We start from the raw sequence: 56,012 nt of genomic DNA, 5'->3' as shown, positions 1-56,012 counted from the left end.
AACAACTCCGGGAACGCCGATACTGCGAAACTGCTTTCGAAGGTGGTCGACGTCGTCGACGCCACGACAGGTACTGTGCGACTGAAGGCGAAGGTCGAGGAGGCCGACGAGATGACTCTCGAGACCCGGTCGACAAAGACTGTTCGTGTAAAGAAGTGACGTAGTAGTTCCCTGATCCGAGAGGGGGAAGCGCCGACATGCCGACCTGCCCGAACGGACACCAGTCGGGTTCCGACGACTGGTGCGAGGTCTGCGGTCACCGCATGGCCGGTGCCGTACCTCCGCCCCCTCCGCCGCCGCCCGGTACGGGTGGAGGCGGATACGGCTTCCCGCCGCCCGGCGGTCCCGGGGGCCAGCCCGGTGGACATCCGCATCTGTCCGCCGTACCGGACGCCGAGCCGGAGCTCTGCCCGCAGTGCCGTACCCCTCGTGAGGGGGGTGCGCCCTTCTGCGAGGAGTGCCGGTGGAACTTCCTGACCAACACGGCGACCTCGTACACCCCGGCCGCCCCGCGCCCGCCGGCCGGGTCCGGCGGGCCGCCCTCGCACTTCCAGCAGCAGGCGGGGCCCGGTCCGTCCTTCGGCGGCGGTGACTCGTACGAGTACCAGGGCTCCCGCCCGTCCCAGGTGAACCGCCCCGCAGAACCGATCCCCTTCGGCTCGGAACCGTCGGGCCGTCCGGGCCCGGGCGGTCCTGGCGGCCCGGGTGGACCCGGCAGTCCGTCCGGCTTCCCCGGTGACCCCGCGCGCCCCGGCGGCCCCGGCGCGCCCGGCCCCTCCGGTCCTTCCGGTTACCCGCGCGGACCTGGCGGCCCCGGCCCCTCCGGTTTCCCCGGCGATCCGTCGCGGCCCGGCGGTCCCGGCCCCTCCGGCCCCGGTGGTCCGCAGGGCTACCCGGGCGACCCCGGACGCCCCGGCGCACCCGGTCCCTCCGGTTTCCCCTCCGACCCCTCCCGGCAGGGCGGCCCCGGACCCTCCGGTTTCCCCGGTGATTCCTCCCGCCCCGGCGGCCCCGGGAACCCCGGACCGGGTGGCTACGGCTACCCGCAGCCCGGCCCCACCCAGGCCCCGCCCGGCCCGCCCGGACCCTCCGGCCCCGGCGGTCCGCAGGGCTACGGCGGCCACCCCACGCAACCCGGTCCCTCGGGTCCCGGTGGCCCGCAGGGCTTCCCCGGCGACCCGTCCCGCCCCGGCGGCGGCCCCGGCGGTCCGCCGAACTTCGGTGCCGACCCCTCCCGCCCGGTCCCGCCGCCCCCCGGACCGACCCCGCCCGCCGGCCCCGGTGCCACGAGCGGCGCCCCGCAGGGCTTCCAGGCGCAGGGCGCATCCGCTCCGCCCGCCTTCCCGCAGGAGACCAACCGGCCCCAGCCGGGCGGCCAGTCCTTCGGCGGCGGCGCCGACGACTGGGTCCTTCCCCCGCCGTCCTCCTCCGCTCCCGGTGGTCCCGGCGGCGGTCCCGGTGGTCCTGGCGGCCCCGGCGCCGGCGGCTACGGCTACCCGCAGCCCGGCTCCACCCAGGCCCCGCCCGCGCCCCCCGGCCCGTCCTTCCCGCAGCAGCCGGCGACCTGGACGGCGACCATCGGCCCGGACCGCGATTACTTCCTGGCGATGATGCAGCGCTCCGGCCCCGAGGCCGCGGGCCTGAACCTGCCCGCGTACTCCCCCGAGCAGCAGCGCACGCTCACCGGCAACCAGGTCACCATCGGCCGCCGCCGGCACTCCACCGGCGACACCCCCGACGTCGACCTGTCGGTGCCGCCGGAGGACCCGGGTGTCTCGCACCAGCACGCGGTGCTGGTCCAGCAGCCGGACGGCTCCTGGGCGGTCGTCGACCAGAACTCGACGAACGGCACCACCGTGAACGGCGCCGAGGAGCCCATCACGCCCTTCGTGCCGGTGCCGCTCCAGGACGGCGACCGGGTGCACGTCGGCGCCTGGACGACGATCACGATCCGCCGCGGCTAGGGCCTGTCCGGCGGATCAGGCCGACTTCAGGCACCGGTGCCTGTTTGGGGGAGAGTGACGACAACGCCGCAGATGCGCGTGTCAGACCCCGCGACGTCGGCATGATCCGCCGGACAGGCCATGGCGAACAGCCGCGTCACCGGAGGGGCCACGTGTACGGCCCCTCCGGGTCGTCCAGCCACGCCCATTCCCGCTCTCCGCTGACCGTGATGCCGTACCGCTCACGGCGTGGCTGCCCCTCGCGCTCCCACAGCGCGTACGCCTCCCGGGGTTCGAGGGTGTCCCGGGTCAACGCCAGCAGGAAGCGGAACAGTTCGCTCTCCCGGGCCCGGCGCGGCACCCCGCCCCACTCGACGAACCCCTCTTCGTGCCGGTCCGCCCCGCGCAGCGGCACGAAGTAGGCGGGCGTGTGCAGGAACCGCCCCTCCGCATGCCCGGCGTCCCGGACGGTCAGGGCGATCAGCCCGGTGGCGAGCGGGCTCAGGATCCGTGCGCCGGGCCGGCACTGGGCGAGCCAGGCGACCGGCACCGACGACAGGGTGCAGGTGGCGACGATCCGGTCGAAGGGGGCGCGTTCGGGCACCCCGCGCGCGCCGTCGCCGGTGACGACGGCGGGGTGGTACCCGGCGGCCGCCAGATGCCTGCGCGCCGCCTCGGTGATCTCCGGCTCCAGATCGACGGTGGTGACACAGTCGTCGCCGAGCCGGTGCGCGAGCAGGGCCGCGTTGTAGCCGGTGCCGGCGCCGATCTCCAGGACCCGGTCGCCGTCCCGTACCCGCAGGGCGACCAGCATCATCGCCATCAGCGAGGGCTGACTGCTGGAGGAGACCAGTTCGCCGTCGCGCAGCCGGGTGGCGAGCGGGGCGTCGGCGTAGGCACCGCGCACCCACTTCTCCCGGGCACGCGGGTCAGGGCTCTCGCCCCAGCGCCGTTCGTAGCCTCCCCTGACGCCCACGTAGTAGTAGGGCACGAACAGATGCCGGGGCACCGCCTCGAAGGCCTCCCGCCACACCGGGTCGGCGGCCCAGGCCCCGCTCGTGTCGATCGCCCGCACCAGCGCGGCTCGCGCAGCCGCGGCGAGTCCGGCGAGATCCCTGTCGAGAGCGTGCGTGCCCATACCTCCACTCTGCACCCTGAGCACTGGAGGTCCTAAGCCTTGAGTCCTCCTCCACCCTGTCTGAGACCATGGTTGACGTGAAAGAGATCCGGCGCGGCACGCTTCAGACGCAGACCTTCTACGAGCAGGTCGGCGGGGAGGAGACCTTCCGCCGCCTCGTCCACCGTTTCTACGAGGGGGTGGCCGAGGACCCGGTCCTGCGGCCCATGTACCCGGAGGAGGACCTCGGCCCGGCCGAGGAGCGCCTCGCGCTGTTCCTGATGCAGTACTGGGGCGGCCCCACGACGTACAGCGACAACCGCGGCCACCCCCGCCTGCGTATGCGCCATGCGCCCTTCGCCGTCAATCGCGAGGCGCACGACGCGTGGCTGAGGCACATGCGGGACGCCGTCGACGACCTCGGCCTGTCCGAGGAGCACGAGACCACGCTGTGGAACTACCTGACGTACGCGGCCGCTTCGATGGTGAACACCGCCGACTGATCACGACTCACTGAGTGCCGGATTCCGGTCGCTCTCCGGTTGACCATGACCGGATTCCGGTCACAATCCGGTCAAGTCCGCGCTACAAGCGCTTACCCCTGACCACCACCTCTGACATCCTCGCCCGGAGATCTGCACAACACGGCGGGGGGCCGGGTGACGGGGTTCGGGGGAATCGCACGTTTTGTGTTCCTGCGTGCGCGGGCGCACCGGCTGCTGCTCGCCGCCGCCTTGCTCACGGTCCTGCTCACCACCGCGGTCCTCGCGACCCTCACCGCCTACTCCGGCGCGATCAGTGACGCGGCCCTGCGCCACGCCCTCCAGGACCCGCGCAACGCCGCCGACACCGCGCTGGTCGTCAAGGCCGACGTACCCGAGGACCGTCGTACGGCCGCCGACACCGCCGTACGCGACGTGGCGCGGCAGACGTTCGACGGGCTGCCGGTGACCGTGCGGACGTTTCTGCGCTCGGGTCCGTACGCCCTGCCGCGGGCGCTGCAGCCCGAGCAGGACCGGTCCGGGGACCCGGATCTGACCCACTTCGCGGCACTGGACCGCAGCCGGCTGCGGCTGGTCGAGGGGCGGCTGCCGGGGCGGGCCGACGGGCGGGTCGAGGTGGCGCTCCCGCAGGCCGCCGCCCGCGCCCTCGAACTCGGCCCCGGCGCCCGCTTCACCCTCACCGACCGGCTGCGCGGCCCGGCGGTGCGGGTGACGGTGACCGGCCTGTACCGGCCCGTCCGCGCGGACGACCCGTACTGGCTCCTCGACGATCTGCACGGGCGGGGCATCAACAAGCTCGACTTCACGACGTACGGTCCCCTCCTCGCCGATCCCGGCGTGCTGGCCGACGGGACGGTGAGCGTCGGGGCGTCGGGCTGGCTGGCGTCGGCCGACTTCGCGGCGGTGACGACCGCGCGCTCGGACGCGCTGCGGGAGACGGCCGTCGCGGGGAACGCGGCGCTGCGCAAGGAGTCCTCCCTCGGCGGCGCCACCACTGCGTCGACCTCGCTGCCCGAGGTCCTCGACCGCACCGACCGCTCGCTGCTCGTCTCCCGCTCGACCCTGCTGATCGTCGCCCTGCAACTGGTGCTCCTCGCGGGCTGCGCCCTGCTGCTGGTGGCCGGACTGCTGAGCAGTGAGCGCACCGGCGAGAGCCGGCTGCTGATGGCACGCGGCGCCTCCCGCGGCCGGATCGCGGGCCTCGCCGCCCTGGAGGCGGCGCTGCTCGCGGTGCCCGCGCTGCTGTGCGCGCCGCTGCTGGCGGGCCCGCTGACCCGGACGCTGGCCGGGCGGGGCCCGTTGGCCCGGATCGGGCTGCACCTGGAGGTGCCGTCGGGCGGCCGGGCCGGGGTGTGGCTGGTGGCGGCGGCGGTGGCGCTCGGGTGTGCGCTCGCGGTGACCCTGCCCGCGCTGACCTCCTCCTTCGCGCGCGGCCGGGCCCGGGCGCTGCCGGGTGCGGTGCGCGCGGGGGCGGACCTCGGGCTGCTGGCCGTGGCCGGGGTGGCGTACTTCCAGCTCAGCCACCAGACCTCCGGTGCCGTGACCGACGACCGGGCCGGTGTGCTCGGCGTGGACCCGCTGCTGGTGGCGGCGCCCGCGCTCGCGCTGCTGGCCGGGACCGTCCTGACGCTGCGGCTGCTGCCGCCCCTGGCCGAGCTCGCCGAACGCCGGGCGACCGGCGGGCGCGGCCTGACCGCGGCCCTGGCGGGCTGGCAGATCGCCCGCCGGCCGATGCGCGGGGCGGGCCCGGTGCTGCTGCTGGTCCTCGCCATGGCACTGGGCATGCTGGCCATCGGACAGGGCGCCTCCTGGGACCGTTCGCAGTCCGACCAGGCGGACTTCCGGGCCGGGGCGCCGGTGCGGGTCCTGGCCTCCGGCGACGCGGGGCTCGGCCGCACCGAGGAGTTCGCGGCCGTCCCGGGGGTACGGCGGACCGCGCCCGCAGCCCGGTCCGAACTGCCGCTGTCCGGCAGCCGGGTGGCGACGGTGCTGGCGCTGGACACCTCACGCGCCTCGATGCTGATCCGCCCCGACCTGCACTCAGGACCGTTCCTCCAGGGGCTCGGGCCCAAGGGCTCGGTCGCGGGTGTGAAGGTGCCCGCGGACACGGCCCGGCTGCGGCTGACGGCGGCCCTGCGCGGTCCCTCCCCGAGCACGACGGTGCAGGCCACCATCACCCTGGAGGACCGCTACGGCACTCCCTACCGGGTCCCGGCCGGCCAGCTCCCCGCCGACGGACGGTCCCACCCGCTGGACGTCTACGTGCCCGGGGTCCCACTGACCCTGACCGACCTGGAGCTGGCCGTGCCCGTCCCCAGCGGAGACTCCGAACAACACCGCTTCACCGTGAGCGAGTTGACGGCGAAGAGCACCGACGGGGCGGTGCGCCGACTGCCGTTGCCCACGTCCTGGAAGGTCACCTCACGGAGCGAAGGGGTGACTTCGACTCCCGATGACACAAACAAACCCGCCCCGCCACACCTGAGTTCGGGATCCGGGAGGATGTCGGTGGACTACGGCACCGGGTTCATCCCGCTCGATGACACCTGGAGCGTAGGGGTGCTCACCGTCCGGATGAAGGCTCCGCAGCCGAAGGCGGCCGACATCACGGCTGTCGCGACCGAGCGCTTCCTGACCTCGGCGGGCGCCTCGGTCGGGGAGAACCTGGACGTGCCGTTGGGCGGCGAGACCGTGTCGGTGCACATCGTGCGCACCGTAAGGGAGTTGCCGACGGCCGCGGAGAACGGCGGGGCCCTGCTGGTCGATCTGCGGACCGTGAACCGGGTGTTGCAGGAGCAGGACGGCCGGAGCGTGGAGCCGACCGAGTGGTGGCTCACGACCGGACGGGGCGCCACGGACCGGGTCACCGCGGCGCTGCGGGCCCGGCCCGACCTGGACCCCGCGCAGATCGTGGTGCGGGACGAGGTCGCCGGGCAGCTGCGCGACGACCCGTTCGGCGCGGGCCCCGAGGCCGCGTTCACGGCGGCGGCCGGCGTGGCTGCGGCGCTGGCCGCGGTCGGGTTCGCGGTGAGCGCGGCGGGCTCGCTGCGGGAGCGGGGCGCCGAGTTCGCCATACTGCGCGCCCTGGGGGCCCCGCGCCGGCGGCTGGCCCGGGCGGTCGCCCTGGAACAGGGCGTCCTGGTGGCGCTGGCGCTGCTGGTGGGCTCCCTGCTGGGCACGGTGTTGACCCGGGCGGTGGTCCCGCTCATCGTGCTCACGGACGAGGCGGCCCGGCCGGTACCCACGGTCCTGGTCCAGCTCCCGCTCACGCGGGTGGCCGTACTCCTGGGCGCGGTGGCGCTCGCCCCGCTCCTGGTGACGGCAGCGCTGGCGCTGCGGCGGGCGGATCCGGCGCGGGCGCTGCGCGAGGGGGTCGAGTGAGATGAGGTTCTTCAGGACGGGTGAGCCGGAGGGCCCCGGGAGGACGGAGCCACGGGCCGCTGCCAGGGTGACCGCCCCCTGGGTCCGTACCCGGCTGCGGACCGCGCCCGGCGCCGCGTGCGCGCTCGCACTGCTGGTCGCGCTGACGGCGTGCCTCACGGCCGCGTTCCCCCGCGCAGTCGACCGCTACGAGGACACCGGGCTGCGCCGGGCCGCCGAACAGGCCCGCCCCGACCGGATCGGCATCGAGGTGTACGCCCCGCCACCCTCGCCGATGGAGTCGACCCGCATGCGCGAGAACACCCTGCGCCCGGACGCGCTGGCCGGGCAGTACACCGAGGTCCGCGCCCAGGTCCCGCCCCCGCTCGTCCTCGACCGGGACCAGTCGACGTACGGCGTGCGCACCACCCAGGACATCTCTGTACCGGACCCGTGGCTGCCGAGGCCGACCGGCAAGCCCGCTCGGGTGACACTGGTCGCGCAGGCGGGCCTCGCCGGTCACGCCTCCGTCGCCAAGGGACGGTTGCCACGCGCCGACGACCAAGTGACCTCCGAGACCAGCGGGTTGGAGGCAGCGGTCACCACCGAGACGGCCAAGGCCCTGCACATCAAGGTCGGTTCGGTGATCCACGCCGGCAGCTTCACCGTCCGGGTCACAGGCATCGTCACTCCACGTGTCCCCCAGGGCGCCTACTGGTCCACGAAAACCATCCTGCGCACCCCGGCCCTGATCCGGGAACCCGCGCCGTCCGTCGACATGTACTGGGTCGGCACCCTGCTGCTCGCCCCGAAGGCCGCCCCCGCCCTGCTCGCCGGTTCCGGAAAACCGGAACGCTACTGGCAGTTGGCCCCGGAGGTGCAGACCCTGCGGGCCCGCGACGTGCCGGCCCTGCGGTCCGCGATCGCCTCCCTGGAGGCCGGTCCGGCGCTGCGGGAGGTACGCCGGGAGATCGACGGCCCGTCGACCGAGTTCTCGGAGTTGTACGGCAGCACCGAGGTCACCACCGACCTCGACGACGTCCTCATCGCCTACGACCGGCTCCGTGAGGACGTCGCTCCCCTCGTCGCCGTCGCCGCGTTCGGCACCGGCACAGTCGCCGCCGTCGTCCTCCTGATGGCGGCGGGCCTCACCGCCGACCGCCGCCGCAGCGAATTCGCCCTGCTGCGGGCCCGCGGCGCCTCCCTGCGGGGTCTCACGACCCGCCTCTTCGCCGAGACGACGGTCGTGGCCGTCCCGGCGGGCGCCCTGGGCCTGGCCGCCGCGCTGCTCGCGGTCCCCGGCGGCCGCGTCGGCCACGCCGTCTGGGCCGCGGTCGCGGTCACCGCCGTCACCTGCGTGGCCCTCCCCCTCCGCGCGGCGGCCGTCCACCGTGTGGTCCGCGTCCACAGCGACCGCGAGGACATCTCGTCCGTACGACCGTCCCGGCGCCGTACGGTCGCCGAGCTGACGCTGCTGGTGCTGGCGGCGGGAGCGGTGGAGTCGCTGCGTCGCCGCGGCACCTCGGGCTCCGCCGACGACCTGGTCTCGCTGGCACCCGTGCTGGTGGGAGTGGTCGCCGCCCTGGTCCTGGTCCGTCTGTACCCGCTCCCGCTGCGGGGTCTGGCCCGTCCTGCCGCCCGCCTGCGGGGCGCGGTGACCCACCTGTCCCTGGCCCGGGCGGGCCGCACCTCGGCCTCGGCGGTGCTGCCCCTGCTGGCCCTGCTGACCGCCCTGACCACGGCGGCCTTCGGCGGCTCGGTCCTCGCGGGCGTACAGGAGGCCCGCGACCACGCGGCCCTCCTCGCGGTCGGCGCCGACGCGCGCGTGGACACGGGGGCACCGCTCCCGTCCGGGCTGCCGGACCGGCTGCGCCGTCAGCCGGGGGTGAGCGGGCTGTCGGCGGTGAGCGTCACCTCCGAGGCGAAACCGGAGAACGGAGCACTGTCGGTACCGCTGGTCGGGGTGGACCCCGCGGACTACGCGGCGCTGTCGTCCCGGACGGGCATGGGCGCCTTCGAAGCCGCCGGGCTGCGAGAAGGGACCGCCGGGGAAGCGGCCCCGGCCCTGGCCTCCACGGCCACCGCCCGGATGTACGGCACCCGCCCCTTCCCGGTCCTCCTCCCGGACGGCAGCACGCTCACCGTCCACATCACCACCGTCCTCGACCGCACGCCCGCGGTGCTGGGGTCGGACTTCCTGGTCGTGGACCGCGAGGCGTTGAGCCCGGCGGCGGCGAGGCCGACGACGGTGCTGCTGTCGGGGACGTCTCTGGACGGGGCCGCGATCCGGAAGGCCGCCCCGAAGGCGGCGTCCGTGCACCTGAGGTCCGAGGAACGCAGAAGTTACGTCGACTCCCCCCTCCAGACCGGCGCGGAAGGCGTCTACGCGACGGCGGTGGCGGCAGGCACGGGATACGCGGTCCTGGCCCTCTTCCTGTCCCTCCTGCGCACGTCCCCGGACCGTACGGCCCTCCTGGCCCGCCTCCGCACGATGGGCCTGACCCGGGCCGCGGGCCGCCGCCTCCTGATCCTCGAATCCCTGCCCCAGGCCGTCCTGGCCGCTGTCGGAGGCACCCTCACGGGCTGGGCCACGATCCACCTCCTGTCCCCGGGGATCGACCTGACGGCCATCGCCCTCCCCTCGGCCGACACCTCCTCGACGGGAGCGGAGTTGCGCACGGACGCCCTGTCCCTGGTGATACCGGCGGTGGCTGTGCTGCTGCTGGCGGTGGGAACGGGGGTCGGGCAGGCGTGGTGGTCGGGGAGACGGGGCTCGGTGCAGGAGCTCAGGGCGGGGGACGCGAGATGAACGACTTCGTCGCACCCGGCGGCGGGCGGTCGTGCCGCCGGAAACGCTCCCGACCCGCGGAGCGCGGCGCAGCGCTGCGCCGTCGGGCGGCCGGGGCCGGTGCAAACCGCCGGGTCGTCACCCGACCGGCGGCGCGCGAACCCCGCCGTCGACCAGCCCGCACGCCGGACCGCAGTCCAGGAGAAGGCCGATGACCACGAACCCCACCCTCACCGACCTCGCCCACCAGGCGACCCAGGCCCGCAACCGCCCCGCCTACGGCCACGACGCCCTGATCACCTGCGACCGACTCGTCCGCATCTTCACCACGGACGGCGTGGAGGTCCAGGCCCTCCAGGGCCTCGACCTCCTCGTCCGCGAGGGCGAACTGCTCGCCCTCGTGGGCGCGTCCGGCAGCGGCAAGTCCACCCTCATGAACATCCTCGCCGGCCTGGACACCCCCACCGCGGGCGCGGCCAGAGTCGCGGGCCACGACCTCCTCACCATGACCGCGAAGGACCGCCTGGCCTACCGGCGCGCAACGGTCGGCTTCGTCTGGCAGCAGACCTCCCGCAACCTTCTCCCCTACCTCACCGCTGCCCAGAACATCACCCTCCCCATGCAGCTCTCGGGCGCCGGTAAGCCCCGCCGCGCCCACACCGAACGCGCCCTGGAACTCCTGGAGTTGCTGGAGGTGGCCGACTGCCGCAACCGCCGCCCCCACCAGATGTCCGGCGGCCAGCAGCAACGCGTGGCGATAGCGGTGGCGTTGGCCAACAGCCCCGCGGTCCTTCTCGCCGACGAGCCGACGGGCGAACTCGACTCCCACACCGCGGAACAGATCTTCGCCGCGTTCCGCACCGCCAACGAACAGCTCGGCACGACGATCGTCATCGTCACCCACGACCAGGCGGTGGCCGGCGAGGTCCGCCGGACGGTGGCCATCAGGGACGGCCGTACGTCCACGGAGGTCCTGCGCCGCACCAAGGTGGACGCGACGACGGGCCACGAGACCCTGGTCGCCCGTGAGTACGCGATGCTGGACCGCGCGGGCCGCCTCCAGCTCCCGAAGGAGTACACCGAGGCATTGGGCATGCGCGACCGGGTAGCGCTGGAACTGGAACCGGACCACATCGGCGTATGGCCGGACGACAGCGACCGGGACTGACGACCGGCCGATCAGCGCACGCTGACGCCGAGGGTCCCAAGTCCCCCTTGCCGTACGGCGATCGAGCCGAAAGGCGTACGAAGCCGCAGCCACGCCCCCGACGAGAAGAGCGCCAACTCCCTACCGGAGCGCAGGAACCCCAGTGACTGGGCGGCGTGCACGGCCCGTACGGGAAGCCGCGTCTCCGCCACGGTGCGGGACCAGATCTCCCGCCCGATCCGGTCGAGTTCGGCCCGGGTACGCGCCTCGGGACCCAACTCCTCGGTACGGGACCGGAATTCGGCGACCCCGGCGTGGACGAGAGCCCGCAGCGCCTCCGGTCCCGGCAACCCGGCCACCGCCTGCCACCCGCCCCGCGGTGGCAGTACTCCGGCCCACGGCGGGCCGGTCACCGCCTGCGGCACGACAGCCGTGCCCGCGCCCTCGTCGACGGACTCGAGGAGCTCGCCGGCGGACACGGTCACGTCGAGCGTGACGTCGAGTCCGTTCTCGTACGGCTTGGCCAGCCGGACCGCCCGGATCGCCAGCACCTCGAAGGACGGCGGGCGCCCGAAGACGGCGAGCGCGGTCCCGGCCCCCTGGAGCCGGACCGCGGCCGAGCGGTCGTAGTGGAGCAGCCGGGAGAGGAAGGCGGCGAGGTCCGCGGCCTCCCCCTCGTCGGCGAGGTGGAGCACCGTCATGCGGCGACGGCCTCCTCCTCGTCGTCGTCCCGGTACTCCTCGAGGAACTCCCGTTCCTCCGCCGTGATCCGGCGCGGCCGCTGGGCCTCGAAGTCGAACGGCACTATCACCGTCGAGGCCCGGACGTAGACGTCGTCGCCGTCCTTGACCTCGTAGGCGATGGTGAAGGACGCCGCCCGGATCTCGGTGATCCACAGTTCGATGTCCACGGGCGCGTGCCGGTGGACCAGCTGCCGCTTGTAGTCGATCTCATGGCGTGCCACCACGGACCCCTGCTTGAAGTCCTTCTCCGGGCGGAACAGGAAGTCGATACGGGCTTCCTCCAGGTAGCGGAGGAAGACCACGTTGTTGACGTGGCCGTACGCGTCCATGTCCGCCCAGCGCAGCGGGCAGCGGTAGATGTGCCGCAAGATCAGCCCCGGGTCAGCTTCTTGTAGGTGGCGCGGTGCGGACGCGCGGCGTCCGGGCCGAGCCGCTCGATCTTGTTCTTCTCGTACGACTCGAAGTTGCCCTCGAACCAGTACCACTTGGACTCACCCTCGTACGCGAGGATGTGGGTCGCGACCCGGTCCAGGAACCAGCGGTCGTGGGAGATGACCACAGCCGCACCCGGGAACTCGAGCAGAGCGTTCTCGAGCGAGGACAGGGTCTCGACGTCGAGGTCGTTGGTGGGCTCGTCGAGGAGCAGCAGGTTGCCGCCCTCCTTGAGCGTGAGCGCCAGGTTCAGGCGGTTGCGCTCACCACCGGACAGGACGCCGGCCGGCTTCTGCTGGTCCGGACCCTTGAATCCGAAGGCGGAGACGTAGGCCCGCGACGGCATCTCGACCTGGCCCACGTTGATGTAGTCCAGCTCGTCCGACACCACGGCCCAGAGGGTCTTCTTGGGGTCGATGTTGGCGCGACTCTGGTCGACGTAGCTGATCTTGACCGTGTCGCCGATCTTGACCGTGCCCGAGTCCGCGGGCTCAAGCCCCTGGATCATCTTGAACAGCGTGGTCTTGCCCGCGCCGTTCGGGCCGATGATGCCCACGATGCCGTTGCGCGGCAGCGTGAACGAGAGGTCGTCCACCAGGACCTTGTCACCGAACGCCTTCGAGAGGTTGTTGACCTCGACGACGATGGAGCCCAGACGCGGGCCCGGCGGGATCTGGATCTCCTCGAAGTCCAGCTTCCGCATCTTGTCGGCCTCGGCCGCCATTTCCTCGTAACGCGCCAGGCGGGCCTTGGACTTGGTCTGGCGGCCCTTGGCGTTGGAGCGGACCCACTCCAGCTCTTCCTTGAGGCGCTTGGCGCGCTTCTCGTCCTTGCGGCCCTCGACCTTGAGGCGAGTGGCCTTCTTCTCCAGGTACGTGGAGTAGTTGCCCTCGTAGGGGATCGCGCGACCGCGGTCGAGCTCGAGGATCCACTCGGCGACGTTGTTCAGGAAGTACCGGTCGTGAGTGACGGCGACGACAGCGCCCGCGTACTTCGAGAGGTGCTGCTCCAGCCAGTTCACCGACTCGGCGTCGAGGTGGTTGGTGGGCTCGTCGAGGAGGAGCAGGTCCGGGGCCTCGATCAGCAGCTTGCAGAGCGCCACGCGGCGCTTCTCGCCACCGGAGAGGGTGGTGACGGGCCAGTCGCCGGGCGGGCAGCCCAGCGCCTCCATGGCCTGCTCCAGCTGCGCGTCCAGGTCCCAGGCGTTGGCGTGGTCCAGGTCCTCCTGGAGCTTGCCCATCTCGTCAAGCAGCGCGTCCGAGTAGTCCGTCGCCATGAGCTCGGCGACCTCGTTGAAGCGGTTGAGCTTGCCCATGATCTCGGCGGCGCCGTCCTGGACGTTCTCCAGGACCGTCTTGGACTCGTCGAGCTTCGGCTCCTGCATGAGGATGCCGACGCTGAAGCCGGGCGACAGGAACGCGTCACCGTTGGACGGCTGCTCAAGGCCCGCCATGATCTTGAGAACGGTGGACTTACCGGCACCGTTAGGCCCGACCACACCGATCTTCGCGCCGGGCAGGAAGCTCAGCGTCACGTCGTCAAGGATGACCTTGTCTCCGTGCGCCTTACGCGTCTTGCGCATGGTGTAGATGTACTCAGCCAAGAGAAACCGTCCGGCAACTTGAGATCTGGAGTGGGCAGATACACCCCATCTTGCCTGAGGTCCACCCTTGGGTGGTAACCCGTTTGGTCGGGGGGCTGTGACCTGGGGGTTCGCTGCTGGCGGCGGTAGCTCGACTGTCACTGTCGGTTGTCGCCGAGTGACCCCTCTCTCCGGTATGCGAGATCGAACCGAGCGAAGGCGCGGAACTCGAGTACCCGTGACCTGGACAGTTGTCAGGGATAGCCTGACGCCATGCCGGATGCCGCAGACCTCTCTTCCCCCTCGGCCACCCCCGAGCTCCACCGCCTCTCGCCGCGCGACGAGTCCCGAGTCGCCCTCGCGCTCACGCTCCGCCAGCTCGCCGACGCCGTGCTCGACGCCGTGCCCGTCGACCCGGAGGCCGAGCCCGGGGATCTGCTGCGTACCGCGCTGAAGCTCCAGTGCCGGACGGAGGACGTGGTGCGGGAGGCCGTGGTCGCCGAGCGGGAGCGTGGGACCACCTGGGCCGAGATCGGGGAGGTGGCCGGCGTCACCCGGCAGTCCGCCCACGAGAGGTGGTACGGCGATGTGCACGCCTGGGCGGCCATCGGCCGTAGTGCCCTGCCACCGCACCTGAAGACACTCGAGGTGGCGGCCGAGGCCGACGCCCGGTACGCCGGGCTGCGTCCCGACCGGCCGCACGCGGTCACCTCAGGGCTGGACGCCGTCCGCTTTCCCGGCTCCCACGCCTACGAGGCCAGCCTGCGGGTCCGCGGTTCCGCCCTGCACACCCGGCGCACGAAACTGGACGCACGCGCCACGAAGCTCAACGAGGCGTACAGCGCGCTGCACGAGCACGGCCCCGCCAACGCGCCCATCGGTGACGATCCCCTCGCCCTCGACGCCCACCGCGGACATGCGGACGCCGTCCGCGCCAACCGGCTCGCCATCGCGGCCGTGCACGCGGAGATCGCCACCGTCTACGACCAGCTCGTCACCGCCGAGCCCTCCCTGGCCGAGGAGCACCGCACCCAGTCCGACTGGCACCGCAACGCCTCCGAACAGGCCCGCGGCTACGCCGACCTCCTGAACGATCATTCTTGACGTGCAGCCCGGATGCCGGCCGCGCTCCTTCCGACGCGCGAGCCGCCCTGAACCCCTGCCGGGCATCCCCTACGCGTCGGAGCCGCCCCGCACCGCCAGCAACACGGCGGCGCCCACAGCCACCGCCCCCACCGCACCCGCGGACCGCATCAGCCCGTGGGACGTGCGCCACGACAGCACCGACCACTTCGACTGCGCCGACAGCAGCGACCCCGTGCTCAGCCAGGACCCCGCCGAGATCAGGGACAGGGCCGAGCCGATCGAGCCGACGGACAGGGCGCTGCCGATCGAGCCGACCGAGAGCGCCGAGCCCACGGAGCCGATGGACAGGACCGAGCCCACCGAGCCGATCGACAGCACCGAGTCCTGCGACCACAGGGACAGCACCGAGTCCGAGGAGGTGTGACGCGCCCGCGATGCGGTTGGCTTGGTCATGACGCCATTGTGCCCGTCACCGCCGCGCCGCGGTCAGTCCTGTGCCCGGTTCTGCTTCCTGCCGGTGAGGACCAGGGCCGCGCCCCCGATCACCACCAGGGCGATGGCGGTACCGGCGATCAGCGGGGTGGTGGCGGAGCCGCCGGTCTCGGCGAGGTTGACGTCGGTGGTGGGGACGGCCACCGTGGCAGGGCTGGGCTCGCTCAGGGTCTGGGTCGTGGCGCCCGTCTCGCTGCTGCGGGTGCGGCAGTCGAGGACGCCGGTGAAACGCTTGGCGAGACCGTCGGGGCCGGTGATCGTGAAGTCGTACGCCTGGTCCTCCTGGAGCGGGACCGTCACCGTGCGGGACTCGCCCGCCGCGATGGCGTACTCCGTGCCCATCAGCTCGAACGCGAACTCCTCGTCGCCCTGGTTGACCGCGGTGATGTCCAGGCCGCCCTCGGTGCAGTTCCGGGCGGCGGAGAGGGCCGGTACGGCGCCCTCCTTCGCCCAGGTCGCGCTCGCCGTCGCCGAGACCGTCGACTCGCTGGAGCCGGCGAGGATCTGCGTCTGGCTCCGGCTCTCGGAGGCGAACGCACGCCCGACCGGCACGGTGGTCGAGGCCTGCACGGTGAGGTCGGCCGAGCCCCCCGCCGCGTCCTCGGGAACGTCGAAGTAGAGCTCGCTGCCGTTGCTCGCGGACGTCACCGGCCTGCCGTCCTTGCCGACGATCCGCACGCCGCTGGTGGCCGCGTCCGCCGGCGGGGTGACCGTCGCGCCGGCCGCGTTGGTGTGCACCGTGACCGGGCCGAGCAGCTCGCCGGGGTGACCGGAGACCGCGGGCGGGTCGAGCGTCAGCGACGCCGCCGGCTCGACAAGGTCACGGGCGCTCTTCTCCAGGTGGTCCGCAAGCTTCTCGGCCTGCGGGTCGACGGCGTCGACGTCGGCGTGGTCCGAGTAGCGCCAGATCGCCACCTGGGTGCCGGCCGCCGCGTCCTGCTCGGTCAGGCCCGAGGTGATACCGGCCTTGGCGGCGAGCGCCGCGAGATCGTTGACCTGGGGATAGGAGTTCTGCAGGATCCAACGGATCTTGCCCGCACCCTTGTTGGCGCCCAGCGAGGTGCCGCTCCAGTCGGTCTCGTGGTACTTGGCGTCCTTCTGCGTGGGGTTGTAGAGGTCGACGCAGTACGTCTGCAGGGTTCCGCCACCCTCGACGGACATCTCGAACAGCCCGGCCGGCACCCGCAGATCGCTGTCGGTGTCGTGTATCACCGCGTCGCCGTAGGTCTTCAGGCCCCCTATGGTGGCGGTCGCCCCTCTCTGGTTCTGCGCCGCCTCGTCCGCGGACGCCGTGTCGGCGACGGCCACCGTCGCACCGGCGGCGAGCAGGCCGGAGACGAACGTGACGGCCGCGAGGCGAGCCGCTCCCCGTCCGCGCACGGACAGTGCAGAGAACGCAGAAAACACGGAATTCCCCTTCGAACAGGCCCCGTTGACGAGCGGAGTGGCGGTCCCACCAGCAGAATCAGTAACCCCGGGAGCTGTGTTCGGCATCCTAGGGACGCGGCCGCCCCCCTCTTCCCGGGGATGCGGCCGGAAGATCGATCCGACTCGGAATCGTTATCGCCAAGCGCGTTCACCCGCAGGGCTTATCGACAAATCGACCGGCAGCATCCGGAACGCATTCGCCGATAAGCCGCATTTCGGTCAGGGCCGCCGCGCCCTCGGCCGACGTCACGTCACCGCGACGGCCTCCGGTCGGCCCGCGGACTCACCCGGCGGTGTCTCCCAGGAGGGCTCGGGCTGCGTGGACGAACCCTCGACGGTGTGCTCCGGACGCTGTGTGCGCCGGAAGGCCGAGGTGCCACGCGCGAGGTCGTGGCCGATCGCCACCGCGTCGATGTCGGCCGAGGTCCAGGCCGGCTGCCCCTCGCGCCCTTCCGAGCGCACCTTCAACCTGCCGTGGACGACCACCGGATCACCCACGTTGATCGACCCCGACACGTTGGTGGCGAGCTGGCGATTGGCCCACACCGTGAAGAAGTTGGTGTGCCCGTCCGTCCATTCGTTCTTCTCGCGGTCCAGATAGCGCGCGGTCGCCGCCAGCCGGAACCGCACCGACGCGCCCGTGGCCAACTCCCGGTACACCGGCTGTGTCGCCACGTTGCCCACCGCGCAGATCATCGTCTCGTTCATCGCTGGGATCCCCTCCCGGACATACGTACGGGCCCGTCCCGTACGGCTGCTGCTGTCTGCGTGCCGACCGCGTCACCGCGATCGCCGCGAAGCCAGACTGCCTCCGCCGGGCCGAGCCCGCTGGGCCCTGTGGACCGTCCACGGGTTGTGGACAACTCCGCCACCCGAACGAGGGAACGGGTCCACGGACCCGCCGTCACCCCACCGCCGTCACGCCCCTCACCCCACCCCGACGACCCTGCCGTACTGCTCCCGGACCTCCCGGTAGCGCAGCAGCTCCGCCGCCACCGGATCCAGCACCCGCGCACGCCCGCACCCGGACGCCGCCTCCCGCAGCCGCCGTTCCGCCTCCACGCCGTACCGCCGCGCGGGGCCCCGTGCCGCCATCCGGCAACTCCACTCGACGATCGGACCGCCGATGATGCCGGCCACCATCAGCAGCACCGGGACCCCCAGGTTCGGCGCCATGACCCCGACGATCTGGCCCACCAGCCAGAGTCCGCCGACGATTTGAAGAAGCGTCATGGACGCCTGCGCCAGTACGGCCACCGGCCACCAGCCCGGACGCGGCGGGCGGCCCGGTGGCAGCCCGGCTCGGGCCGTCAGCTGGTCCAGCGCCTCGGGCAGTCCCTGGGAGCCGCGTACGGCCGCCTCGCGCACCGCCTGCGCCCACGGCGCGGGCAGTCCTGCCGAGGCCCGGTCGGCGAGCGTCCGTACGGCCTGCTCCACACGCTGGCGCGCGGTCGCCTCCTCGTCGGGCTGGGCACGTACCGGCAGCCGTCCCGTGGAAGGTTCGCGCCGGTCATCGAACCAGCGCCACAGCCGCAGCCAGGGCGTCCCGCACGCGCGGTTGGCGTTGCGCAGCCAGGCGCGTTCGGCCGCCTCGCCCGCCGCGGTGGCACCGACCGCGTCCGCGAGCCGGGCGGCGAAGTCGTCGCGCGCCGCCTCGCTCAGCCCGGTGCGCCGGCCCGTCGCGTAGACAGGCCGCAGCCGCCACGCCGCCGCGTCCACATCGGCCGCGATCCGCCGCGCGGGAGCTCCGCGCTCCGTCACGAAGTGCCCGAGCGCCTCCCGCAGTTCACCGACGCCGTCCCCGGTGAGCGCCGACAGCGCGAGCACCGTGGCGCCCGGTTCGCCGTACTCCCCGAGGGCGATCCCGTCCTCGTCCAGCAGCCGCCGCAGATCGTCGAGGACCTGCTCGGCGGCCTCCCCGGGCAGCCGGTCGATCTGGTTGAGCACGACGAACATGACCTCCGCGTGGCCCGCCATGGGCCGCAGATAGCGCTCGTGCAGGATCGCGTCGGCGTACTTCTCGGGGTCGACGACCCAGATGACGGCGTCGACGAGCGTCAGGATCCGGTCCACGTGCTCGCGGTGCTGGACCGCGGCCGAGTCGTGGTCGGGCAGGTCCACCAGGACGAGCCCGCGCAGTTGGGCCTCCGACTCGGCACTCTGCAGCGGGCGCCGCCGCAGCCGGGGCGGGATGCCGAGCCGTTCGATGAGACTGGCCGAACCGTCGCTCCAACTGCACGCGATCGGCGCCGCCGTGGTGGGCCGGCGTACACCGGTCTCCGAGATGGCCACTCCGGCGAGCGAGTTGAACAGCTGCGACTTGCCGCTGCCCGTCGCACCGGCGATGGCGACGACGGTGTGCTGCCCGGAGAGCCTGCGCCGGGCGGCCGCCTCGTCCAGGACCTGGCCGGCCTCGGCGAGCGTGCGGCTGTCGAGCCGGGCCCGCGAGAGCCCGACCAGCTCCCGCAGAGCGTCCAGACGGGAATGCAGAGGGCCGTCGTAGGTGAGCGGGGCGGCAGGCGGTGCGTTGTGCCCGCGGGCCTCCATGGCGGCGGCCTGCTCGGTCTCGGCGGTGACCCGGCGCGCGATGAGCCCGTCGTCCCAGGCGTCCGCGGAGTCGTCGTCAGCGGGGGCGGCGGCGTCCACCGGCTCCGGGGAGCCACTACCGGCGCCCCTGCGCCCGCGCCCCGCCCCCGCACGCGCGTGACCGTCGGCAGGCGCACGACCCGGAGCCTCACTCACGTTCCCCTCCTCGTCCCGCTCAGGACCGCTCTCCGGTCCCGACACCGTCTCCACGCGCTCCACGCGCTCCACGCGCGCGTGCTCGTCCTCGCCCTCCGGCTCCACCTCGGCCTCAGCCTCAGCCTCAGCTTCGGCCTCGGGCAGGGTCTCCTCGACCGGCCTGTGCCCGTCGCGCTCCCCGTCCCCCGATTCCCCCGGTACGGCGTTCCCCGCCTGCTCCGTGTGGTCCTGATCCGTGACGGCGGTCATCGGTCACCTCTCCTTCTGCAGTACGGACAGCGCGGCGATGAGTTCGGCCTGGGGCTCGGGGTGTACGTCGAGTGCGTCGAGCGGGGCGAGCCGGCGTTCGCGTTCGGTGTGCACGACCCGGTCGAGGTGCTCGGCGAGCAGCCGTCCGCCGCGGTCGCGCAGCCGCAGGGCTCCGTGGGCGCCGATCCGTTCGGCGAGCCCCTCACCGGCGACCCGCGCCCGGCGTCCGCCGAGCAGCGCGGTGGCGACGAGGGCGGCGACCGTCTCCGGGTCGGGCGTGACCCCGCGGTCGAGGTCGCGGATCTCCTCCTCGGCGTACTCCTCCAGCTCCCGCCGCCAACGCCGTACGGCCAGCCCGATCCGGTGCTCGGCGCTCTCCGGGGTCGGATCGCGGTCCGTCAGTTCCGGCGCGGCCGCGGCCGGTTCGCGCCGCCAGGCCTCGTCGACGCGCTCGTCGGCGGCGGTCACCGAGCACAGCAGGAGGGCGCCCAGACTCTCCACGAGGGCGTCCAGGAGCTCCGCGGCGGTGCAGTCCAGGGGGAAGGCCCGCCAGCGCTTGAGGGCGTCACCGGCGAGCACGGCACCGGCCTGGAGCCGCCCCCGCACGCGCGCGCGCTCGCTGTCGTACGCCCCCTCGACGGCGGAGGTGAGCCGCAGCGCGGCCGCGTACTGGGCGGCGGCCGCGCCGGCCAGCTCGGGCATCCGGGACTTCAGGGAGGCAAGCACCCCGTGGGCCGTACGGGCGACCACGCGCTGTCGGGCCGCGGGGTCCTGCACCTGGTGGACGAGCCAGGTCCGCAGGGACGCCACGGCGGTGGCCGGCAGCAGCCCGCCGCCCCAGGCCGACTCGGGCAGCTCCGGAACCGTGAACCGGGGCACGTCGCCGAGGCCCGCCTTGGTGAGCAGGGCGCCGTACTGCCGCGAGACCTCGGAGACGACCTGGTGCGGGACCCGGTCGAGGACGGTCACGAGCGTGGCGTCGTACTCCTTGGCGGTGCGCAGGAGATGCCAGGGGACGGCGTCGGCGTAGCGGGCGGCCGTGGTGACCATGATCCAGACGTCGGCCGCGCAGATCAGTTCGGCGGCGAGAACGCGGTTGTCGGCGACGAGGGAGTCGACGTCGGGGGCGTCCAGGAGCGCGAGGCCCGGCGGGAGGGTGTCGGCGGTCTCGATGCGGAGCACACGCGTGGGGTCCTCGCCGGGCAGCAGGAGTTCGTCCCCCGCCTCCTGTTGAGGCACCCACACGCGCGTGAGGTCGGGCAGTACGCGCATTCCGCTGAACCAGTGATGGTCCTCCGGATGGCAGACCAGCACCGGTGTCCTCGTGGTCGGCCGCAGCACGCCCGCCTCGCTCACCCGCCTTCCCACAAGGGAGTTGACGAGGGTCGACTTGCCGGCCCCGGTGGAACCGCCCACCACGGCCAGCAGCGGCGCTTCGGGGTCCCTCAACCGGGGCACCAGATAGTCGTCGAGCTGGGCCAGCAGTTCGTCGCGGTTGGCACGCGCGCGTGGGGCCCCCGGCAGGGGCAGCGGAAAGCGTGCGGCGGCGACACGGTCGCGCAGGGCGGAGAGTGCGTCGAGCAGCTGAGGCCGTACGTCCAAGGTCACCACATGTGAAGAATGCCCAATTTTAGGGGAATTCTGAAGCATATGAGCATGTCTGCGCGCCGACGGAACACATCGGACGGAAGGGGCGACTGGGACAAGGGCACAGTCCAGGCATAACGAGTGCACAACACCCGGTGCGCGAGACGCCAAAAGCGGTGCACGATTCGTACCTGCCTGCGATTATCAGGACCGCTTCACCGAACCTCCACATCGAGCCACGGAGGCGAAGCAACAGGGACAAGGACGCGGGAGCCCTATCCTTGTCCCCGGCAACGTCACGGACCGGCCCACACCCGGGCACCCCAAGACAGAGGCCACCACACCCGGCCCCCGTAGCTCAGTGGATAGAGCAGGCGCCTTCTAAGCGCTTGGCCGCAGGTTCGAGTCCTGCCGGGGGCGCAAACACCCTCTCACCAGCACCAACAGGTGGGGGGCTTTCTCATGCCCAGCACACACAGCGGTGTTGGACCAAGCGCCTCGCCCCACCAAGGTCCTCGCCCCCCTTCCGGCCGGCCGGCGCGTCGGCGTCGCCTTCTCGGGCGGGCTCGACGCCTCGGTCGGGGTCGCGTGGATCGCGCCATCGCCCCGGCCGAAGAGCGGGCGGGCCGAGCCAGGCGGGCGCGCGGCTCATCGACCGCGGATCACCGGTTGCTCCGCCTCGCCCGGGTCGCCCACGCCCTGGCGGCGACCGGCCTCACCACGGCCGATCCGTTGGAGACCTCGCCCGCAAGTGCGCTTCGCCCGGAAGAAGCCCCCGTAAAGTCACCCTCGTCAACGGTCGAGCGGAACCGAAGGGACCCGACGTGCGGCTGCGTTGTGCTGTGCTGGACGACTTTCAGAACGTGGCGACCGAGGTCGCCGACTGGTCACCGCTGGCCGGCGAGGTCGACGTCGTCACCTTCGGCACCCACTTCCCCGACGAGGACGCGCTCGCCGCGGCTCTCGCCGACGTCGACATCGTGGTCACCCTGCGCGAACGCGTGGCTTTCCCCGGCTCGTTGATCACCCGCCTGCCCCGGCTGAAGCTGATCGTCGCCTCCGGTATGCGCAACACCGTCATCGACTACGCCGCCGCCGAGACGCACGGCGTCACCGTGTGCGGTACGGCGAGTTCGTCCACCCCGCCCGTCGAGCTGACCTGGGCACTGTTGCTCGGCCTCGCCCGGGGGATCGTCGAGGAGAGCCGGGCCCTGCGCGAGAACGGCCCCTGGCAGCGGACCGTCGGCGCCGATCTGCACGGCCGCCGGCTCGGGCTGCTCGGCCTCGGGAAGATCGGCAGCCGGGTGGCGCGGGTCGGCCTCGCCTTCGGTATGCAGGTCAGCGCCTGGAGCCAGAACCTCACCAAGGAGCGCGCCGACGAGGTGGGCGTCGACCTCGCGCCCTCCTTGCCCGACCTCCTCGCCACCAGCGACTTCGTCTCCGTGCACCTGGCCCTCGGCGACCGCACCCGCGGCCTGCTCGGCCCGGCCGAACTCGCTCTCGTCAAGCCGACCGCCTACCTGATCAACACCTCGCGCGCCGCCATCGTCGACCAGGACGCCCTCCTCGCCGCCCTGCACGAGGGCCGCATCGCCGGCGCGGGCGTCGACGTCTTCGACACCGAGCCCCTGCCCGCCGACCACCCGCTGCGCACGGCCCCCCGCCTGCTCGCCACGCCCCACCTCGGTTATGTCTCCCACGCCAACTACACGACGTACTACGGCCAGGCGATCGAGGACATCCGGGCCTTCCTCTCGGGCGCTCCGATACGGCGGCTGCCCTGATCCCTCCCCGTCCTTGTTCAAAACGGGTGATCTGCATCGAAGCGCCGTTACCAGCCATGACGGGCGGCGTTGAAGGGGGAGTGCGACGGCGCGTCCTGCCGTCGTACCCCCCGAACCAAAGGAGAACGTGATGTCTCGCATCGCGAAGGCAGCCGGAGTCGCCCTCGGCACCGGTGCCGTGATGATCGGCGGCGCCGGCCTGGCCATGGCGGACGCGGGCGCCAACGGCGCTGCCGTCCACTCGCCCGGCTTCCTGTCGGGCAACGTCGTCCAGGTCCCGATCCACATCCCGATCAACGTGTGCGGCAACACCGTCAACGTGGTCGGCCTGCTGAACCCGGCGTTCGGCAACCACTGCGAGAACGGCAGTGGCGACCACAAGGAGACGAAGGCCGACGACGAGAAGAACGGCGGCCACAAGGAGCACCGCGCCGGTGGCCACAAGAAGGGCCACGGGCAGGGCTACGGCGGCTGATCGCCCGTACCCACCCCAGAGCCCCGGCACTTTCCAGCGCCGGGGCTCTTGTGTGTCCGGACGCGTGGTTCCGTGCCGCCGTACGGCCTACGCGTACCGGTAGATGCTGCCGTGGTCCTCCAGCTCGTCCGGGGTCACGTCCCACGGCGGGAGCTTCTCGTGGCGGGCGACGATGCGGCCGCGCTGGGCGCTGCCGGGGCCGGGCGGTCTCGCGGGCAGATAGCGGTGGTCGCGGTGCCGTTGCTGCCAGCGAGACCAGCACAGGTCGACGAAGGCGTGGTGCATCCAGAACACCGGGTCGTTGACGGAGGCACCGCTCACCATCACCCCGCCGACCCAGCGGTGCACCCGGTTGTGGTTGCGCCAGGCGGCCGCGCCCTTCCCGCTCCCCCACCCCTCCAGCTTGTTGCGGAACCCCGCGGTGGACGTCGAGTCCCAGGGCGAGGTGTCGTAGACGGGGTCCTGGAGGGCCCACTCGAGGTCGCTCCGCGTCGGCAGTTCGATCGGATCGGCGGGCCGCCCGAGGTCCCGGGTGAGGTAGTCCTCGTCGGTGATGCGCTCCTTGAGCGTCCAGTTGCCGGTCGCATGGGCGAACGGCCCGGTCGTCACCCGCCGGTCCGGGGCCCGGCCGGTGCCGCCGAGCAGATCGTCCGTCCAGGGCGCCGCGCTCGTCGTGCGGTCGCGGGTCCAGTCCCAGTACGGCACGCTCACCGAGGAGTCGACGCGGCGCAGGGCCTGCTCCAGCTCCAGCAGGAAGCGGCGGTGCCAGGGCAGGAAGGAGGGCGACATGTGCGCCGTACGCAGTCCGTCCTCGCCGTCCGAGACGTAGAAGTCGATGTGCATCCGTACGAACTCGTCGTACTCGCCGCGTCGTTTCAGCTCCAGCATCGCCCGCACGAACCGCCGCTTCTCGGCCGCGGTCAGTGTGCTGACGTCCTTACGCGTGTACGCCACTGTGTCCCCCCATGTCCGCCCCGCCGTTCCGCGTCTCCCGCAACTGCCGCCCGGGCCCCAGTTCGTCGACGGCCGCCCGGACGGCGTCCAGCGCGGTGGCGTACGACCGGTAGTGGTCGACCATGCTCAGCCAGGTGCCGTCGGCGCGGCGCATCAGGTGCAGTGGGCGTCCGTCCACGGTGACGTGCCACTGCCCGGCACCGAGAGCGCCGGCGGCCGCGGCCACGGATGCGCGGATGCCGCGGATCCGGCGGCCCCGGTACGTCTCGTCGAAGACGAGGTCGGCGGCCGGTTCGGCGGCGCGCGGCCCCCGCGAGGCGAGGACGACCGGGGTGAGCGCCACCGCGACGGCGGCCGGGCCGAAGAGCCCGAGCAGCAGGCCCCGCCTGCTCCGGCGGGCGTGGGCGCCTCTCTCCGGGCTCGCCCGGGAGGGATCGGCGCCCACCGGTGTTCGGCCGACGCTCATGACCATCGTGTGCTCCTCGCCTCGTACGCGACAGGGGTCGGGGTCCGTTGTCCGTACCGGTAACCGCCCGACGGCCTGCGCGGTCACCGTCCGAGGCCCAAGGGGGTGAACCTCCGCGCCGGAGCGCCGACGGGGCCCGGCCGTGTCACGGTCCGGGCCTCGTCGGTCGAGTCGACGCGCCCTACAGGCCGGGCCCCGTGGTCAGGTCGGCGCCCGGCGCTGCCTGCACCATCGGCAGCAGGACGCCCGCCTCCGGGAGCTTCGGCGCCGGCAGCTCGCCGCTGCCGGGCTTGGGGGCGGTCAGCGGAGCGTCCAGGGCCAGGCCCGGCGTCAGCGTGCGCACGTCGGCGGCGGGCGCGTCGAGGCCGAGGTGGTCGAAGTCGTCGTCGAGGAGGTGCGGCACCGGCGCGGTCAGGTCGGCGCCGGGCAGCCCGCCGTTGACCGGCACGCGCGGAATCGCCCGCTCCGGCATGAGCCGGCCCTCGACGAACTTCGGCGCCTCGGGGGCGCCCGGCGTCGGCACCGGGATCTTCCCGCCGACCTCCGGGAGCTCCATGTGGAGGGCGCGCTCGGCGCCGTCCAGCGGCACGGGTACGGGGACCGTGCCCACTGCCGCGGCGGGGGACGCGGCAGCCCCCACCGCGGCCGCGATGCCCGTGATGACGGCGGCAAGGGTTCCTCGGGTGGTCGACCTCATGGCAGTTACGGTCCCTTTCAGGTTTCGGCAGGCTCAACGTCCGTACCGGTAACGATCCTGGTGCGGTGACCAGCGCGAGATTCCCCCGGTTGCCGCAGTAGTACGACGTACGGCGGTCAGCTCGTCCAGAAGTCCCACCAGCGGGTCAGGACCAACATGCCGACGATCCCGAGGTGCGCCAGCGGGATCACCCAGGTGAACTCGGCGAAGAGGGCCCGCGACCAGCCGGGCGCGGGCAGGTACGCGCGGCGGACGGCGAACGAGGTCACGTACCAGAACAGGACGATCGTGGCGATCCACGCCAGAGCGCACCACAGGCACAGGGCGTTGATCCGGTACAGCGACTCGAACTGCAGCCACGACACGAAGCCGACGCCGAACAGGCAGCCGGCGTCGAAGGTCAGCCAGTACCAGCGCGGGAAGGCGGCGCCGGCCAGCAGGCTCATGCCGACGCAGATCACGATGCCGTACGCCACCAGTCCCAGCATCGGGTTGGGGAAGCCGAAGGCCTCGGCCTGGTCGCTCTCCATGACACTGCCGCAGGACACCACCGGGTTCAGGCTGCACCCCGGGGTGAAGTCGGGGTCCTGCAGCAGCTTGAACTTGTCGAGGGTGATGACCCAGGAGGCCAGCAGTCCCGCCGCGCCCGTGAGCAGCAGGAGCAGGGCGAACCCGCGGCCGCCGCCCTCGGCCCGCCGCATCAGGAGCGCAGGCTGCGCGCCGGCAGGACGATGTGGGCGGCGGCCTTCAGCGTCTCGTCGGAACCCGCGAACGCGGCGAGTTCGTCCGGGGTGACGGACTGGCCCGAGGCCTCGGGCCAGGGGCGGGTGGTGAACACGAAGTAGGCGTAACCGCGCTTGGCGACCGCCGCGAGCCATTGCGGCCGTACCGGGCACTTGGCGTTCAGCCGCGGCATGGTGACGACGGCGTGCCCGGCCACCACGAGCAGGGTGACCGGCAGGCTCGGCCTGACGTTGCCGTCGACAAGGTCACCGCCGACGGGCAGGCCGTTGTCGTTCAGCAGCTTCTCGACGGCGGCGGTCGCGGCCTCGGGGCCGTCGGGGGCGTCTCCGAGGGAACACGCGAGGAGGTAGGGCATGTCGTGGCCGTCGGGAGCCTCGCCGCTCCAGGCCATGATCACGAGAGTGCCGGGGTCGGCGGAGCGCAGAGGGTGGGTTTCGCTGGAGGTTGTGGTCACCGCGCGACCGTATCCACGGGCCGGACGGGGGACGGCCGATTCTCACCCGGGCGGGGGAGCGCTGCTGCCGTCTCCATCCGAACGAGGGAGGCGCCGCCGCGCCGTGCTGTCCGGCTCGAACAGCACGAAGGGCCGATCCCGGGCGGCAGCCGCCGCTGGGGAATCGGCCCCGGCGTGGAGGATGACGTCACTTCCCCAGGGGAAGTCCACCGAGGAGTCCGGGCTTGGAGTTCAGCTTGGCGGTCGCCTTCTTGGCCGTGTGGAGCGGCGACTTCTTCTTCTCCGTGTTCAGCACGTCCGACTGGTGCTGCAGCGGCCGCACGTCGAGGGGGCCCTTGGTGAGCGAGTTGACGGCGCCGTTGAGGCTGGTGGGCGTGAGATCGGCGGTGTCCTGAGCGAACGCGGGCGCGGCGGCACCGGCAAGAACCAGGGAACCGGCAACAACAGCAGCAGCCTTCAGGGACTTCATGGTGTTCCTCTCTTCGGCAATTCAGTCGTCGGTCGGGCAAGTCCGACACCGTGCCCAACGAGCCCCGGCCGGAGCGGAAACTCCGTGCACGGATATTGGGCTTTCATGAAAATGCCGGGGGCCACCGTCTTACGACGTGGGCAGTTGCGAGCTGCTGGGCAGGGAGGACAGGCCCGCCAGGTCGGGAGCGGGCAGTTCGGTGTCGAGCATGGTGGCGGCGACGGCGTCGACCAGGCCGCTGATCACGGCGGGGAGCGTGGACTCGACCTGGCCGGCCTCTCCTGAGGTGACCGCCGTGAGCAGGTCGTCGATCGCCTTCTCCAGAGCGTCGATCGCGTCGTCCAGCAGATCGGCCGGCGCCTTGACGGACCGCGCCCCGGCGTCACTGTTCTGGATGAGCGTGAGCAGCAGGGAGGGAGTCGGTGTCGTCGTACTGCCCGTCGTCGTGCCCGGTGTCGTCGTCGTGCCCGGTGTCGTCGTCGTGCCTGTGGCGGGCAGGGTGACGGCGGCCGCCGAGGTCTCCGCGGTGATCTTCGCGGTGGCGTCCTTGACGGCGTCCCCGAGCTCGGCCGCCTGCTCGGCGGAGATCTGGCCGCTGTCGGCCTTGAGCACGGTGTTCAGCAGGTCGGTGACCGGCGTGAGCACGCCGCCCAGCTCGGCCAGAGCCTCGACCTGGGGGCGCAGCGCGTCCGCGTGGGGGACGGGCACAGGCCCACGGGAGGCCGCCGCGGTCGGACCTGCGACCGCGACGAGAAGTGCGGCGCAGAGTGCGCAGGAGGCGATACACCGTGCGGGCAGACCACGCATGGGTGTTCCTTTCGATATGCGTCGGATCTTGAGCCCACCGTGGAAGCGACCACCGCGCCCTGCAACCCAACGATCACACCCTGACACCGCCTCGCCTGCGCCCCTCGGACATCACCGCTGGTGAGGGGCGCGTCACGATCGGGCCCACCCTGTCCCAGGCCACCACCCATCCGGGGAAACACAGACCGGCCGCACTCCCGTGGAGGGGTCCACGGGAGTGCGGCCGGCGAAGGCGGAGAGCCGAGGTCAGTCGTTCTCGCACTCGTTGCCGAACGCGGGGTTCAGCGCGGCGAGGCCGTTGACGGTGTTGCCGCAGACGTTGATCGGGACGTGGATCGGGACCTGGATGACGTTGCCCGACAGGAAGCCCGGGGAGTGGGCGGCAACGCCCTGCGCGCCGCTGTCGGCGGCGGCGATGCCTGCGGTGCCCGCAACGGCGGCGGCCGCAACGGTGGTCAGGGCCAGGCCCTTCGCGATACGCGACATGGAGAGGTGCTCCTTGGGGTTGACACAAACAACCGGGCGGGGATGCCCGGCGCTGTGTCAACGCGTGGCGCCCGCGCGGGTTGTGCCGCCAATGGGGTGATCTCACGAACGAACGTGCTTCACCACTCCGACACACATGTCGGGTTTCGCGTACTAAATGCGCATACCGGATAGGGTTGCGAAGCTCTTGACGCACCCATGCAGCCAGCGCATCGCATTCGTCACGCCACCTTCCCGAAAGGGCAATGCCGGTCATGCGTATTTCCCGGGTCCCGCTGTGCCACGTTGCGAGGGGCGGCGTCCGCACGGCGGACAACGACTTCGACCGGTTCGAGGCTCTCAACTCCCGTACCGGGATGCGGATGCGGGTGCGCGACCTCGGCGTGAACGCCTTCCATCACGCCTCCGATCTGATCGAACTCGGCAAGGCGCCGCGATCCGGTGGTGACCAGTCGGCCATCCGGCTCGTTTCCCAGCGCGACGCGGCCTGGGCCGGCGTGCCCTTCGTCGCTGTTGCCGCCCGCGCGTAGGCGCCTTCCCTCCCGTCCCGAGCGCCGTCCGTGAGCGAGGAAACGCGCATGTACCAGTCAGTCCCCGATCCCCGGCCGCGAGTCCTGCATCTGACCCAGCCCGTGGACGGCGGGGTCGCCCGTGTGGTGACGGACCTGGCCCGAGCCCAGCTCGCGGCCGGTCTGCACGTCACGGTCGCCTGCCCGGACGGCCCCCTCGCCCCCGCCGTGCGCGGGCTCGGCGCCGACGTACGGCACTGGCACGCCACCCGCTCGCCGGGTCCGGGCCTCGTACGGGAGGTACGCCGGCTCGGTCAGGTGCTCGATGACGTGCGGCCCGACCTGGTGCACGCGCACAGCGCCAAGGCCGGCCTGGTCGGCCGGCTCGCGGTACGCGGGCGGATCCCGACCGTGTTCCAGCCGCACGCCTGGTCGTTCGAGGCGGTCGGCGGGATGACGGCGGCGCTCGCGCTGCGGTGGGAGCGGTGGGGGGCGCGTTGGGCGTCCCAGGTGGTGTGTGTGAGCGCGGCGGAGCGCGCGACCGGCGTGCGCGCCGGGATCGGCGGGCGGTGGACGGTCGTCCCCAACGGCATCCGGCCCGAACGCTTCCACCCCGCCCCCGTCGACACCGTACGGTCCGGTGTCCTTCCCGGTGTCGATCCGGCGGCGCCCCTCGTGGTGTGCGTGGGGCGGCTGTGCCGGCAGAAGGGGCAGGACGTCCTGCTGGACGCCTGGGACAGGGTGTCCCGGCGTGTTCCGGACGCCCGGCTCGTGCTCGTCGGTGACGGGCCCGACCAGGAACGGCTGCGCTCCCGCGCACCGCGGTCCGTGCTGTTCGCCGGGGCCGTCACCGACACCGCGCCCTGGTACCAGGCCGCCGACCTGGTCGTGCTGCCCTCGCTCTGGGAGGGCATGGCGCTCGCCCCGCTGGAGGCGATGTCCTGCGGCCGGCCCGTGGTGCTGACGGACGTGGACGGTGCCCGGGAGAGCCTGCCGCCCGCGCTCGTCCCCCGCTGCCTGGTACCGCCGGGTGATCCGACACCGCTCGCCGAGGCGGTCACCACGCTGCTGCTCGATCCGTTGCTGCGCGAGGCGCTCGGCCACCAGGGGCGCCGCCACGTCCTGTCCACGCACGACGTACGGCTCACCGCCGAGGCGGTGGCGGCCGTGTACCGCGACGTGCTCGGCGGCCCGGCCGCCGCAAGCGCCGTGCCCACCGAGTACAGGGAGTTCATCCACTCGTGACCGCGGAAAGTACCGTCCCCTCGCCCGGTGCCCAGCCACGGGATCCCGGTTTCGCCCCCCTGTCCGTCAAGCCGTCGCGCGGCAGCGCATCCGGTTTCCGCTTCCCGGCCCGCAGACCCCCGTCCAGGCCCGCCTCCCCGGCCCCGCTGCTCGCCGCGGACAGCATCGCCGCCCTGCTGGGCGCCGTGCCACTCGCCGGCACCGAGCACCAACTGCTGCTGGTGGCACTGCTGGTGACCGCGTCGATGCTGCTGCGCCGGCACCCGACCCGGCCGGTACCGGGCATCCTCGACGAACTGCCCGCCGTGTGCGGCCGGATCGCGATCGCCTGGTTGTCGGTCGGGGCGCTCGTCGCCGCGTACGCACCCCACCACGCCCTGTCCGCCCGCACCCTCGCCGCGGGCTTCGTGCTCCAGTCGGCGACGGCCTGCGCGACCCGGGGCACCGTGCACTGGCGGCGGCGCGTGCTGCGGCGCGCCCGGCCGCGGGCCGCGCTGGTCTTCGGCCCGGCCGGGACCGCGCAGCGGGTGGCCGCCGCCGTGCTGCGGCATCCGCGGTGCGGGGTGCGGCCGGTGGGCATCGTGACCGAACAGCCGGACGGCGGAGGTCAGTTGCCGGTACTGACGACCGGCGAGGAGGTCGAGCGGGCCCTCATCCAGAACGGTGTGCGGGACGTCCTGGTCGTCCATCCCTCCGCACGGTCCGCCCAGGGGCCGCTGCTGCGGGCGCTCGCCGAGTCGGGCTGCGCGGTGTGGGAGGTGGAGCCCGACTCCCCGTCGTACGCCTCGAAGGACCAGCTCGCCGGGTTCTCCTGCCGTCGGCTGGACATGGGCTCGCGGCGGCGCGGCGGCCTCGGCAAGCGGGCGCTGGACGTGGCCGTCTCCGGGACGCTGTTGCTGATGGTCAGCCCGCTGCTGCTGGTGTGCGCGGTGGCGCTGCGGCTGACCGGCGGGCCGGGTGTGGTGTTCCGGCAGGAGCGCATCGGCCAGGACGGCCGGCCCTTCACCCTGCTGAAGTTCCGCACTCACCGCCCGGTCGACGAGCACGAGGCGGCGACCCGCTGGAGTGTGGCGAACGAAGACCGCATGCCGTGGTTCTGCCGCTTCCTGCGCCGCACCTCACTGGACGAGCTGCTCCAGCTGTGGAACGTCCTGTGGGGCGACATGAGCCTGGTCGGACCGCGCCCCGAACGCCCGTACTTCGTCGCCAAGTTCAGCCAGGCACACCCGGGTTACGCGGCCCGCCACCGCATGCGGACCGGCATCACCGGCCTCTCCCAGATCCACGGTCTGCGCGGGGACACCTCCATCGAGGACCGGGCCCGCTTCGACAACGCCTACATCGACAACTGGTCGCTGTGGCAGGACGTCTGCATCCTGCTGCGCACCGCGGCCGCGCTCGTGCGCCCGACGGGGAGCTGAGCGCATGACCCACGCCCTGACCCTGCCCCGCGTCCGGCAGTGGCCCCCCGTCCTGCCCGTCCTCGCCGTGGTCGCCCTGCTCGCGCTGCCGCTCACACCGGGCGACGAGGGCGGCGCGGGACCGGCCGACGCGCTCTCCGCGCTCGTCGTCGTGTACTGCGCGATCCGTCTCGTACGGGACCGGCGCCGCCCCCTGTCCCGAACGGCGGTCGTGCTGCTGGGCCTGCCCGTGGCCGGGCTCGCGCTCGCCGCGGCGGGGGCGGCCTCGCCGGGGGCGGGCATCAGCGGCATGGGACGTTATCTCCAGGTGTTCGTGCTGGTCCCGGCCGCCGTCATGCTGCTGATCCGTGACCGGGGCGACTTCCGGCTGCTGGCCTGGGCGTTCGTGGGGCTCGCCGTGTGGCAGGGCGCGATCGGCACGCATCAGTACATGACCGGGACCGGCGCCTCGTACCAGGGCCAGGACATCCGGGCCGTCGGTACCTTCGGGGCGAGCGACGTGATGGGGATGGCGACCGTCGTCTCCTTCGGGCTGGTGTGCTCGGTGGGACTGGCCCTGGGCCGGACCTCCGTACGGCAGCGGGCGGTTGCCGCCGGCTGCGCGGTCGCGCTGCTGCTGCCGCTCGCGCTGTCCTTCAGCCGCGGTGCGTGGATCGCCACGGCCGTGACGTGCGGGGCGCAGCTGGTGCTGGCCGGGCTGCGGCGGGCGCTGACGGTGACCGCCGCGGTGGCCGCGACGGGCGTGATCCTGGTGGGCGGGTTCGGACTGGGTTCGGCGCAGCTCCAGGAGCGGATCGACAGCGTCACACGGGTCACCGACGCTCCCGACCAGTCCGTCACCGACCGCTACACGCTGTGGGCGGCAGCGGCCGGCATGTGGCGCGAACATCCGCTCACCGGCGTCGGGTTGAAGGGCTTCCCCGAGCACCGGGACGCGCACGCCTCGCTCGCGCTGTCCGCGGGCAGCGACACGGAGGGCGCTGGCGCGGACTTCCGCAAGCAGCCGCTGCTGTCCCCGCACAACATGTACCTCCTCGTCCTCGCCGAACAGGGCCTGCTCGGCCTGCTCGCGCTCGCGGGCTGCTGGCTGGCCCTGCTGGTGTGCGGGCTGCGCGGGCTGTTCCGGGTACGGCGTGACGGCCCGGGGCTCGACTGCGCTCTCGTCGCCTGCGGCCTGCTGATCTGGCAGCTGATTGACTTCCTGTACGCCGACATCGGCGGCCCCTCGACCGTGCTCACGGCGGTGTGCTTCGGGCTGGTGGCGTGGTGGGCGCTGGTCGGAAGCGGCGCACCGACGGCACGGGACACGGTGCGATGAAGGTGACGCCCTCCAGGCCCGGCGCGCACGCCGACACCGACGGCACCATGGTGGTTCCCTCCGCCCGCACCGCCGACGCTAGCGAACTCACCCCCGTCTCCCGGGGGTTCGTCGCCAAGGCCACCCTGATCACGGCCGCCCTCTCGATCGTCGGAGCCCTGCTCGGGCTGGTCCGTGACCAGGCGCTGGCCCGGCTGTTCGGTGCCGGGAGCGAGACGGACGCCTTCCTGGTGGCCTGGACCGTGCCCGAGTTCGCCTCCACCCTGTTCATCGAGGACGGGCTGTCCTTCGCGCTGATCCCGGCGTTCAGCCTGGCGCTGGCCCGCCGTGCGCAGGGCGCCCCCGGCGACCCGGTCCGCTCGCTGGTGACCGCCACGCTCCCCTGGCTGTCGCTGGCCTTCGTCGGTGTGTCCGCGACGGTCATCGGCGCCGCCCCCTACCTGGTCGAGGCCCTGGCACCGGGGTTGCCCGACCCGGGCCTCGCCGTCGACTGCACCCGGCTGACCGCGCTGAGCGTGCTGGGCTTCGGGCTCGCCGGGTACTGCAGTGCGGCCCTCAGGGCGCACCGGACCTTCCTCGCGCCGGCCGCCATCTACGTGGCCTACAACGCCGGCATCATCACCGCGATGTTCGTGCTCGGCGGCCAGTGGGGCGTGCGCTCGGCGGCCGTCGGGGTCGCGGTGGGCGGTGCGCTGATGGTGGCGATCCAACTGCCCTCAGTCTGGCGGCAGTCGCGACGCCGGGCAACGCCTCGCATCGCATCCGCCGAGGCGTCCGGGCAGAGCATGACGCTGGCGATGGTCGCCACCGTCCTCCTCTTCGCCCTGTGCCGGCAGTCCCAGGTCCTCATCGAGCGCTTCCTCGCCTCCACCCTCCCGGCCGGCGCCATCTCGCACCTCAACTACGCGCAGAAGGTGGCACAGATCCCGATGACGCTGTCGCTGATGCTGTGCACGGTCACCTTCCCGGTGGTGGCGCGGGCGCTGGCCGACGGCGACACGGAGCGGGCCCGGGACCGCGTGGAGCGGGACCTGGCGCTGGCCGCGTGTCTGGTGCTGCTCGGCGCGGCCACGGTGATCGCCTGCGCCCCCCAGATGGTCGGACTCCTCTTCCAGCGAGGCGAGTTCACCGCGGCGGACACGGCGGCGACCGCGGAGGTCATGCGCGTGTACGCACTCGGGCTGCTCAGTCAGACCCTGGTCGGCTGCCTGGTCCGGTCCCACTTCTCGGCGGGCCGCTCCACCTGGTATCCGCTCGGCGCGATGGCCGTCGGCATCGTCACCACCGCCGCCGTCGGCACCTGGACGGTGGGCCCGTGGGGAGTGGCCGGGATCGCCGCCGCGAACGCCGTCGGCATCACCGTCACGGCCATGGTGCTGCTCGCCGGCATGGGCCCGCGCAACGTCCCGATCCGCACCCGGCGGGTTCTCGCCGGGCTCGGCAGGACCCTGTGCGCGGCGGTCGCCGCAACCGTCGCCGGCGCGTACACGGCGAGCCGATTCGACTCGGCGGTACCGGGTCTGGCCGCGGGTTCCCTGACCGTGATCGCCGTCTTCGTCCTGTTCGCCAGGGCCCTGGACGTCCAGGGCGTCGCTTCCGCACTGCGTTCCGTACGCACCGTCACCCGAAGGCTCTCGTATGCCCGTTTCCGCTGACCGCGCCCCTCTCCGAGGCTCGGTGCCCTGGGTGGCGATGTACCACTCCGTGGGCAACTACCCGGACGACCCCTACCGCGTCACCGTGACGCCCGAGCGGCTGGACCGGCAGCTGCGCTGGCTGCGCGGACGCGGCCTCACCGGTGTCTCCGTGGCCGACCTGCTGGCCGCCCGCGCCCGCGGCGAGGGCCGCAAGCTGGTCGGACTCACCTTCGACGACGGTTACGCCGACTTCGTCGACCACGCCCTGCCGGTACTGCGCCGGTACGGCTTCGGCGCCACTCTCTTCGCGCTGCCGGGCCGGCTCGGCGGGGACAACGCCTGGGACCGGCTGGGCCCGCGCAAGCCGCTGCTCACCGCGGAGGGCATCCGGCAGGCGGCGGCGGAGGGGGTGGAGATCGGCTCGCACGGGCTGACCCACGTCGACCTGACCAAGGCCGACGACGCCCTGGTGAAGGCCGAGGTCGTCGAGAGCCGGGCCACGCTGGAGCGGTTGACGGGCTCTCCCGTCAACGGCTTCTGCTACCCCTACGGCACGATCGACCAGCGTGCCGTGGACGCCGTCCGCGACGCCGGATACACGTACGCCTGCGCGATCGACCCCGGTCCGCTGAACGGCCCGTACGCACTGCCCCGTCTGTACGTCGGGCAGGACGACAACGCCGTACGCCTGTTTCTGAAGTACCGGCTGCACCGTCTGCGCCGACGTCCTGTCGAGGGGGTCTGACGTGCGGGCCCTGCATGTCATCACCGGCCTGGGCGTCGGCGGTGCCGAGCAGCAACTGAGGCTGCTGCTGCGGCATCTGCCGGTCGACTGCGAGGTCGTCACGCTCACCAACCCCGGCGCGGTCGCCGACGGGCTGGCCGCCGACGGGGTGCGGGTGACCCACCTGGGGATGGCCGGCAACCGGGACCTGGGGGCGCTGCCCCGCCTGGTCCGGCTGATCCGCGCGGGCGGCTACGACCTCGTGCACACCCACCTCTACCGTGCCTGCGTCTACGGCCGGATCGCCGCGCGGCTCGCGGGAGTCCGGGCGGTCGTCGCCACCGAACACTCCCTGGGTGACTCGCAGATGGAGGGCCGCCCGCTGACGGCGGGGGTGCGTGGGCTCTACCTGGCCAGCGAGCGCCTGGGCCGGACCACGGTCGCCGTCTCCCCCACCGTGGCCGAACGGCTGAGGCGCTGGGGAGTACCGGCCCCCCGGATCGAGGTCGTCCCCAACGGCGTCGACCTGGACCGTTTCCGCTTCGACCCGGACCGGCGCCTGCGCACCCGACAGCGGCTGGGCCTGCCCGAGACGGCGTATCTCATCGGCGGCATCGGCCGGCTCACGGCCGCCAAACGCTTCGACGTCCTGATCCGGGCTCTTGCCCGACTCCCCGCCGACCACTGGCTGTTGCTGGCCGGCGGCGGACCGGAGGAGCACGCCCTGCGGCGGACCGCTCAGGACGCCGGGGTCACGGACCGCGTGCTGTTCACCGGCGAACGCCCCTGCGTCCCCGACGGCACCCCCGGCCCCGACCTGCCCTCCCTCACCTCGGCGATGGACCTGCTCGCCTCCCCCTGCCCGGAGGAGACCTTCGGTCTGGCGATGGTGGAGGCGCTGGCGTCCGGGCTGCCCGTTCTCTACTCCTCCTGCCCGGCGCTCGAGGACCTGCCCGCGCACACCGCGGGGGCCGCGCGCCTCGTCCGGGGCGGCCCCGACACCTTCGCGCGGGCCGTCACCGCGACCCGGGCCATGGGCCCTGGCCCGCGCACCGCGCCCGAGGCTGCCGACCGCTACAGCATCACCCGCAGCGCCGATCGCCTGATGAACGTCTACGCGGCCGCGGTGGCCACACCTTCCATGTCTGAATCACCCCAGGGAGTCCCTTCCTCATGACCGAGAACCCCACTGGACCAAGCCACTCGGCCACCGGCCTGGCCCGCGTCAGGACCCTGCCGCCCTGGTCCCTGCTCGCGGCCGGAACCCTCGTCGGCGGTCTGCTCGGCGGGGTGTACGGGGTCGTCGAGCCGCCCGAGTACTCCGCCACGTCCTACGTCGTCGCCGTCCCGACCGCGAAGTCCGACCCGGCGACCGCGACCGGCTTCGCGCAGGCCTACGGCCGGGTCGCCACGCAGCTCGCGGTGCTCGGGGACGCGCAGGTGTGGGCCGGAGTGCCGGTGACGACGCTGAAGTCGAGCGTGCGGACTCAGACCTCGCCGGACGCCCCGATGGTCTCCATCACGGCCACCTCCACCCGCCCCGACCTCGCCGCCGACATGGCCAACGCCGTCTCCCGCGCGCTGACCCGGCACGCGAACGACACCAAGGACGCCACCCGCGTCGAGCTCCAGCAGTTCGCCCGGGCCACCAAGCCCAGCGAGCCGTCCTCGGCCTCCCCGGTCCTGATCGGCCTGGTGGGCGCGAGCGCGGGTGGCCTGCTCGGCGGGCTGGCGCTGCTGGCCCGGCCCAGGCGACCCGGGGACACGTCCGGACGCCCCGCCTCCGTACCGGGCCCGGCCCTGGCCGCCGACGCCCACGGGCAGCTGTGAGGTACCGGGCGGAACTCGTCACCACAGAACAGGACTTCGCCGAACTGGCGGCGGAGTGGGGCGACTTGTACCGCCGGTGCGGGTCCGCCACCCCGTTCCAGAGTCACGCCTGGCTGCACTCCTGGTGGCTGTCGTACGGCAGACGCGGCCGGCTGCGGCTGGTGCTGGTGCGCGACGGGGCCGACCTGGCCGCCGCCGCGCCGCTGATGCGCGTGGACCGCCCGGTGCCCTCGCTCGTGCCGCTCGGCGGGTCCATCTCCGACTACGGGGACGTCCTGCTGGACGACGAGCGCGGCCCGGAGGCGGTCGCCGCACTCGCCGATGGCCTGTCAGCTGCCGCTCGCACCGCCCTGATCGACCTCCGCGAGGTACGCCCGGGCGGGGCCGCCGAGCGGATCTACGGCCACTGGAGCGGGCCCCGGCGCCGGGTGGACGACTCGGTGTGCCTGGAACTGCCCGCCGCTTCCATGGACGAACTGATCACGCGCCTGCCCACGGCCAAGGCCCAGCAGCGGGTCCGCGCCAAGCTGCGCAAGCTGACCGCCCTCGGGATCCAGCGGCACACCGTGACACCGGACGAGGTGGACAAGGCGCTGCGGCGGCTCATCGAGCTGCACGCACTCCAGTGGGAGGGCCGAGGGGTGACACCCGAGCATCTGCGACCGCGGTTCCGCGAACACCTGGTGCGCTCGGTCGCGCCGATGGTGCGCTCCGGGGACGCGGTGGTCACCGAGTTCCGCCTCGACGACGACGTGGTGGCCGTGGACCTGACCCTGCTGTCGCGGCGGCTCGCGGGCGGCTACCTGTACGGCGCCCACCCATGCCTGCGGGAACGCAGGGCGGACGTGGCGGTGATGCTGCTCGACGCATGCAGCCGGCACACCCAGGACGGCGGGCACGGCACGCTGAGCCTGCTGCGCGGCAACGAGCCGTACAAGCACCACTGGCGGCCCGAGGAGGTCGTCAACCAGCGGCTGCTGCTGGCCCGGCGGCGCACGGCCCCGCTGCTGGCGGCGGTCGAGTGCGACGTGGCCGCGCGGCGGCGGGGCAAGGAACTGCTGCTCCACTGGCAGGGCCGGACGGAGCGGAAGGAGCGCCACGGTGACGGCGGATCGTGAGGGAGTCCGCCGCCACCGGCCGGCCGCGCTACGGGTTGCGCGCCCACCAGTCGAAGCGCAGGCACAGCTTCCCGCCGAGCCAGTACTCGACCCAGTCGCCCAGATCCAACGGCGCGCACTTGGGCGGGCTCGTCGGGCTGGCGGGGGCGGTGGGCTCTTCCGGCTCCGTGACGGGGTCGGTGGGCTCGGCCGGCTCCGTGAGGGGGTCGGTGATGGTGCCGGAGAGGAGGGCCCGGTAGATCTCTGCCGCCCTCGGGTTGTCCGGGCACTGCCACACACCGTGCGGGCAGTAGTCGGTCAGCGTGTTGTAGAGCGGCTTGTGCTCGTTCATCCAGGCGAGCATGCGCCGCATGTATTCGGCGTTGTCCCCGTTGCGGAACAGTCCCCATTCCGGATAAGAGACGGGCTTTCCGTGAGCCTTGGCGAAATCCACCTGCGCCTGAAGGCCGTAGGGCTCATTCACCTGTTCGTCGAATGTCACCCCGGACGGCTGGTCGTAGGAATCCATGCCAACGATGTCGACCGAGTCGTCCCCCGGATAACACTGCGTCCAGGGCACGGCGTCCCGTCCTCGGGACGGCGCGAAGTCGAACCGGAACTTCTGCCCCGGCACCGCACGCATGGTCGTGACGATCCTGTTCCAGTACGTCTTCCAGGCCTCCGGGTCGGGCCCGCAGCGATGGGTGTATGTGCTGCCGTTCATCTCCCAGCCGAGCACGATCACCGTGTCCGGCACCTTCAGCCGCACCAGCCGTTCGGCCAGGGCGCGGAAGTGACGGTCGAACCGGCCGGCGGCGCCCTGGCGCAACAGCAGCCGCACCTCGGCGTCGGAGACCTGCTCCTCGTTGCGCTCCAGCATGGGGACGTTGAGGACGAACATCCGGTCGTCCCGCCCGGTGCGCCAGCGCGCCCACGCGTCGAGGAACCCGGGGGCGCCCTCGATGTTGCTCCAGCGGTCACCGGGCAGATAGGTGTGTCCGACGCGCAGTTCGGCACCGCCCAGCCAGCGGCTGAGGTCGAGCATGCGGGCCACACCACTGGGGCCGTAGTCGAGGTAGGCGCCGAACGCGGGGGCATGCCTTCCGGGCCACGCCGGGGCCGGGAGGGGTGGCGGTGTCACCCTCGGCTGCTCGGGCAGGGCCGGGGCCACGGGAACCGGTGTGACAGCGGGTGCCGGAGCGGGAGGACCGGCGACCCGTGCCACCCCCGCACCCGCGGCGAATCCTGGACCGGACGCCAGTGCCGTCGTGGCGACGACCGACGCCGCGACGACGGCCAACCGCCCGGGCCGGGTCCGTCGATGCTGTGGGGCCATGCCTGCTCCTCTCTCCACGCTCGGACTTTCGCTTTCGCTCTCTCTGTCGCGCCCTCAGGCTTTTCCCTTACCTGACACTCAGTCATATCAATATGAATTCCGCCACCGTGCTTACGGCTTTCGTGTGCTCCGATCGCCCGCACGAGTGACACAACCGAAGGACGATGCCGTGTCGCCGTTCGACAGCCGGGTCCCCGCAGTACTGCTGCGGATCGACCCCAATCCCTTTCACCACGGAACGCTGGGTGCCGTGCGCTCACTCGGCCGGGCGGGTCTGGAGGTGCACCTGGTCGCCGACTGCGCGGGAAGTCCGGTCCGTGCGTCCCGTTTCGTACGGCAGTTGCACCCCCCGCCGCCGCCCGGCGCGTCCCAGTCCGACATCGCTGTCGTGCTGCGTCAGGTGGCCGCCCGGATCGCCGGTCACGCCGTCCTGATCCCGATGGACGACGCGAGCGCGGTCGCGGTCGGCCGGCTGCGCGAGGAGCTGGCCCCCTCCTACCTCCTGCCGCAGCAACCCCCGGCGCTGCCCGAGCGGGTGGCCGACAAGGCCGAGTTGGCGGCGGTGTGCGCGGCCGCGGACATCCCGCATCCGGAGACGGTCGTCCCGGCGAGCGCCGGCGAGGCCGCCGCCGCGGCCTGGCGGCTGGGCCTTCCGGTGGTGGCGAAGTGGAGCCGCCCCTGGCTGCTGCCGACGGCGGGCGGGCTGCGCAGCACGGTCGTGGTGCGCAGCCCGCAGGAGGCGCACGAGCTGTATCTGCGCACCGAGGAGGCGGGCAGCCGGCTGCTGCTGCAGGCGTTCCTGCCGCCGGGCCCGGACCGCGACTGGTTCTTCCACGGTTACGCCGACCGCACGGGCGCGGTGATCGGCGGCGGCCCCGGCGTGAAGGAACGGTCCTGGCCGCGCGCGGCGGGCCTGACCGCGGTGGGGCGCTGGCGGCCGAACCCGGACGTGCAGGCGCTCGCCGAGCGGCTCACCGGCGCACTGGGCTACCGCGGAATCCTCGATCTCGACTTCCGCCGCTGCGGCACGACCGGCGCCTACCACCTTCTCGACTTCAACCCGCGCCCCGGTGCCCAGTTCCGGCTCTTCGCGGACAGCGCGGACCTGGACGTCGTACGGGCCCTGCACCTGGACCTGACCCACCGTCCGCTGCCGGAGGGTTCTCCCCTGCCGGGGCGCGCCTTCGTGGTGGAGAACTACTCCCCGCTCACCCTGCTGCGTCCCGCTCCCGACGGACGTGAACTGGCCTGGCACGCGGAGGACGACCCGGAGCCGGGCCGGGCGATGCGGGGGCTGTGGGCACGCCATGTGTCCCGCCGCGTGCGGGAACGACTGCTACGGCCGGGCGCAGACGGAACCGGACGCCTGGCCGAGGCCACCGTGTCCGTGCCACCGCCCTCCCCCGCCACGCCCTACCGGTCCCCCGCACTTGCGAACGGCCTCCCCGACGAGCTGTCCGACGAAAAGAAAGTGAGCAGCTGCTGATGTACGACCTCCTGGTGGTGGGCGCGGGCCCGTACGGTCTGTCCATCGCGTCCCATGCGGCGGCCGCCGGACTGCGGCTGCGGGTGTTCGGCCGCCCCATGGCCTCGTGGCGTGACCACATGCCGCGCGGGATGTTCCTCAAGTCGGAACCCTGGGCGTCCAACCTGTCGGACCCGGCGGGCCGGCTGCGGCTGGACGCGTACTGCGCTGGCCAGGGCGTGGCAGCCGAGCACGGGGAGCCGATCCCGGTGGAGATGTTCGCCGCGTACGGCCAGTGGTTCGCCCGTAACGCGGTACCGGAGGTGGACGAGCGGACGGTCACGCGGATCGCCCCCTGCCCGGGCGGCTTCGAGGCGGTCACCGAGGACGGCGAGACCCTGCACGCCCGCGCGGTCGCGCTGGCGGTCGGTGTGATGCCCTTCGTGGAGCTGCCGGCCGCCCTGCGCGGGCTCCCCGCCTCCCTGGTGTCGCACAGCAGCCATCACGACGACCTCAACCGCTTCCGCGACCGGGACGTCACCGTGATCGGCGGTGGCCAGGCGGCCCTGGAGACGGCGGCCCTCCTCGCCGAGCAGGGCACGCGCGTACGCGTCCTGGCGCGCGCCGACCAACTGGAGTGGAACGACGTGCCACCGCCCTGGCAACGCCCCTGGTGGCAGAGGGCGCGCGCCCCTCACAGCGGCCTCGGCCCCGGCTGGCGCAACTGGTTCTACTCCGAACGCCCCGGCCTCTTCCACCGGCTTCCCGAGGCGAGGCGGACACGGATCTGCGCCTCGGCGCTGGGGCCGGCCGGAGCCTGGTGGCTGCGGGACCGGATCGAGCCGGCCGTCGAGGTGCACCTCGGCCACGAGGTGGCGGCGGCCCGTCCGGTGCGCGGCGGGGTGCGGCTCGATGTGGTGAGCGGCGGGGGCGGGTCGGAACCGTCGGGGTCGGGGCGGGCCCTGCGTTCCCTGGAGACCGAGCATGTCATCGCCGCCACGGGCTTCAGGGCGACGGGAGAGCGTCTGCGGCTGCTCTCCGACGAACTGCGTGGCTCCCTGGCGACGGTGGCCGACGGCGCGCCGCAGGTCGGGCGGGACTTCGAGTCCTCTTGTCCAGGGCTGTTCCTCGCGGGTCTGGTGACGGCGTCCGGCTTCGGCCCGGCCATGCGCTTCGTGCACGGGGCGACCTTCACGGCGAGCACGCTCGTGGGCGGAGTGCGGAGGCACCTGTCCACGGGCTCACCCGGCGGAACGATCCCGGCGCCCAGCGGCCGGGGACAGCGCGGGGCGGCGCCCGCCGTGCGGCCCTGACGCAGCTTCTGGCCGGGTGACTCGGCCACCACGGGGAGGATGCCGGGCGTGCGCGGCCGGCACCCTCCACGGGTCATCGACGGGACACTGCTCGGCTTCGCCGGTACAGGACGGCTCCGGCCGCGACCAGTGCGGCGCTCGCGGCCGATGTGCCGAGCAGGGCCTCGCTGCCGGTCTCCGCCAGAGCGGGCCGGTCGTCTCCGGTGTGCGGAGTCACGTGGCCGCCGTCGGCGGGGGGAGGCGTGCTCTTCCCCCCGGGGGGTGGGGTGGACGGAGGAGTCGTCGCAGGGGTGTCGCCGTATCCGTCCGAGGTGTCCTCGGCGCAGGAGTTGCCGAAGGCGGGGTTGAGTACGGTGGCCAGACCGACGCTGTCGCCGCACACGTTCAACGGCACCTCGACCGGAACCCGCACGTCGTTGCCGGAGCCGACGCCGGGCGAACCCTCGGTCCCGCCATCCGCGTCCTCATCTTGGTCATGACCCGAGCCGTATGAGGAGTCGTCCTCAACTCCCTCGTCCCGCGCAGCGCAGTCATTGCCGAAAGCGGGGTCGAGTGCGGCGGCCACGTCGATCGTGTTGCCGCACAGGTTCAACGGCACCTCGACCGGGACCTGCACGTCGTTGCCGCTCACCACACCCGGCGAGTCCACGGCGGACCCGTTCGCCTGCGAATCGGCCAGGGCGGGACTACCACACAGGGACAGAACACTCGTCGCGGCGGCGGCCGCGAACATTCCCCTGCTCAGGGTCTGTCGCACTCTTGATCGTCTTCCTGCTTGAAGAAATGGAAAAGCCGGCCTTGGAACGGACAAGGATGTCCAAGGCCGGCCATGACGCAGCCGTACGGCTGGTGGGGAACGACGTCAGCCGTTCACACACACGTTGCCGAACGCCGGGTTCAAGATCCCGCCTACGTTCACGGAGTTGCCACACACATTGATGGCCGCGTGAATGGGAATCTGGACCACGTTGCCGGACAGGAACCCTCCGGAACCGACGGCGACACCCTGGGCCTCCGCGTCAGCGAAAGCCGGAGTGGCCGCACCCAGAGCCATGATCACGCCCGCAACGACAGCAGCGGTCTTCTTCATGAACTTTCCCTTCTCTGCGGTCATGCCTCATTGACGGCCGAAACCGCGCGAGCACAGCCGTACGGCTCGCACCATGACCAGCAGCCTGCACACGAGAAATTGACCGAAGAAGGGAAAATCAACTGGCGACACACCGAAATTCACTCGGATGGGCCGCATAATACCGCCGCCGTACCGCCGAAAGAGCTACACAGCCGCCGACACCCTCACCCTGCGGGACGGCTTACTTCTCGCTGTTCGCCGACAGGACCGACACGTCCTCCAGGACGTGCGAGAGCGCGCCGTCACGCTTGGCCTGCGTGGAGTTGTCGGCACACTGCTGGGTCATGTCGTCCGAGAGGATCGGCACATCCTGGACCGGGATGAGGTTGATGACGGCGACGTTGATGTCCTCCAGGGCGGCGCACGGCTTGTTCAGCGTGCCGTTGACCAGGGAGAGCTGCGGGCTCATGTCGCCCTTGGTCGCCGAGTTGCCGAATTTCGACGAGGCGCCGTTGCCGTTCGCCACGGTCGGCCCCTTGTCGTCACCGATGGCAAGCGCCTGGGGCGCGGCCGCCACCGACATGCCAATGACAGAAGCGGCAGCCGCCGCGGCGACCATTGCCTTCTTGAGCACTTCGCTTTCCTTTCGTCGTAGCGACGCATGTCCTACGGCCTCATCAACCGGGCCCTCGTGAATTGGTTGCGGGGATTCACCCGGTTGGCCCGCATGAAATGCCGGTGCACCTGATCACCAGGGCCGACGAGGCTCGCCAGGCGGTTTCGGTATGGGCCGACGGAGTGAACGGGAGAAACCATGCTGCGCCAATGCAGTTGAACCAGATCGCTCCCACGCAGACGTTTCCTCCGAAAGGACTGGCCAGTGATCAAGAAGGTCTTTGCCACCGCCGCGATTGCCGCTTCCGTCATGGGCGCCGCCGCTGCCGCGGCTCCGCAGGCGATGGCGCTCGGCGACGACGCGGGGCCGGTCTCCTCGAACGGTAACGGCGCGATGCAGAGCTTCGGCAACTCGAGCACGTACGGCAACATGAGCCCCCAGATGGCTCTGATCCAGGGCTCCTTCAACAAGCCGTGCCTCGCTCTGGACGACGTCAGCGTCCCTGTCGTCAACCTCATCCCCGTCCACGACGTGCCGATCCTCTCGGACGACATGACCCAGCAGTGTGCCGAGAACTCCACGCAGACCAAGCGTGACGGCGCGCTGGCGCACCTGCTGGAGGACGTGTCGGTCCTGTCCCAGAACGGCGAGGGCTGACATCGACGGGAGGGCGGGGCCACCGAACTGATCGGTGGCCCCGCCCTTCGTGCGCCCTCGACCGGATGCAAGGTCGCCAACCCGCTTGCCACCCACGCCGGTTGTGCAACACTCGTGCTCAACTGGCCCGTCTCGTCCTGGCGTCTGCCAGGGGTCGCTTCGTCGTTCGAGGTGTCACACGTGTTGCTGAAATGACGGCGACACGGCGGCCACTGCTGTCACACGGCGACCTCTTGATCAAGCTGGTGTCTTCTGCGAAGGAGACCACCGTGCGAATTTCTGACATGCAGCGCTGCGAGGTCCGGCCGGGACAACTCGTCGAGTGGACGGTCAGTGCGGCGACCGTCGCGGCTGCGGCGGTGCTGCCACCGGATCCGCGGCCGCCGGCGTACATCCAGGAGTCGCACGTCAGGACGGCACGGTCGGTGCGCGAGGACGGTCTGTTCGTGCCCACGTGGCTCGGGGCGGCCTTCGACCTGCCGGGCCGTGTGGACCTCGGTGCGCTGGAAGGGGCCCTGCGGGACTGGACGTTGCGGCACGAGACGCTGCGCAGCGGATTCAGGTGGGCCGGGGACGACATGCAGCGCTTCACTCTCGATGCGAGGGACGTGTCGCTGCAACGGGAGGTGGTCGGTGACTTCACCGAGCCGGAGGCGCTGGTCAGTTACCTCCAGGGCCGGTTCGACATCGCGGCGGACGCACTGGGTTGGCCGAACCTCATGTATGCGGCGGTCGTTCGCGAGGACTCCGTCAGTGTCTACATGGCCTTCGACCACACCAATGTCGACGCCTACTCCCTGCAGCGCATCCCGGAGGAGATCAGCGAGCTGTACATGGCCGGCGTCACGGGAGAGCCCGTCGTCGGTACGCCTGTGGGAAGTTACGTCGACTTCTGCGAGCAGGAGCGGGCGAACGCCGACGGGATCGACGACACCCACGCGATCGTCGCGCGCTGGCGGGAGTTCGTGAGCCGGTGCGACGGAAGGCTCCCGGAGTTCCCCGTCGACCTCGGTGTGCAGCCCGGCGGGGTTCTGCCCGCACAGAAGCTGCTGTGTGAACCACTCGTCGACGCGAGCGCCGCCGCCGCGTTCGAGGAGTACTGCCGTCCCTACGGCGGGAGCCTGGTGGGCATCCTGGCGGCGACCAGTCTCATCGTCCACCAACTCGGCGGACAGCCGGTCTACCGCACGGTCGTGCCGTTCCACACCCGGCTGAAGTCGGCGTGGTCGGATTCCGTGGGCTGGTATGTCGGCGGCGCCCCGATCGAGGTGCCCGCGGCCCGGGACTTCGAGGAAGCGCTCGTCTCGGTCCGCGCCGAGTTGCGGGCCAACCGGTCGCTGGCGCGCATTCCGCTGGCCCGCGTGCTGCGCCTGCTCGGCACGGACTTCCGTCCGACGTCACCCGACATGTACTCGATGGTCTCGTACGTCGATGCCCGCCTCATTCCCGGCTCGGCCCGCTGGGCGGAGCAGAGGGCGTACGGGCTGATCCGGGTGTCGTACGGCGACCAGGTGTGCGCCTGGGTCAACCGGCTGCACGAGGGCCTGTGGTTCGCCTGTCGCTACCCGGACACCGAGGTCGCCCACAAGAACGTGCGGCGGTACGCCGAAGGACTGCGGGACGTGATCGTCTCCGTACCCGCGCATGGTTGCCTGCGGGTCGCGGAGCCGGTGTTCACCTGACGCGACTTGCTTTTGCTTCAACCGCGTTGACCCGTCCCCCATCAAAACCGTTTCCTCGGGCGGGCAGTTGGCGTCAACTCGGTGATGGTGCGGGGTGTATCCCCCTCAGGAACACGCCTGTTGCGTGCAGGTACCCACCATGATTACTGCTAGTATTCGGTCAGTCACGCTAGGCAATCAGCTGTGGCGTACGAGCGACGAACGAGGTGTTCCATGCGCAAGATTCAGCAGGTCGTGATCGCAGCAGCAGTGGCGGCCGGCGGCCTGTCCGCCGTCGGCGCCGGCACCGCCGCCGCCGACACCTCCGACGGGGGGCTGCAGGTGAACAACCTCTACCGCCCCTACCAGGAGTGCAGTCCGCAGACGGTGGCCGAGAACAACGTCCCGATCGGCGTGCTCGGCCTCGCGACCACCACGGACACCACCTGCGGCCAGTTCAACACCGCCTTCCAGGGCTGAAGTCGGCAGGCACCCCCCACAAAGGACAACGCATCAGATGTTCAACAGAAGGAAGATCGCGGCCCTTTCGGTGCTGACCGGGGGCATCCTCATGACCTGCGTCGGCATCACCCAGGCGCAGGCCGCGGCGGGCCCGGGAACCTGCACTCGCGACCTGTTCGGTTTCACCTGCACCCAGCAGATCACGGGAGTGATTCCCGAAGATGGCGTCATCCCCCACCAGGAGACCTGCAAGCCCGTTGAGCCCGTGACACTGCCCGCCGCCCTGGGCAACGGCAGGGCGCGGCTGGGCCCCGAGGTAACCTGCGCCTCCCCGGCATTGACAGCACCCGATGCGACCGGCACCGCACCGGAGGGGACCGGCCTGTTGGGCTGAGCCCCACAAACCGATGACGCGACATGGGGAACGTAGATCCTCGATAGCTACACAGTGTGTGTATATGCTCACATTGAGTAGTCAAGCCGGGCGGTCCTGCCCGGGTGAGAAAGGGTCAACCATGCGTATGTATCAGCGCGCTGCAGTCGTAGCGGCGGCGATTGCGGGGCTGTCCACCCTCGGTGCCGGCGTCAGTTTCGCCGGTAACGACGACGCGCCTCCGCCGATCGCCGCCGTGGCCTCCTCGACGGCCAACGCCGTCGCCACTGGGGGCAGCTACTACAACCTGCCGGAGGTCCAGCCGGAGGCCCAGCCCGAGGTCCAGCCGGAGGCCCAGCCCGAGGTCCAGCCCGAGGTCCAGCCGGAGGTCCAGCCGGAGGTCCAGCCGGAGGTCCAGCCCGAGGTCCAGCCCGAGGTCCAGCCGGAGGCCCAGCCCGAGGCCCAGGAGCACGCCGAGCCCGAGACGGGTTTCGAACATCACCAGGACGGCGGCGAAGAGTAAAGACGCCCCTAAAGCTCCTCCACACAGCGCCACATGGGCACCACAACCCCCTTCGGAAGCTTGATGCACATGGCACGAACGCTACGTTCGGTCCCGCGTCGATACAGCGGGTTCAACGGAGTGCTGAGTGATACCCCGTGGCGCATGCAGCCCGGACGCGCCGCTCGATCAGGGCACGCGTCCGGGCTGCGGCCATGTTGCCGCCGAGCGCAGCTGCCAGCGCGTCCAGGCACAGAACGCTCTGTTTCGACCTTCTAGGCCCGGGCGCACGCTGGTCATCGGCACCAGCGCTCGGGCCTCCGTCGTAAAGGAATCCAGTACATGTTTACTCCGCAGAAGATCGCCGCCGTCTCGGGCCTCGTCACAAGTCTCGCCGCGATCTGCCTCGGTGCCTCACACGCATATGCGGCCGGCGCCGACTGCACGACCACCGCGCAGGGTGACACCGTCTGCATTCGCAAGAGCGAGACGCACGTCGAGAAGGACGGCACGAATGTCATCCAGCAGACGCAGGACTGCTCGACGACAGACCGACCCCAGGTGGTGGATCCGCAGGACGAGCTGTTGGACGGTGGTTCCGCAAGCGTCGGGCCGGTTGTGGAGTGCTCCAACACGGCCACCCTGCCCAAGGACTTCAACAAGGACTTCAGGAAGCCGCACATCGGGTTCTGATCGCCAGCGTCGAATGCCGGGCCGGGATCGTCCCCGGCCCGGCATTTCGCTTTTGTGCGGCAGGTCTGCCCGTGAAACGGAAAATCCCCGGCGCCCCGTCAGCGATCGGGGCACCGGGGAAGGGTCACGCCTTACTTGGCGACCGAGTTGTCGCAGCCCATGGTGGAGCCGATGTCGGTGGCCTGGGCGCCCGGGTTGCCCTCGCCGTTCAGCCCGTTGCCCAGCAGGCCGTTGAGGATGCCAACCTCGCCGAGGAGGTCGAGGTTCAGGTCGTGCGACCGGCAGTTGGAGCTCTGCGTGACGTTGAATCCGCCGTCACCCTGGCCCGCGTTGGCGGTGCCTGCACCCAGGAGGCCGAGGCTCCCGAAGGCGACGACGAGGACGGCAGCAGTGCGGAGCTTACGCATGTCATCTCCGGTGAAGTGAGGTGGACGCGATCCCCGATTGATCAACGTCCGTGCAGTCATGAAGGCCGAACGAACAGCCGACAGAATCCAGCGACGCGCCGGACCTTCGCTGTCGAGCAGGCCGGGTGACACACAAATGGTCCCGGCCCGATGCCGGGACCATTTGGTGTTCGGCGCCGTGGCGCCGGGCAGAGCCTTAGAAGGCGCTGTTGTCGCAGCCCATGGTGGAGCCGATGTCGGTGGCCTGGGCGCCCGGGCTGCCCTCGCCGTTCAGCCCGTTGCCCAGCAGGCCGTTGGCGATGCCGACCTCGCCGAGGAGGTCGAGGTTCAGGTCGTGCGACGTGCAGGTGCTGCTTTGCGTGACGTTGAATCCGCCGTCACCCTGGCCCGCGTTGGCGGTGCCTGCACCCAGGAGGCCGAGGCTCCCGAAGGCGACGACGAGGACGGCAGCAGTGCGGAGCTTACGCATGTCATCTCCGGTGAAGTGAGGTGGACGCGATCCCCGATTGATCAACGTCCGTGCAGTCATGAAGGCCGAACGAACAGCCGACAGAATCCAGCGACGCGCCGGACCTTCGCTGTCGAGCAGGCCGGGTGACACACAAATGGTCCCGGCCCGATGCCGGGACCATTTGGTGTTCGGCGCCGTGGCGCCGGGCAGAGCCTTAGAAGGCGCTGTTGTTGCAGCCCATGGTGGAGCCGATGTCGGTGGCCTGGGCGCCCGGGTTGCCCTCGCCGTTCAGCCCGTTGCCCAGCAGGCCGTTGAGGATGCCGACCTCGCCGAGGATGTCGAGGTTCAGGTCGTGAGACCGGCAGTTGGAGCTCTGCGTGATGTTGAACTTCTCGCCGTGCTCGTCCTGACCGCCGGCGTTGGCAGTGCCGCCGGCGAGCCCGATGCTGCCGAGTGCAGCTACCAGGACAGCAACGTTGCGAAGCTTGCGCATGTCATCTCCGGTGAAGTGGATGGATGCGATCTGTAACAGATCGACTCCCTACAGCTACGGAAGATTAGTGCGAAACGTCACAAACTGGTCGAAGGCGCGCCGAATTCGTGATCGCGGAGCGAAAACACCCAAAAGCCGTATCGCATGCGAATAGGTCCTGGGCAACGATCCCTGAGCCCGTCCCGGGCGTCGACGTCCGGCCGCCCTGCAGAGCTAGCGAGCGCTGGCGAGGGCGTTCGACTGGCTGTTGGCCTGGGTGCATTCGACGCCCCGGGTCTGGGAGGCGCCGAGCAGCGCGACCGGGACATTCGCGTCGAGCAGGGTCTGCGGGCTGCACTCCTGGGCCGGTCGGAACAGGTTGTTCTGGGCCGGCGCGACACCCTGCGCCGTCCGCGCCGTCTGCGCCGTCTGCGGGGCCGGGGAGGAGAATTGAGGGTTGATCTGCGGGTTGAGCTGAGGGTTGAGCTGCGGTGCAACCTGGGTGCCGCGCTGCGCGGCCGGGGCCGGGGCCGGCTGCTGAACGGTCGGCGAGCCGTAGCTCTGCGTGGTCGCCTGAGCGGACGTGGCTGTGGTGGCCTGGGCGTCCGGCTGCGAAACGGGAGGCGGCACAGCCCCGTTGAAGGCGGCGGGGGTGACGGCAGAGCTCGATCCTGCCCCGACGGCGGTCAGTCCGCCGGCCGCTGCGACGACGAGCGCGATTTGCTGGAGCTTGCGCATTGAATTCTCGGCCCTTCATTGACCTGTGCACGAAATTCTGGGGAAACGCTGATACGGCAGCGCAGTTGCAGCTGTTCGCACTGCCCTGAGTGGCTGCGATGGACCAACGTCCTTGCCCCGTGGGGAACGAGACAAGAACAGACGCAGATACGGGCGCCGGGCCGTGTCACTCGTTTGCCGCATACGGCGTACGGGCCACAACGCCCGCTGCGGCACGCGGCAAACGGGTGACGGGCCGTGGGATTCCGTGACCACGGCCAGGCGTCCTCGTTCCAACCGGGAGAGGGCAGCGACCGTAGACCTGAAGAGGGTGAGTCGAGTCGCTGTCGGCTTTGATGCGAAGTCCGCGTGCCACTCGGGATCACCGTTGCTGACCGTGCAGTTGGGAGCAGCGCACCGGCTGCACGCGTGACCGCACTGAATGCAATGAACTTCCCAATTCAGGTATGAAGGGCCGAGAGTTTCATGCGCAAGCTTCACAAGGCCGTGCTCCTAGTAGCAGCGGCCAGCGGTCTGTCCGCCATGGGCACCGGCATCAGCCATGCCGACTCTCCCATCGCTCCCCCGCCGGCGCCGGCTCCCGACAACCCGGCTCCGCAGGCCGCCCCGGCGCCCGCCTACCAGTCGGCACCTCAGGCCGCGCCCGCACCCGCCTACCAGCAGGCACCGCAGGCCGCCCCGGCGCCGGCGTACCCGTCGGCACCGCAGGCCGCACCCGCACCCGCACCCGCACCCGCCTACCAGCAGGCACCCCAGGCCGCACCCGCACCCGCCTACCAGCAGGCACCCCAGGCCGCACCCGCACCCGCCTACCAGCAGGCACCTCAGCACGCCAGCTACGCCGCCGCCTCGGCGCAGGGGTCGGCACAGGCCTCCGCCTCGCCGTACGCGCAGCAGGCGGTACCCGCGCAGCCGGCACCGGCCGCACCGGCTCCCGCACCCGCACCCGCACCCGCACAGCCCCAGGTCATGCCGCAGGTCATGCCGCAGGTCGCCCCCCAGTTGGCCGTCCCCCAGACCTTCGCGCCAGAGCCGCCGACGACTGTCACCCCTCAGGTGAACCCGCAGGTCAACCCGCAGGTCAACCCGCTCATCAACCCGCAGCTCGCGTCGGCGGGCGCGCCGCAGCTGGCTCCGGTCGGCCTCGGACAGCTCGCGGCGCCTCCCGTCGGCCAACTGGGGCTTCCCCGACTCGGCTGACGGCCGCCAGAGCCGCGTCCACCACATCCCCCTCTTGCAGACCCCATCCGCTCGAAATGGAGTACCCCATGCGCACGTTCCACAAGGCAGTCCTCGTGGGCGCCATCCTCGGCAGTGTCGGCTCCCTCGGCGCCGGCGCCGCCTTGGCACACGGTGAGCCGGGCAACGACTTCGACATCACGCAGGGCATCGAATGCCGCTCGCACGACATGAACATCGAGGTAATCGGCAGCATCGGGGCCCTCACCGGCCTGGCAGGCAACCTGCTGAACGGTGAAGGCAACCCCGGTGCGCAGCAGAACCACCTCGGTTCAGACATGGGCTGCGACAACCGGGCGTTCTGACTGACCTTCACCACCTCTTGTCCGGCTCGTTCCGGCACAAGCCGACGGTGCAGCGGACTGCGTGCAGGCGACCGCCGACGTCCAACAGCCGCCAAGCCACCTCGATCCCCGGGATGCACCCCCGTCCGTCCTCTTTTTGGCCCTGGTCGGCTCGGGGGTGCAGACAAGGGAGATACGCAGCCACCTACCACATCCCGCAACCCGCCGTGTGGTCTCCCATCTCACTCCCTACCCGCGCCGAGACAATCTCGGTGTGGGGCGAGGGAGTTTTCTGTGTTGGATGGCCTACGCGCCCCGCGCCAACGGGTCATACCTCACCAGGCCCTCAACAGGTGGGGGATGGGGCGCAGGATCAGGAGCCGGCCGACCAAGCCGGCAATCGTGGCTCGTCGGATGAGCGGCCTTCGGCCGGGAGGACCACGAGACCGGGGACACGGTCGAGCGCAGCGTCGACCGCGTCGGGGAGTGCTGGCCGCAGCGCGTCAGCGGCGCCACATCGGACTGCGCATGGCAGCAGTTGCCGTCAGCGCCGGTGGGCCGTCGGAGGCGACGGCCCACCGGCGCTTCTCCGCGTGGACAAGGGCCAGGATGTGGGACGAACTCCACCGCCTGGTCCTCGACCGGGGCCGCATCAGCGGGCTTTCACCCTGTTGCCGGCCGGCGGTGTCAGCTCGTGCTGAGTGGTGGTTTACTCGGCGTCGAGCTGATGGTCGGCCCACACGTAGCTTTCGGGCAGCAGGTCGGTGACAAGGAGGGTTCGGAGACGGTCGTCTTCGCCGACGATGACCTTGAGGGCGGGGAAGTAGTCGGGAAGGACTTGGCGGCACCGGCCGCACGTGTGGACAACCCCGGTCGCGGTCGCCCACGGCGATGATCGTGTCCAGGTCGTAGGTGCCCTGAGCGGCTGCCGCGCCGATGAGGACCGGCTCGGCGCAGGGACCTCCGGTGAAGTGGTAAGCGTTCACCGCCGTGACGATCCGGCCGTCGCGGGCACGGGCCGCGGCCACGGCCACGGCCGCCATGGTGTGGTTGTCGCCCCGGCAACGAGTGCGAGCCATGCGGGCAGCAGCTTGGATGAGTTCGTGATCGACGGGGTGGGTCTGCATGGTCATCTTCTGCCTTCGTCAGGTGTCAGGCGACGTTGACCCGAGTGACGATGGCGTGCAAGCGGATATCGGCGGTGTGCTTGTTCCGCCAGATGATGCAGCAGCGGACCATGCTGCCCTGTTCCTTGTGACGGGCGGGACTTGGCGATCTCCTTGATCTCGCGCCGCTCGGACAGGCTGAATGCCTTCGGCCGACCGTCTTTGTGCTTCGGGTACCTGGCGACACCGCGCCGCCCGGACCAGGATCCGAACGGCGCGTCACATCACTAGGGGGCAGAGGTTCTAGAGGTTCTCTGATGTGGCACTGGCCCGGCGCCCGCGGCGAGTTGGACTGGACCCAGGGGATACGACTACTCCCACCTGCGGCAATGGCCACTCCAGCGCGGCATCACCCGCCGCAGGGCCGGACAAGGCATCGAGACTTCGCAGCGACCGGGGCCGCCACCGCTGGAACATCGAACACACCATGGCCCGGTTCGCCGACTGCCGCCGCCTCCTCCGACGCCACGAGCGCCAGGCGGAGCACTTCCTCGTCTTCACCAGCATCGCCGGCGCCCTCATCCGCTACCGCGGACTCGCCACATGAGATGGCTTCTTGACGACGCTCGGCCCCAGACGCGCCAGCGAGCGAAAGAAGCGATCCGGCAGGAACACGGCGTCCGCGATGATCATGGCTCCGGAGAAGAGTGGCAGCCCCAAAAGCAAGGCGATGCCGATATGCATGCTCAGCAACATCGTCAGGACTGGATACTTGAGCCTGCCGAACAGGACAAACGGGAAGGCAACCTGCAAGAGCACGGCCAGGTAGCCAGTGATGCTGAGCAATAGCGGGTGAGCGTCAGCCATCTGGGACAACATCGGCCAGGGATGGAAGAACCGAAGGTTCAAGACGTAATGGAGAGCGGTGCCATTGCCCCAGAGGCCGCCCTGAACCTTGTAGAGGCCCGCAGCACCATAAAGGAAGCAGACCTGGACTGCGATGACGCACATGGCACAGTTGTGCAGCACCGTGATCAGCGTCTTTCGGACGCCGCCGAGATCACCCCAGATGGCACTGGTTCCCACGGCGCCCAGCCGCCGTCGGCACCAGCCCGCAGATCTCGATCGCTTGCCACACCGACGCGCGTCCAGTGACCAGCACGTGCCGCAAGCCGTGAACATGAGGTAGATGGCCATCAGGAGGATGAGGTTGTCACCGCCGTCCGTCATGAGGATCGCCCTGGCGTGGAATGAGGCGACCACGACAGCGAAGAGAACGGACACGGCTCTGGTGCGCCAACCCAGCATGAACAGTGCGGATGTGGCGAGAGCAGTTACGTAACAGAACTCGAAGTAGGCCCTGCTGTCGGACAGCGTGAGGATACTGGCCCAGCCGGTTTGGTCGAAGAGCTGCCTGGCCAGTGCGGGGGTCCATGGCGAACTGGGGCCCCAGATCTCCTCGCGGTGGGGGAACTCACGTAGCAGGAAGAGGAGGTAAAGCAGTCCGTAGCCAATCCGCAGCACTGCGGCGGCATACAGGGATACGGGCCGTTCTGTCAGGAGGGCGAAAAGCCCGCCGAGCCGGTCAGATACGTACCCTAGAGGGCCTGCGTTCGTCTGGCAGGCAGTTCGTTCAGGAGCGTGTGCGGCGGATGACGCCAGTTCAGTAGCGATGGGGGGTCACCTTCCACCAGGGCAGATAGCGGGTGCTGACGGATGCCGGCGCGGCGCGCGTGTCGCCTTGGCCGCTATAAGCGGTGATAGGCATGGTGATCACCCGGAGTTGGAGCGATTCGAAGTCGCCGTGGCGATGTTGGGCAATTCGGTGGGCTGCGATATTGCGCAGGTACTTCTGAATCATCAACGCACGCTCGGAGCGCGACTGATCACCCCCGCCATGCAACTCGAGGTAGGAATTACAGGCACGGCGAAGCATGTTCTGGCTGGTATGGCTAGGAAACGGGTTGTGCTCGACCGCGGAGTAGTCCGCCGCGGTGAGATCAAACCAGGAACTCACATGAGAAGTGCCGTCAGGACCGATGTGCATGGTCCTCACAGAAATCTGCCGGTTGACCGACTCCGGATTCGGGGCGAAGAGTCGCCAATCCTGTTCGAACAGCGGATAGACCCATGCATTGACCTGTTGGCTGTAACGCTGCGATACAGGGTTTGTGGGGGCCACATGCAAAAACACCAGAAGCAAATGGATCAAAGCTGTGGTGAGAGACAGGCAGATTGCCGCCGCCAGTCCTGCCCTCAGCAAGCCGTGGGGCCTGGATGGCCTGCCTGGTACTTGAGGCTCTTGACGCCCATCCCATACCGGCTGCTCAGGGACGATCGGTGCGTGCTCCTTCACGTATGCCGCATCGCTTCTAACTGACACAGTCGCACCCGGCCTTGTCCGCCCCGGTTTTCCTCATCTGTCCTCCTGTATCCCCACTGCGGCGCGCGGCAGAACCGTTGACGGTTCTGCCGCGCGCCGCCTACTCCACGACGGTCTCATCCGGCTCCGGTCGTCCGGCGTGAAGACCAAGCGTGTCGTCTGCTACTCGTGACCGCCGTGACCGAGCTTGTCTCCCATACCTCCGAACTTGCCGCCGAACTTGCCGCCGAACTGGTCTCCGGACTTTTCGCCGACCTTTTCCTCGTGACCGCGACTTTCGCCGATCTTTTCGCCGATCTTCTCGCCGATGATTCCGCTGTATTTACCGTGACCGTGACCGTGTTCCTCGTCCTGGTCCTGGTCCTGGCCATGGCCATGGTCATGGTCGCAAGGACAGGGCTTGTCACCGTGCCCACCACCGGTCGTTCCGCTGGTGGTTGCGCCGGTCGTCCCCGCGGTCGTGGTA

Annotated in this window: 56 protein-coding genes, 1 tRNA gene and 1 pseudogene (1 of these 58 only partly in view); 30 read left to right on the top strand and 28 right to left on the bottom strand. The window is 71.4% G+C overall.

Annotation, left to right across the window (positions count from 1 at the left end):
* A protein-coding gene (locus tag AQJ46_RS10315) for a vWA domain-containing protein (RefSeq protein WP_059205282.1) crosses the window boundary here: on the top strand, positions 1–159 show its 3' end. It extends 1,188 nt beyond the left edge of the window; the window shows 159 of its 1,347 coding nt (coding positions 1,189–1,347); its start codon lies off the left edge, out of view; it ends in the stop codon at positions 157–159.
* Positions 160–197: 38 nt separating this feature from the next.
* A complete protein-coding gene (locus AQJ46_RS10310; protein WP_059205281.1) occupies positions 198–1,964 on the top strand; it encodes an FHA domain-containing protein in 1,767 nt (588 codons plus the stop codon).
* Between the two features lie 136 nt (positions 1,965–2,100).
* On the opposite strand, the gene AQJ46_RS10305 is transcribed toward AQJ46_RS10310, so the two are convergent.
* Positions 2,101–3,081: a methyltransferase domain-containing protein gene (locus tag AQJ46_RS10305; protein ID WP_059205280.1), complete on the bottom strand. Its 981-nt coding sequence runs from the start codon at positions 3,079–3,081 to the stop codon at positions 2,101–2,103.
* 68 nt (positions 3,082–3,149) lie between these two features.
* Here AQJ46_RS10305 and AQJ46_RS10300 point away from each other — a divergent pair, with 68 nt between their 5' ends.
* The 4 genes from AQJ46_RS10300 (at position 3,150) to AQJ46_RS10285 (ending at position 10,879) form a co-directional block, all read left to right on the top strand.
* Positions 3,150–3,563 (top strand): globin, encoded by a 414-nt coding sequence (locus tag AQJ46_RS10300; protein ID WP_059205279.1) that lies wholly within the window; start codon positions 3,150–3,152, stop codon positions 3,561–3,563.
* 186 nt (positions 3,564–3,749) lie between these two features.
* On the top strand, positions 3,750–6,944 hold the full coding sequence (locus tag AQJ46_RS10295; protein ID WP_225887291.1) for an ABC transporter permease: 3,195 nt from the start codon (positions 3,750–3,752) through the stop codon (positions 6,942–6,944).
* A 1-nt stretch (position 6,945) separates the two neighbouring features.
* Positions 6,946–9,732 carry an ABC transporter permease gene (locus AQJ46_RS10290; protein ID WP_107117241.1) on the top strand — a complete coding sequence of 929 codons (2,787 nt, stop codon included), beginning with the start codon at positions 6,946–6,948 and terminating at the stop codon, positions 9,730–9,732.
* A gap of 190 nt (positions 9,733–9,922) precedes the next feature.
* Positions 9,923–10,879 carry an ABC transporter ATP-binding protein gene (locus AQJ46_RS10285; RefSeq protein ID WP_059205276.1) on the top strand — a complete coding sequence of 319 codons (957 nt, stop codon included), beginning with the start codon at positions 9,923–9,925 and terminating at the stop codon, positions 10,877–10,879.
* 11 nt (positions 10,880–10,890) lie between these two features.
* Here the strand turns inward: AQJ46_RS10285 and AQJ46_RS10280 are convergent, their stop codons facing one another.
* From AQJ46_RS10280 to ettA, 3 genes are read right to left on the bottom strand one after another with little or no spacing between them, the layout of a single operon-like run.
* Positions 10,891–11,559, bottom strand: coding sequence for a hypothetical protein (locus AQJ46_RS10280; protein ID WP_057609558.1), 669 nt, complete (start codon positions 11,557–11,559; stop codon positions 10,891–10,893).
* A complete protein-coding gene (locus AQJ46_RS10275; RefSeq protein WP_057609559.1) occupies positions 11,556–11,969 on the bottom strand; it encodes an acyl-CoA thioesterase in 414 nt (137 codons plus the stop codon). The genes AQJ46_RS10280 and AQJ46_RS10275 overlap by 4 nt, the downstream gene beginning before the upstream one ends.
* A gap of 2 nt (positions 11,970–11,971) precedes the next feature.
* A complete protein-coding gene (ettA, locus tag AQJ46_RS10270) occupies positions 11,972–13,636 on the bottom strand; it encodes an energy-dependent translational throttle protein EttA (RefSeq protein ID WP_079072210.1) in 1,665 nt (554 codons plus the stop codon).
* A 252-nt stretch (positions 13,637–13,888) separates the two neighbouring features.
* Here ettA and AQJ46_RS10265 point away from each other — a divergent pair, with 252 nt between their 5' ends.
* Positions 13,889–14,719: a hypothetical protein gene (locus tag AQJ46_RS10265; protein ID WP_059205275.1), complete on the top strand. Its 831-nt coding sequence runs from the start codon at positions 13,889–13,891 to the stop codon at positions 14,717–14,719.
* Between the two features lie 69 nt (positions 14,720–14,788).
* Here the strand turns inward: AQJ46_RS10265 and AQJ46_RS52010 are convergent, their stop codons facing one another.
* The 5 genes from AQJ46_RS52010 to AQJ46_RS10240 all read right to left on the bottom strand — a co-directional run bounded on the left by AQJ46_RS52010 (position 14,789) and on the right by AQJ46_RS10240 (position 21,223).
* On the bottom strand, positions 14,789–15,154 hold the full coding sequence (locus AQJ46_RS52010) for a hypothetical protein (protein WP_057609566.1): 366 nt from the start codon (positions 15,152–15,154) through the stop codon (positions 14,789–14,791).
* 33 nt (positions 15,155–15,187) lie between these two features.
* Entirely contained in the window at positions 15,188–16,600 is a 1,413-nt protein-coding gene (locus tag AQJ46_RS10255; RefSeq protein ID WP_059205273.1) for a TQXA domain-containing protein, read from the bottom strand.
* A gap of 267 nt (positions 16,601–16,867) precedes the next feature.
* Complete coding sequence (locus AQJ46_RS10250) at positions 16,868–17,329, bottom strand: single-stranded DNA-binding protein (protein ID WP_059205272.1); 462 nt, start codon at positions 17,327–17,329, stop codon at positions 16,868–16,870.
* A 219-nt stretch (positions 17,330–17,548) separates the two neighbouring features.
* Complete coding sequence (locus AQJ46_RS10245; RefSeq protein WP_059205271.1) at positions 17,549–19,612, bottom strand: YfjP family GTPase; 2,064 nt, start codon at positions 19,610–19,612, stop codon at positions 17,549–17,551.
* A gap of 3 nt (positions 19,613–19,615) precedes the next feature.
* The gene (locus AQJ46_RS10240; protein WP_059205270.1) at positions 19,616–21,223 is read right to left on the bottom strand and encodes a dynamin family protein; all 1,608 of its coding nucleotides are present in this window, start codon (positions 21,221–21,223) and stop codon (positions 19,616–19,618) included.
* 323 nt (positions 21,224–21,546) lie between these two features.
* On the opposite strand from AQJ46_RS10240, the gene AQJ46_RS10235 reads away from it, so the two are divergent.
* The 3 genes from AQJ46_RS10235 (at position 21,547) to AQJ46_RS10225 (ending at position 23,458) form a co-directional block, all read left to right on the top strand.
* Positions 21,547–21,619, top strand: a tRNA-Arg gene (locus AQJ46_RS10235).
* A gap of 404 nt (positions 21,620–22,023) precedes the next feature.
* Positions 22,024–22,983, top strand: a complete 960-nt coding sequence (locus AQJ46_RS10230) for a D-2-hydroxyacid dehydrogenase family protein (RefSeq protein ID WP_059205269.1) — start codon at positions 22,024–22,026, stop codon at positions 22,981–22,983.
* A 130-nt stretch (positions 22,984–23,113) separates the two neighbouring features.
* A complete protein-coding gene (locus AQJ46_RS10225) occupies positions 23,114–23,458 on the top strand; it encodes a chaplin (protein WP_059205268.1) in 345 nt (114 codons plus the stop codon).
* A gap of 87 nt (positions 23,459–23,545) precedes the next feature.
* Here the strand turns inward: AQJ46_RS10225 and AQJ46_RS10220 are convergent, their stop codons facing one another.
* From AQJ46_RS10220 to AQJ46_RS10185, 8 genes are all read right to left on the bottom strand, one after another.
* Positions 23,546–24,412 carry a tyrosinase family protein gene (locus AQJ46_RS10220; protein WP_059205267.1) on the bottom strand — a complete coding sequence of 289 codons (867 nt, stop codon included), beginning with the start codon at positions 24,410–24,412 and terminating at the stop codon, positions 23,546–23,548.
* Entirely contained in the window at positions 24,396–24,884 is a 489-nt protein-coding gene (locus AQJ46_RS10215) for a tyrosinase family oxidase copper chaperone (protein ID WP_059205266.1), read from the bottom strand. Before AQJ46_RS10215 ends, AQJ46_RS10220 begins: the two co-directional genes overlap by 17 nt.
* A 175-nt stretch (positions 24,885–25,059) precedes the next feature.
* On the bottom strand, positions 25,060–25,575 hold the full coding sequence (locus AQJ46_RS10210) for a hypothetical protein (protein ID WP_059205265.1): 516 nt from the start codon (positions 25,573–25,575) through the stop codon (positions 25,060–25,062).
* A gap of 116 nt (positions 25,576–25,691) precedes the next feature.
* The gene (locus tag AQJ46_RS10205) at positions 25,692–26,276 is read right to left on the bottom strand and encodes a vitamin K epoxide reductase family protein (protein WP_059205264.1); all 585 of its coding nucleotides are present in this window, start codon (positions 26,274–26,276) and stop codon (positions 25,692–25,694) included.
* Positions 26,276–26,773, bottom strand: a complete 498-nt coding sequence (locus AQJ46_RS10200; protein ID WP_059205263.1) for a DUF5949 family protein — start codon at positions 26,771–26,773, stop codon at positions 26,276–26,278. The genes AQJ46_RS10205 and AQJ46_RS10200 overlap by 1 nt, the downstream gene beginning before the upstream one ends.
* 187 nt (positions 26,774–26,960) lie before the next feature.
* On the bottom strand, positions 26,961–27,242 hold the full coding sequence (locus AQJ46_RS10195; protein WP_059205262.1) for a hypothetical protein: 282 nt from the start codon (positions 27,240–27,242) through the stop codon (positions 26,961–26,963).
* A gap of 129 nt (positions 27,243–27,371) precedes the next feature.
* Positions 27,372–27,950 (bottom strand): hypothetical protein, encoded by a 579-nt coding sequence (locus AQJ46_RS10190; RefSeq protein ID WP_225887290.1) that lies wholly within the window; start codon positions 27,948–27,950, stop codon positions 27,372–27,374.
* 345 nt (positions 27,951–28,295) lie between these two features.
* Positions 28,296–28,535, bottom strand: coding sequence for a chaplin (locus tag AQJ46_RS10185; protein WP_059205260.1), 240 nt, complete (start codon positions 28,533–28,535; stop codon positions 28,296–28,298).
* Between the two features lie 254 nt (positions 28,536–28,789).
* Between AQJ46_RS10185 and AQJ46_RS59015 the strand changes: the two genes are divergently transcribed.
* From AQJ46_RS59015 to AQJ46_RS10140, 9 genes are read left to right on the top strand one after another with little or no spacing between them, the layout of a single operon-like run.
* Complete coding sequence (locus AQJ46_RS59015) at positions 28,790–29,065, top strand: hypothetical protein (RefSeq protein ID WP_159064011.1); 276 nt, start codon at positions 28,790–28,792, stop codon at positions 29,063–29,065.
* Between the two features lie 48 nt (positions 29,066–29,113).
* Positions 29,114–30,289, top strand: coding sequence for a glycosyltransferase (locus tag AQJ46_RS10175; protein ID WP_059205258.1), 1,176 nt, complete (start codon positions 29,114–29,116; stop codon positions 30,287–30,289).
* Positions 30,286–31,710 carry a sugar transferase gene (locus AQJ46_RS10170; protein ID WP_059205257.1) on the top strand — a complete coding sequence of 475 codons (1,425 nt, stop codon included), beginning with the start codon at positions 30,286–30,288 and terminating at the stop codon, positions 31,708–31,710. The genes AQJ46_RS10175 and AQJ46_RS10170 overlap by 4 nt, the downstream gene beginning before the upstream one ends.
* Before the next feature lie 4 nt (positions 31,711–31,714).
* Positions 31,715–33,028: an O-antigen ligase family protein gene (locus tag AQJ46_RS10165; RefSeq protein ID WP_059205256.1), complete on the top strand. Its 1,314-nt coding sequence runs from the start codon at positions 31,715–31,717 to the stop codon at positions 33,026–33,028.
* Positions 33,025–34,683, top strand: a complete 1,659-nt coding sequence (murJ, locus tag AQJ46_RS10160) for a murein biosynthesis integral membrane protein MurJ (protein WP_059205817.1) — start codon at positions 33,025–33,027, stop codon at positions 34,681–34,683. Before AQJ46_RS10165 ends, murJ begins: the two co-directional genes overlap by 4 nt.
* Positions 34,667–35,410 carry a polysaccharide deacetylase family protein gene (locus AQJ46_RS10155; protein WP_059205255.1) on the top strand — a complete coding sequence of 248 codons (744 nt, stop codon included), beginning with the start codon at positions 34,667–34,669 and terminating at the stop codon, positions 35,408–35,410. Before murJ ends, AQJ46_RS10155 begins: the two co-directional genes overlap by 17 nt.
* Position 35,411: 1 nt before the next feature.
* The gene (locus AQJ46_RS10150; RefSeq protein WP_059205254.1) at positions 35,412–36,566 is read left to right on the top strand and encodes a glycosyltransferase; all 1,155 of its coding nucleotides are present in this window, start codon (positions 35,412–35,414) and stop codon (positions 36,564–36,566) included.
* On the top strand, positions 36,563–37,219 hold the full coding sequence (locus AQJ46_RS10145; RefSeq protein WP_059205253.1) for a YveK family protein: 657 nt from the start codon (positions 36,563–36,565) through the stop codon (positions 37,217–37,219). The genes AQJ46_RS10150 and AQJ46_RS10145 overlap by 4 nt, the downstream gene beginning before the upstream one ends.
* Positions 37,216–38,337: a GNAT family N-acetyltransferase gene (locus tag AQJ46_RS10140; protein ID WP_059205252.1), complete on the top strand. Its 1,122-nt coding sequence runs from the start codon at positions 37,216–37,218 to the stop codon at positions 38,335–38,337. Before AQJ46_RS10145 ends, AQJ46_RS10140 begins: the two co-directional genes overlap by 4 nt.
* A gap of 28 nt (positions 38,338–38,365) precedes the next feature.
* Here AQJ46_RS10140 and AQJ46_RS10135 read toward each other — a convergent pair whose 3' ends face one another.
* Entirely contained in the window at positions 38,366–39,652 is a 1,287-nt protein-coding gene (locus AQJ46_RS10135) for a glycoside hydrolase family 26 protein (RefSeq protein WP_059205251.1), read from the bottom strand.
* 169 nt (positions 39,653–39,821) lie between these two features.
* On the opposite strand from AQJ46_RS10135, the gene AQJ46_RS10130 reads away from it, so the two are divergent.
* Both AQJ46_RS10130 and AQJ46_RS10125 read left to right on the top strand, forming a co-directional pair.
* Complete coding sequence (locus AQJ46_RS10130) at positions 39,822–41,138, top strand: carboxylate--amine ligase (protein ID WP_059205250.1); 1,317 nt, start codon at positions 39,822–39,824, stop codon at positions 41,136–41,138.
* The gene (locus AQJ46_RS10125) at positions 41,138–42,430 is read left to right on the top strand and encodes an FAD-dependent oxidoreductase (protein ID WP_059205249.1); all 1,293 of its coding nucleotides are present in this window, start codon (positions 41,138–41,140) and stop codon (positions 42,428–42,430) included. The genes AQJ46_RS10130 and AQJ46_RS10125 overlap by 1 nt, the downstream gene beginning before the upstream one ends.
* A gap of 73 nt (positions 42,431–42,503) precedes the next feature.
* Here AQJ46_RS10125 and AQJ46_RS10120 read toward each other — a convergent pair whose 3' ends face one another.
* The 3 genes from AQJ46_RS10120 to AQJ46_RS10110 all read right to left on the bottom strand — a co-directional run bounded on the left by AQJ46_RS10120 (position 42,504) and on the right by AQJ46_RS10110 (position 44,136).
* Complete coding sequence (locus tag AQJ46_RS10120; protein WP_225887289.1) at positions 42,504–43,187, bottom strand: chaplin; 684 nt, start codon at positions 43,185–43,187, stop codon at positions 42,504–42,506.
* A 105-nt stretch (positions 43,188–43,292) separates the two neighbouring features.
* Positions 43,293–43,544 (bottom strand): chaplin, encoded by a 252-nt coding sequence (locus AQJ46_RS10115; protein WP_208616908.1) that lies wholly within the window; start codon positions 43,542–43,544, stop codon positions 43,293–43,295.
* A 199-nt stretch (positions 43,545–43,743) separates the two neighbouring features.
* Positions 43,744–44,136 carry a rodlin gene (locus AQJ46_RS10110; RefSeq protein WP_059205247.1) on the bottom strand — a complete coding sequence of 131 codons (393 nt, stop codon included), beginning with the start codon at positions 44,134–44,136 and terminating at the stop codon, positions 43,744–43,746.
* A gap of 246 nt (positions 44,137–44,382) precedes the next feature.
* Here AQJ46_RS10110 and AQJ46_RS10105 point away from each other — a divergent pair, with 246 nt between their 5' ends.
* From AQJ46_RS10105 to AQJ46_RS10080, 6 genes are all read left to right on the top strand, one after another.
* On the top strand, positions 44,383–44,775 hold the full coding sequence (locus AQJ46_RS10105; protein ID WP_059205246.1) for a rodlin: 393 nt from the start codon (positions 44,383–44,385) through the stop codon (positions 44,773–44,775).
* 269 nt (positions 44,776–45,044) lie between these two features.
* Positions 45,045–46,457, top strand: a complete 1,413-nt coding sequence (locus tag AQJ46_RS10100) for a condensation domain-containing protein (protein ID WP_059205815.1) — start codon at positions 45,045–45,047, stop codon at positions 46,455–46,457.
* 213 nt (positions 46,458–46,670) lie between these two features.
* On the top strand, positions 46,671–46,916 hold the full coding sequence (locus AQJ46_RS10095) for a hypothetical protein (RefSeq protein ID WP_059205245.1): 246 nt from the start codon (positions 46,671–46,673) through the stop codon (positions 46,914–46,916).
* A 37-nt stretch (positions 46,917–46,953) separates the two neighbouring features.
* Positions 46,954–47,292 (top strand): hypothetical protein, encoded by a 339-nt coding sequence (locus AQJ46_RS10090; protein ID WP_059205244.1) that lies wholly within the window; start codon positions 46,954–46,956, stop codon positions 47,290–47,292.
* 121 nt (positions 47,293–47,413) lie between these two features.
* A complete protein-coding gene (locus AQJ46_RS10085; protein WP_059205243.1) occupies positions 47,414–47,794 on the top strand; it encodes a hypothetical protein in 381 nt (126 codons plus the stop codon).
* A 321-nt stretch (positions 47,795–48,115) separates the two neighbouring features.
* Positions 48,116–48,466, top strand: a complete 351-nt coding sequence (locus tag AQJ46_RS10080) for a hypothetical protein (RefSeq protein WP_059205242.1) — start codon at positions 48,116–48,118, stop codon at positions 48,464–48,466.
* A 131-nt stretch (positions 48,467–48,597) separates the two neighbouring features.
* Here AQJ46_RS10080 and AQJ46_RS10075 read toward each other — a convergent pair whose 3' ends face one another.
* The 4 genes from AQJ46_RS10075 to AQJ46_RS10060 form a co-directional block, all read right to left on the bottom strand.
* Positions 48,598–48,873, bottom strand: a complete 276-nt coding sequence (locus AQJ46_RS10075) for a hypothetical protein (RefSeq protein ID WP_059205241.1) — start codon at positions 48,871–48,873, stop codon at positions 48,598–48,600.
* Positions 48,874–49,069: 196 nt separating this feature from the next.
* A complete protein-coding gene (locus tag AQJ46_RS10070) occupies positions 49,070–49,342 on the bottom strand; it encodes a hypothetical protein (RefSeq protein WP_059205240.1) in 273 nt (90 codons plus the stop codon).
* 196 nt (positions 49,343–49,538) lie between these two features.
* A complete protein-coding gene (locus tag AQJ46_RS10065; RefSeq protein WP_059205239.1) occupies positions 49,539–49,817 on the bottom strand; it encodes a hypothetical protein in 279 nt (92 codons plus the stop codon).
* 213 nt (positions 49,818–50,030) lie between these two features.
* On the bottom strand, positions 50,031–50,534 hold the full coding sequence (locus AQJ46_RS10060; RefSeq protein ID WP_059205238.1) for a hypothetical protein: 504 nt from the start codon (positions 50,532–50,534) through the stop codon (positions 50,031–50,033).
* A gap of 465 nt (positions 50,535–50,999) precedes the next feature.
* Here AQJ46_RS10060 and AQJ46_RS10055 point away from each other — a divergent pair, with 465 nt between their 5' ends.
* Both AQJ46_RS10055 and AQJ46_RS10050 read left to right on the top strand, forming a co-directional pair.
* Positions 51,000–51,734: a hypothetical protein gene (locus tag AQJ46_RS10055; RefSeq protein WP_059205237.1), complete on the top strand. Its 735-nt coding sequence runs from the start codon at positions 51,000–51,002 to the stop codon at positions 51,732–51,734.
* Positions 51,735–51,802: 68 nt separating this feature from the next.
* The gene (locus AQJ46_RS10050; protein ID WP_059205236.1) at positions 51,803–52,078 is read left to right on the top strand and encodes a hypothetical protein; all 276 of its coding nucleotides are present in this window, start codon (positions 51,803–51,805) and stop codon (positions 52,076–52,078) included.
* 688 nt (positions 52,079–52,766) lie between these two features.
* Here the strand turns inward: AQJ46_RS10050 and AQJ46_RS57150 are convergent.
* From AQJ46_RS57150 to AQJ46_RS55400, 3 genes and pseudogenes are all read right to left on the bottom strand, one after another.
* Positions 52,767–53,190, bottom strand: a pseudogene (locus AQJ46_RS57150) (cytidine deaminase family protein).
* 558 nt (positions 53,191–53,748) lie between these two features.
* On the bottom strand, positions 53,749–54,723 hold the full coding sequence (locus tag AQJ46_RS10045; RefSeq protein ID WP_404828429.1) for an HTTM domain-containing protein: 975 nt from the start codon (positions 54,721–54,723) through the stop codon (positions 53,749–53,751).
* 103 nt (positions 54,724–54,826) lie between these two features.
* On the bottom strand, positions 54,827–55,426 hold the full coding sequence (locus AQJ46_RS55400; RefSeq protein ID WP_079072209.1) for a DUF5819 family protein: 600 nt from the start codon (positions 55,424–55,426) through the stop codon (positions 54,827–54,829).
* Between the two features lie 288 nt (positions 55,427–55,714).
* Between AQJ46_RS55400 and AQJ46_RS10035 the strand changes: the two genes are divergently transcribed.
* On the top strand, positions 55,715–56,012 hold a 298-nt coding region (locus AQJ46_RS10035; RefSeq protein ID WP_159064010.1), incomplete at its 3' end, for a hypothetical protein.

The sequence above is a fragment of the Streptomyces canus genome (genome assembly GCF_001514145.1).
In the GTDB taxonomy this organism is placed as follows: Bacteria; Actinomycetota; Actinomycetes; order Streptomycetales; family Streptomycetaceae; genus Streptomyces; species Streptomyces canus.
The sequence above is the reverse complement of the archived record's forward strand: the minus strand, read 5'-3'. Positions and strand labels throughout refer to the sequence as shown.

Coding starts and splice junctions, on each gene's coding strand:
- AQJ46_RS10305 (WP_059205280.1), bottom strand. CDS start 3,081: ATGGGCACGCACGCTCTCGACAGGGATCTCGCCGGACTCGCCGCGGCT.
- AQJ46_RS10280 (WP_057609558.1), bottom strand. CDS start 11,559: ATGACGGTGCTCCACCTCGCCGACGAGGGGGAGGCCGCGGACCTCGCC.
- AQJ46_RS10090 (WP_059205244.1), top strand. CDS start 46,954: ATGTTCAACAGAAGGAAGATCGCGGCCCTTTCGGTGCTGACCGGGGGC.
- AQJ46_RS10095 (WP_059205245.1), top strand. CDS start 46,671: ATGCGCAAGATTCAGCAGGTCGTGATCGCAGCAGCAGTGGCGGCCGGC.
- AQJ46_RS10050 (WP_059205236.1), top strand. CDS start 51,803: ATGCGCACGTTCCACAAGGCAGTCCTCGTGGGCGCCATCCTCGGCAGT.
- AQJ46_RS10210 (WP_059205265.1), bottom strand. CDS start 25,575: ATGAGGTCGACCACCCGAGGAACCCTTGCCGCCGTCATCACGGGCATC.
- AQJ46_RS10125 (WP_059205249.1), top strand. CDS start 41,138: ATGTACGACCTCCTGGTGGTGGGCGCGGGCCCGTACGGTCTGTCCATC.
- AQJ46_RS10155 (WP_059205255.1), top strand. CDS start 34,667: ATGCCCGTTTCCGCTGACCGCGCCCCTCTCCGAGGCTCGGTGCCCTGG.
- AQJ46_RS10060 (WP_059205238.1), bottom strand. CDS start 50,534: ATGCGCAAGCTCCAGCAAATCGCGCTCGTCGTCGCAGCGGCCGGCGGA.
- AQJ46_RS10310 (WP_059205281.1), top strand. CDS start 198: ATGCCGACCTGCCCGAACGGACACCAGTCGGGTTCCGACGACTGGTGC.
- AQJ46_RS10265 (WP_059205275.1), top strand. CDS start 13,889: ATGCCGGATGCCGCAGACCTCTCTTCCCCCTCGGCCACCCCCGAGCTC.
- AQJ46_RS59015 (WP_159064011.1), top strand. CDS start 28,790: ATGCGTATTTCCCGGGTCCCGCTGTGCCACGTTGCGAGGGGCGGCGTC.
- AQJ46_RS10285 (WP_059205276.1), top strand. CDS start 9,923: ATGACCACGAACCCCACCCTCACCGACCTCGCCCACCAGGCGACCCAG.
- AQJ46_RS10245 (WP_059205271.1), bottom strand. CDS start 19,612: ATGACCGCCGTCACGGATCAGGACCACACGGAGCAGGCGGGGAACGCC.
- murJ (WP_059205817.1), top strand. CDS start 33,025: ATGAAGGTGACGCCCTCCAGGCCCGGCGCGCACGCCGACACCGACGGC.
- AQJ46_RS10225 (WP_059205268.1), top strand. CDS start 23,114: ATGTCTCGCATCGCGAAGGCAGCCGGAGTCGCCCTCGGCACCGGTGCC.
- AQJ46_RS10215 (WP_059205266.1), bottom strand. CDS start 24,884: ATGGTCATGAGCGTCGGCCGAACACCGGTGGGCGCCGATCCCTCCCGG.
- AQJ46_RS10175 (WP_059205258.1), top strand. CDS start 29,114: ATGTACCAGTCAGTCCCCGATCCCCGGCCGCGAGTCCTGCATCTGACC.
- AQJ46_RS10195 (WP_059205262.1), bottom strand. CDS start 27,242: ATGAAGTCCCTGAAGGCTGCTGCTGTTGTTGCCGGTTCCCTGGTTCTT.
- AQJ46_RS10085 (WP_059205243.1), top strand. CDS start 47,414: ATGCGTATGTATCAGCGCGCTGCAGTCGTAGCGGCGGCGATTGCGGGG.
- AQJ46_RS10145 (WP_059205253.1), top strand. CDS start 36,563: ATGACCGAGAACCCCACTGGACCAAGCCACTCGGCCACCGGCCTGGCC.
- AQJ46_RS10185 (WP_059205260.1), bottom strand. CDS start 28,535: ATGTCGCGTATCGCGAAGGGCCTGGCCCTGACCACCGTTGCGGCCGCC.
- AQJ46_RS10080 (WP_059205242.1), top strand. CDS start 48,116: ATGTTTACTCCGCAGAAGATCGCCGCCGTCTCGGGCCTCGTCACAAGT.
- AQJ46_RS10250 (WP_059205272.1), bottom strand. CDS start 17,329: ATGAACGAGACGATGATCTGCGCGGTGGGCAACGTGGCGACACAGCCG.
- AQJ46_RS10300 (WP_059205279.1), top strand. CDS start 3,150: ATGGTTGACGTGAAAGAGATCCGGCGCGGCACGCTTCAGACGCAGACC.
- AQJ46_RS10075 (WP_059205241.1), bottom strand. CDS start 48,873: ATGCGTAAGCTCCGCACTGCTGCCGTCCTCGTCGTCGCCTTCGGGAGC.
- AQJ46_RS10055 (WP_059205237.1), top strand. CDS start 51,000: ATGCGCAAGCTTCACAAGGCCGTGCTCCTAGTAGCAGCGGCCAGCGGT.
- AQJ46_RS52010 (WP_057609566.1), bottom strand. CDS start 15,154: ATGACCAAGCCAACCGCATCGCGGGCGCGTCACACCTCCTCGGACTCG.
- AQJ46_RS10165 (WP_059205256.1), top strand. CDS start 31,715: ATGACCCACGCCCTGACCCTGCCCCGCGTCCGGCAGTGGCCCCCCGTC.
- AQJ46_RS10135 (WP_059205251.1), bottom strand. CDS start 39,652: ATGGCCCCACAGCATCGACGGACCCGGCCCGGGCGGTTGGCCGTCGTC.
- AQJ46_RS10070 (WP_059205240.1), bottom strand. CDS start 49,342: ATGCGTAAGCTCCGCACTGCTGCCGTCCTCGTCGTCGCCTTCGGGAGC.
- AQJ46_RS10065 (WP_059205239.1), bottom strand. CDS start 49,817: ATGCGCAAGCTTCGCAACGTTGCTGTCCTGGTAGCTGCACTCGGCAGC.
- AQJ46_RS10205 (WP_059205264.1), bottom strand. CDS start 26,276: ATGCGGCGGGCCGAGGGCGGCGGCCGCGGGTTCGCCCTGCTCCTGCTG.
- AQJ46_RS10290 (WP_107117241.1), top strand. CDS start 6,946: ATGAGGTTCTTCAGGACGGGTGAGCCGGAGGGCCCCGGGAGGACGGAG.
- AQJ46_RS10115 (WP_208616908.1), bottom strand. CDS start 43,544: ATGACCGCAGAGAAGGGAAAGTTCATGAAGAAGACCGCTGCTGTCGTT.